The sequence below is a fragment of the Streptomyces sp. NPDC001292 genome (genome assembly GCF_042896465.1).
Classification (GTDB): Bacteria; Actinomycetota; Actinomycetes; order Streptomycetales; family Streptomycetaceae; genus Streptomyces.
The window spans coordinates 134,048-180,524 of sequence record NZ_JBIAXG010000012.1 but is presented as its reverse complement, the minus strand read 5'-3'; the positions used below and the strand labels follow the sequence as shown (position 1 = coordinate 180,524).

Annotated in this window: 42 protein-coding genes, 1 tRNA gene and 1 pseudogene; 29 read left to right on the top strand and 15 right to left on the bottom strand. The window is 70.5% G+C overall.

The window, feature by feature from the left end:
* Positions 1-280 precede the first annotated feature (280 nt).
* Positions 281-469 carry a hypothetical protein gene (locus tag ACFY4A_RS16100; protein ID WP_390830047.1) on the bottom strand — a complete coding sequence of 63 codons (189 nt, stop codon included), beginning with the start codon at positions 467-469 and terminating at the stop codon, positions 281-283.
* Between the two features lie 697 nt (positions 470-1,166).
* Here ACFY4A_RS16100 and ACFY4A_RS16095 point away from each other — a divergent pair.
* Positions 1,167-1,579 (top strand): annotated as a pseudogene (locus ACFY4A_RS16095) (transposase); the annotation flags it as partial.
* Here ACFY4A_RS16095 and ACFY4A_RS16090 read toward each other — a convergent pair.
* On the bottom strand, positions 1,527-1,844 hold the full coding sequence (locus ACFY4A_RS16090; RefSeq protein ID WP_390830059.1) for a transposase: 318 nt from the start codon (positions 1,842-1,844) through the stop codon (positions 1,527-1,529). The pseudogene ACFY4A_RS16095 and the gene ACFY4A_RS16090 overlap by 53 nt on opposite strands.
* A gap of 248 nt (positions 1,845-2,092) precedes the next feature.
* Between ACFY4A_RS16090 and ACFY4A_RS16085 the strand changes: the two genes are divergently transcribed.
* On the top strand, positions 2,093-2,503 hold the full coding sequence (locus ACFY4A_RS16085; protein WP_390830046.1) for a VOC family protein: 411 nt from the start codon (positions 2,093-2,095) through the stop codon (positions 2,501-2,503).
* Positions 2,503-3,615, top strand: coding sequence for a replication initiator (locus tag ACFY4A_RS16080; RefSeq protein WP_390830058.1), 1,113 nt, complete (start codon positions 2,503-2,505; stop codon positions 3,613-3,615). Before ACFY4A_RS16085 ends, ACFY4A_RS16080 begins: the two co-directional genes overlap by 1 nt.
* Positions 3,616-3,694: 79 nt before the next feature.
* Here ACFY4A_RS16080 and ACFY4A_RS16075 read toward each other — a convergent pair.
* Positions 3,695-3,768, bottom strand: a tRNA-Gly gene (locus tag ACFY4A_RS16075).
* 502 nt (positions 3,769-4,270) lie between these two features.
* On the opposite strand from ACFY4A_RS16075, the gene dcd reads away from it, so the two are divergent.
* Entirely contained in the window at positions 4,271-4,846 is a 576-nt protein-coding gene (gene dcd / locus ACFY4A_RS16070; RefSeq protein WP_384174675.1) for a dCTP deaminase, read from the top strand.
* A 14-nt stretch (positions 4,847-4,860) separates the two neighbouring features.
* Positions 4,861-5,370: a phosphoribosyltransferase gene (locus ACFY4A_RS16065; protein ID WP_365419465.1), complete on the top strand. Its 510-nt coding sequence runs from the start codon at positions 4,861-4,863 to the stop codon at positions 5,368-5,370.
* A 484-nt stretch (positions 5,371-5,854) separates the two neighbouring features.
* On the opposite strand, the gene ACFY4A_RS16060 is transcribed toward ACFY4A_RS16065, so the two are convergent.
* The 4 genes from ACFY4A_RS16060 to ACFY4A_RS16045 all read right to left on the bottom strand — a co-directional run bounded on the left by ACFY4A_RS16060 (position 5,855) and on the right by ACFY4A_RS16045 (position 9,155).
* Positions 5,855-6,442: a hypothetical protein gene (locus ACFY4A_RS16060; RefSeq protein WP_390830045.1), complete on the bottom strand. Its 588-nt coding sequence runs from the start codon at positions 6,440-6,442 to the stop codon at positions 5,855-5,857.
* Positions 6,443-6,723: 281 nt separating this feature from the next.
* Entirely contained in the window at positions 6,724-7,212 is a 489-nt protein-coding gene (locus ACFY4A_RS16055; RefSeq protein WP_390830044.1) for an RDD family protein, read from the bottom strand.
* A gap of 290 nt (positions 7,213-7,502) precedes the next feature.
* The gene (gene fmdA, locus ACFY4A_RS16050) at positions 7,503-8,753 is read right to left on the bottom strand and encodes a formamidase (protein WP_390830043.1); all 1,251 of its coding nucleotides are present in this window, start codon (positions 8,751-8,753) and stop codon (positions 7,503-7,505) included.
* A gap of 123 nt (positions 8,754-8,876) precedes the next feature.
* Positions 8,877-9,155, bottom strand: a complete 279-nt coding sequence (locus ACFY4A_RS16045) for an FmdB family zinc ribbon protein (RefSeq protein WP_390830042.1) — start codon at positions 9,153-9,155, stop codon at positions 8,877-8,879.
* Between the two features lie 412 nt (positions 9,156-9,567).
* Between ACFY4A_RS16045 and ACFY4A_RS16040 the strand changes: the two genes are divergently transcribed.
* Complete coding sequence (locus ACFY4A_RS16040) at positions 9,568-9,990, top strand: hypothetical protein (RefSeq protein WP_390830057.1); 423 nt, start codon at positions 9,568-9,570, stop codon at positions 9,988-9,990.
* Between the two features lie 102 nt (positions 9,991-10,092).
* On the opposite strand, the gene ACFY4A_RS16035 is transcribed toward ACFY4A_RS16040, so the two are convergent.
* Positions 10,093-11,001 carry a Yip1 family protein gene (locus tag ACFY4A_RS16035; protein ID WP_390830041.1) on the bottom strand — a complete coding sequence of 303 codons (909 nt, stop codon included), beginning with the start codon at positions 10,999-11,001 and terminating at the stop codon, positions 10,093-10,095.
* A gap of 170 nt (positions 11,002-11,171) precedes the next feature.
* Here ACFY4A_RS16035 and ACFY4A_RS16030 point away from each other — a divergent pair, with 170 nt between their 5' ends.
* On the top strand, positions 11,172-11,507 hold the full coding sequence (locus ACFY4A_RS16030; RefSeq protein ID WP_390830040.1) for an antibiotic biosynthesis monooxygenase family protein: 336 nt from the start codon (positions 11,172-11,174) through the stop codon (positions 11,505-11,507).
* Between the two features lie 75 nt (positions 11,508-11,582).
* Here the strand turns inward: ACFY4A_RS16030 and ACFY4A_RS16025 are convergent, their stop codons facing one another.
* Entirely contained in the window at positions 11,583-13,889 is a 2,307-nt protein-coding gene (locus ACFY4A_RS16025) for a (Fe-S)-binding protein (RefSeq protein WP_390830039.1), read from the bottom strand.
* A gap of 227 nt (positions 13,890-14,116) precedes the next feature.
* On the opposite strand from ACFY4A_RS16025, the gene ACFY4A_RS16020 reads away from it, so the two are divergent.
* From ACFY4A_RS16020 to ACFY4A_RS16000, 5 genes are all read left to right on the top strand, one after another.
* On the top strand, positions 14,117-15,511 hold the full coding sequence (locus tag ACFY4A_RS16020) for an undecaprenyl/decaprenyl-phosphate alpha-N-acetylglucosaminyl 1-phosphate transferase (protein ID WP_390830038.1): 1,395 nt from the start codon (positions 14,117-14,119) through the stop codon (positions 15,509-15,511).
* A 94-nt stretch (positions 15,512-15,605) separates the two neighbouring features.
* Complete coding sequence (gene dnaK / locus ACFY4A_RS16015; protein WP_390830037.1) at positions 15,606-17,453, top strand: molecular chaperone DnaK; 1,848 nt, start codon at positions 15,606-15,608, stop codon at positions 17,451-17,453.
* Complete coding sequence (gene grpE, locus ACFY4A_RS16010) at positions 17,450-18,136, top strand: nucleotide exchange factor GrpE (protein WP_390830036.1); 687 nt, start codon at positions 17,450-17,452, stop codon at positions 18,134-18,136. The genes dnaK and grpE overlap by 4 nt, the downstream gene beginning before the upstream one ends.
* A gap of 39 nt (positions 18,137-18,175) precedes the next feature.
* A complete protein-coding gene (gene dnaJ / locus ACFY4A_RS16005) occupies positions 18,176-19,345 on the top strand; it encodes a molecular chaperone DnaJ (protein ID WP_390830035.1) in 1,170 nt (389 codons plus the stop codon).
* A 5-nt stretch (positions 19,346-19,350) separates the two neighbouring features.
* Positions 19,351-19,803, top strand: a complete 453-nt coding sequence (locus tag ACFY4A_RS16000; RefSeq protein ID WP_390830056.1) for a heat shock protein transcriptional repressor HspR — start codon at positions 19,351-19,353, stop codon at positions 19,801-19,803.
* A gap of 84 nt (positions 19,804-19,887) precedes the next feature.
* Here the strand turns inward: ACFY4A_RS16000 and ACFY4A_RS15995 are convergent, their stop codons facing one another.
* The gene (locus ACFY4A_RS15995; RefSeq protein ID WP_390830034.1) at positions 19,888-22,296 is read right to left on the bottom strand and encodes a PA14 domain-containing protein; all 2,409 of its coding nucleotides are present in this window, start codon (positions 22,294-22,296) and stop codon (positions 19,888-19,890) included.
* Between the two features lie 305 nt (positions 22,297-22,601).
* Here ACFY4A_RS15995 and ACFY4A_RS15990 point away from each other — a divergent pair, with 305 nt between their 5' ends.
* Both ACFY4A_RS15990 and ACFY4A_RS15985 read left to right on the top strand, forming a co-directional pair.
* Positions 22,602-23,708: a sugar ABC transporter substrate-binding protein gene (locus ACFY4A_RS15990; RefSeq protein ID WP_390830055.1), complete on the top strand. Its 1,107-nt coding sequence runs from the start codon at positions 22,602-22,604 to the stop codon at positions 23,706-23,708.
* A gap of 196 nt (positions 23,709-23,904) precedes the next feature.
* The gene (locus tag ACFY4A_RS15985) at positions 23,905-24,948 is read left to right on the top strand and encodes a LuxR C-terminal-related transcriptional regulator (RefSeq protein ID WP_390830033.1); all 1,044 of its coding nucleotides are present in this window, start codon (positions 23,905-23,907) and stop codon (positions 24,946-24,948) included.
* Here ACFY4A_RS15985 and ACFY4A_RS15980 read toward each other — a convergent pair.
* Together ACFY4A_RS15980 and ACFY4A_RS15975 are read right to left on the bottom strand one after the other, a co-directional pair.
* On the bottom strand, positions 24,911-25,897 hold the full coding sequence (locus ACFY4A_RS15980; protein WP_390830032.1) for a helix-turn-helix transcriptional regulator: 987 nt from the start codon (positions 25,895-25,897) through the stop codon (positions 24,911-24,913). The two genes, ACFY4A_RS15985 and ACFY4A_RS15980, sit on opposite strands and share 38 nt — an antisense overlap.
* A 20-nt stretch (positions 25,898-25,917) precedes the next feature.
* Positions 25,918-26,928, bottom strand: a complete 1,011-nt coding sequence (locus ACFY4A_RS15975) for a helix-turn-helix transcriptional regulator (protein ID WP_390830031.1) — start codon at positions 26,926-26,928, stop codon at positions 25,918-25,920.
* A 103-nt stretch (positions 26,929-27,031) separates the two neighbouring features.
* Between ACFY4A_RS15975 and ACFY4A_RS15970 the strand changes: the two genes are divergently transcribed.
* Both ACFY4A_RS15970 and ACFY4A_RS15965 read left to right on the top strand, forming a co-directional pair.
* Positions 27,032-27,232 carry a hypothetical protein gene (locus tag ACFY4A_RS15970; RefSeq protein ID WP_390830030.1) on the top strand — a complete coding sequence of 67 codons (201 nt, stop codon included), beginning with the start codon at positions 27,032-27,034 and terminating at the stop codon, positions 27,230-27,232.
* A gap of 1 nt (position 27,233) precedes the next feature.
* A complete protein-coding gene (locus ACFY4A_RS15965) occupies positions 27,234-27,569 on the top strand; it encodes a hypothetical protein (protein ID WP_390830029.1) in 336 nt (111 codons plus the stop codon).
* 148 nt (positions 27,570-27,717) lie between these two features.
* On the opposite strand, the gene ACFY4A_RS15960 is transcribed toward ACFY4A_RS15965, so the two are convergent.
* A complete protein-coding gene (locus tag ACFY4A_RS15960; RefSeq protein WP_390830028.1) occupies positions 27,718-28,137 on the bottom strand; it encodes a pyridoxamine 5'-phosphate oxidase family protein in 420 nt (139 codons plus the stop codon).
* Between the two features lie 163 nt (positions 28,138-28,300).
* Here ACFY4A_RS15960 and clpB point away from each other — a divergent pair, with 163 nt between their 5' ends.
* Complete coding sequence (clpB, locus tag ACFY4A_RS15955; RefSeq protein WP_390830027.1) at positions 28,301-30,898, top strand: ATP-dependent chaperone ClpB; 2,598 nt, start codon at positions 28,301-28,303, stop codon at positions 30,896-30,898.
* A gap of 40 nt (positions 30,899-30,938) precedes the next feature.
* Here clpB and ACFY4A_RS15950 read toward each other — a convergent pair whose 3' ends face one another.
* Positions 30,939-31,088, bottom strand: coding sequence for a hypothetical protein (locus tag ACFY4A_RS15950; protein ID WP_390830026.1), 150 nt, complete (start codon positions 31,086-31,088; stop codon positions 30,939-30,941).
* A gap of 139 nt (positions 31,089-31,227) precedes the next feature.
* Here ACFY4A_RS15950 and ACFY4A_RS15945 point away from each other — a divergent pair, with 139 nt between their 5' ends.
* Positions 31,228-31,758, top strand: coding sequence for a YbjN domain-containing protein (locus tag ACFY4A_RS15945; protein ID WP_390830025.1), 531 nt, complete (start codon positions 31,228-31,230; stop codon positions 31,756-31,758).
* 153 nt (positions 31,759-31,911) lie between these two features.
* Here ACFY4A_RS15945 and ACFY4A_RS15940 read toward each other — a convergent pair whose 3' ends face one another.
* On the bottom strand, positions 31,912-33,105 hold the full coding sequence (locus tag ACFY4A_RS15940) for a pyridoxal phosphate-dependent aminotransferase (protein WP_390830024.1): 1,194 nt from the start codon (positions 33,103-33,105) through the stop codon (positions 31,912-31,914).
* Between the two features lie 868 nt (positions 33,106-33,973).
* Here ACFY4A_RS15940 and ACFY4A_RS15935 point away from each other — a divergent pair.
* The 11 genes from ACFY4A_RS15935 to ACFY4A_RS15885 all read left to right on the top strand — a co-directional run bounded on the left by ACFY4A_RS15935 (position 33,974) and on the right by ACFY4A_RS15885 (position 45,817).
* A complete protein-coding gene (locus ACFY4A_RS15935) occupies positions 33,974-34,501 on the top strand; it encodes a DUF2617 family protein (RefSeq protein ID WP_390830023.1) in 528 nt (175 codons plus the stop codon).
* 89 nt (positions 34,502-34,590) lie between these two features.
* Complete coding sequence (locus ACFY4A_RS15930) at positions 34,591-36,231, top strand: polyamine aminopropyltransferase (protein ID WP_390830022.1); 1,641 nt, start codon at positions 34,591-34,593, stop codon at positions 36,229-36,231.
* A 107-nt stretch (positions 36,232-36,338) separates the two neighbouring features.
* Entirely contained in the window at positions 36,339-37,286 is a 948-nt protein-coding gene (locus ACFY4A_RS15925; RefSeq protein WP_390830021.1) for an SRPBCC domain-containing protein, read from the top strand.
* A gap of 492 nt (positions 37,287-37,778) precedes the next feature.
* Entirely contained in the window at positions 37,779-38,576 is a 798-nt protein-coding gene (locus ACFY4A_RS15920) for an aldose 1-epimerase (protein ID WP_390830020.1), read from the top strand.
* Positions 38,577-38,586: 10 nt separating this feature from the next.
* Positions 38,587-39,135, top strand: coding sequence for an orotate phosphoribosyltransferase (gene pyrE / locus ACFY4A_RS15915; protein ID WP_390830019.1), 549 nt, complete (start codon positions 38,587-38,589; stop codon positions 39,133-39,135).
* A 163-nt stretch (positions 39,136-39,298) separates the two neighbouring features.
* Complete coding sequence (fbaA, locus tag ACFY4A_RS15910) at positions 39,299-40,330, top strand: class II fructose-bisphosphate aldolase (protein WP_390830018.1); 1,032 nt, start codon at positions 39,299-39,301, stop codon at positions 40,328-40,330.
* Positions 40,331-40,443: 113 nt separating this feature from the next.
* Complete coding sequence (locus ACFY4A_RS15905) at positions 40,444-41,946, top strand: MFS transporter (RefSeq protein ID WP_390830017.1); 1,503 nt, start codon at positions 40,444-40,446, stop codon at positions 41,944-41,946.
* Between the two features lie 75 nt (positions 41,947-42,021).
* The gene (locus tag ACFY4A_RS15900; protein WP_390830016.1) at positions 42,022-42,435 is read left to right on the top strand and encodes a DUF3151 domain-containing protein; all 414 of its coding nucleotides are present in this window, start codon (positions 42,022-42,024) and stop codon (positions 42,433-42,435) included.
* Between the two features lie 142 nt (positions 42,436-42,577).
* Positions 42,578-43,435 (top strand): tryptophan 2,3-dioxygenase family protein, encoded by an 858-nt coding sequence (locus tag ACFY4A_RS15895; protein WP_390830015.1) that lies wholly within the window; start codon positions 42,578-42,580, stop codon positions 43,433-43,435.
* Positions 43,428-44,630 (top strand): kynureninase, encoded by a 1,203-nt coding sequence (gene kynU, locus ACFY4A_RS15890; RefSeq protein ID WP_390830014.1) that lies wholly within the window; start codon positions 43,428-43,430, stop codon positions 44,628-44,630. The genes ACFY4A_RS15895 and kynU overlap by 8 nt, the downstream gene beginning before the upstream one ends.
* Before the next feature lie 209 nt (positions 44,631-44,839).
* Complete coding sequence (locus ACFY4A_RS15885) at positions 44,840-45,817, top strand: alpha/beta hydrolase (RefSeq protein ID WP_390830013.1); 978 nt, start codon at positions 44,840-44,842, stop codon at positions 45,815-45,817.
* The last annotated feature ends 660 nt before the right edge of the window (positions 45,818-46,477 follow it).

Genomic DNA, 46,477 nt, shown 5'->3' with positions numbered 1-46,477 from the left:
AGCGGCCTGGATCAACAAGCCGGCACCAGACGGCCCACTGATCCCGGCACAGCGTTAGAACGATCTACCTGCCTTGATCGCTTTGACAGGTTCCGAATCGAACTCGCGCTCTCAGCTTGGGAAGCTGCGATCATTTGGGGCTGATACAGGCGCTGACCTCGGTGGATGGTCGACAGGGAGCCTTGGCAGGCGGTGACCCATTCCCCGTGATTCCCCGCTGTTCCCCGCCTGATCTGGTGCGGCTGTAGTGCGTGCATTCGTCATCCACGCTCCGGGCCACCTACCGCTTCTGTGCCCTGTAGCGCTTCATCAGCGCAGTGATCCGCGTGTGGTCCGCTTGACCGTTGAGCTCGGCCACGAGATCGTCAGGACACAACTCGTAGAGATCGCCCCACCATCGACGTCCTCGGTTGTCCCAGATCCGGTATCCACCGGGCACGCCTCGGGCGACGTAGCGTCTCCTGCTCACGGTCCCCCTGTTCCGGGCACGGTTCGCGCTGTCTCCGCCAGCGAGTCGCCCCCTGCACGACCTAGCGGCCGTCTGGTACGGCCTCTTCGTCCCGGACTCCGGTGCGCATCCTCACCGTGCTGGGTTCTCCCAGGGGTCGGAGCGCTTCAGGGCCGTCTGTTCCGGTAGCCCGAGCCGCTTGGCCGCCCGGCGTCGCTCCCGGACTTCTGCAGTCGACCGCGGCCGGTAGCCGGGACCGCCGCAACCGCATGAGTGGAAGGTGAGGCCAGCACGCAGTGTGGCCCCGAGTGCTTCCCAAGCGTTCTTGTCTCTACGGCGGGGGATGGCAAGGTCGAACCAGCGTTGATCATCGGGGTGCGGCAGCGCGGGCACGGATGCGCTCGCGGCGGTAGCGGGTTCTGCTTGAACGACGACCGGCAGACCAGACACACGAAGTGCGGCTTGTAAGGGGTCGCGTATCGGCACATGTCGACAGAGTAGAGAGGGTGCCCCGACACGACCACCGCTTTAGGAGTTCGGTCAGAAGATTGCCGCGCTCTTGAAGGGCTATGTCTGCGAGGCCGGGTTGCGTCCAGCGAAGTGGTGTACGGGTTCGACCTGATCCGGGGGTTTGCTCCGGCATCGGGATGGTGCCCGCATAGACGAACGGCCACCGGCTGATCTTCGAAGTGTCGAAGCCTCGAAGGAGATCAGCACGATGACCGCACCGGACAGTCTGCCCCTGCACGCCCTCGCGGAGGAGAACCTCGCCTCGGCGAGTCCCGATCTGCTGCGCACGATGATCAAGACCTTCGCCGACGCCCTCATGTCCGCCGAGGCCGAGGCCCTCTGCAACGCCGAATACGGCCAGGTCAGCGACGAGAGAGTCAACCACCGCAACGGCTACCGCCCGCGCGAGTGGGACACCCGGGCGGGCACCGTCGAACTCGCCATCCCCAAGCTCAGGTCCGGGAGTTACTTCCCGGCCCGTATGCGTTCGTCTGGGTCGACGCACTGACCCAGAAGGTCCGTGAGGGCGGCCGCATCATCAACGTCCACGCGCTCAGCGCGGTCGGCGTCAACGCCGACGGCCACCGTGAGATCCTCGGTCTGGACGTTGCCGGGTCGGATCGAGCTGGGCCGCGAAAAAAGCCGAGGCCGTCCGCAGGACCTCGTTCGCCCGGTGCAGTTCCCTCACCTCGCGCCGCAGCTGAGCCGGCTCTTCCTTCTCCTCGGTAGTGAGCATGTCGTTCCGTTCGCCGACGTCGGCCTCGGCCTGGCGGATCCAGTTACGCAGGGCCTCGTGGTGCACGCCGAGTTCCTCGGCCGTGCGGCGGATCACGGGCTTCGGCTCAGCGGTCCGATACATCCGGACCGCACGCTCACGCAACTCCAGCGGGTACTTCTGGGTACATCCTCGGTGCAGGCATCGTCAGGGCTGCTCTCGCGAGACCCATCTGACCCCCTGTCACTTCTCCCCGCATCTCGGGGGAACCTCAATCCGCACCTGCGGTACAAACCTGGCCGCCCCTGGTGAACGGGGTCTGGTGGCGAAGCCCCCAGGAACTTTTTGTTCCCACACCTCAGCGGAGCTGCTTAGGGACTGTCTCGAAGTCGGGTGTGAGCTTGTGACAAGATCGCGGGATGCTGCGACTCACCGATTTCATTATCGACTGCCCGGACACGATGAAGCTGGCGGCTTTCTACTCCGAGGTGACGGGCCGTCCGATCAAGGAAGGCAGCTCCGAGGACTGGGCTGGCATCCAGTTCGGCGAGATCGAGCTGGCATTCATCCGGGTGGACGACTACCGCGCTCCGCAGTGGCCCGACAGCGAGCACCCCAAGCAGTTCCATCTCGACTTCGAAGTGGACGAGATCGAGTCCGAGCAGCGCCGCGTCCTCGACCTCGGCGCGACGCTAAGGCAGGACTTCATCGGCCCCAACGGCTACGGCTGGCAGGTCTACACCGACCCGATCGGCCACCCCTTCTGCCTGTGCCGCAACAAGGGCGTCATCTGGACCGATCAGGGCCCGATCTGGCCTGAGCGCGACTAATTAGCCGCCCACTTCCTCACCCACCACTCTCCCCAGCTCCCATCCCGTCCGCCGTCGACCCACGGGGCGCCGTCCATTTCCATGCCGTGATCCGCCTCGACGGCCCGGAGGGCGGCGACTGTCCGCCTCCCACCTGGGCCACGGCCGAGCTCCTGACCGATGCCATCCGGGCCGCTGCCGCCACCGCGCGAGTCGACGGGCCGGTGATCGACGGCCGGTCGCACGCCTTCGTCTTCGGCCGACAGCTCGACGTCCGCACGATCCGCTCCGCCGACTTCACGGGCGGCCAGGAGCTGACCGAGCGGGCCGTAGCGGCGTACATCGCCAAATACGCCACCAAGGGAGCCGAGACAGCGACCGGCACCCTGGACCGGCCGATCAAGTTCCTCGCCGAGCTGGCCCACGCCCGGATCACCGAACACGCCCGGCGCATGATCCGCACCGCCTGGACCCTGGGCGCACGCCCCGCGCTGGCCGACCTCTGCCTGCGGGCCTGGGCGCACATGCTCGGCTTCCGCGGCCACTTCTCCACCAAGTCCCGCCGCTACTCCACCACCCTCGGCGCCCTCCGCGACGCCCGCGCCGACTGGCGCCGGGCCCAAGCGGCTCCGCCCGCCCCGCAGGACGGCGAAACCACGCTCGTCCTCGCGCACTGGGTCTTCGCCGGTACCGGCAAGTCCGATGCGGGCGCCCGTGTCGTCGTGCTCCCGGCCTTCCTGCGGAAGGAGGTGAAGAGGCACCTGGGCTGGTTCGCAGAGAAGGGGCCCGACGGGTTGATCTTCGTGAGGGAGAAGGGCGCGGCATTCCGGCGCACCTCGTTCGGGCGGAAGTGGCGTCGGGCTCGCGTGGTCGCCGGTCTCCCGGACGGCTTCCGCTTCTACGACCTTCGTCACACCGGGCACACCCTGTCGACCCGCTCGGGTGCCACCCTCCGGGACACGATGGTGCAGGCCGGCCAGTCCTCCGAGAAGGCGGCGCTGATCTATCAGCACTCCGACGAGGAGCGGCAACGGGAGGTCGCCGCCGGGCTCGACGATCTCGTACGCGCCGAACGTACGAAGCGCCACAATGGCGACCGCGCGCGCCACAAGGAGGAGCCACCGGAAGGCTAATGGTGCGTTTGTGGTGCGCGCACCACCTACCGGTCTAGACAACAAAGAACCCCCGGGCCTCTGGCCTGGGGGTTTCACTTGGAGCGGGTGACGAGAATCGAACTCGCGCTCTCAGCTTGGGAAGCTGATGTTCTACCATTAAACTACACCCGCGTAAGACGCCGATCGAAGTTCGGGTCCGGCGCTCACTGTACCCCATCCCCGCCCTCCGGTGCTCGAGCCGTGGGGCCTGCGTGCGTTCGAAGGGGGTAGCCGCCCTGCGGGGGAGCGGAGTTGGGGCGTACGGTGGCAGTGTGTGTGAGGGGTCCTGTGGGGCCGGAGTGCCGTCTGGTGACACGTCTCTTTAATCCCGTAGTGTGCCTTTTGTCGTCAGGCGGCGAGAGGCCAGACGCGGTTCTGGGGAAGGGACTTAAGGGACTTGATGGAGCGCACCGTCGTCCGTTGTGCCGAGGGGCACGTGTTCAGCACCGCTTCGTTCCCGATGCAGCAGGCCGAGCGGCTCGGCCCCGGCCGGCTCATGAGGTGTCCACGGTGTGCCAGGCTCCGCAGCGTGGTGCCGGTGGCACTTCAGAAGCGGTAGCGGCAGTATCGCGGCACCGGCGCGTGGAGTCGTCCTGATTGTGGGGGCTCCGCGCGCCTTGCGTATCCTCGCTACGTGCTTCTCTCAGACAAGGACATCCGGGCCGAGATCGACGCCGGGCGGGTGCGGATCGATCCCTTCGACGAATCCATGGTGCAACCGTCGAGCATCGATGTGCGGCTGGACCGCTACTTCCGGGTGTTCGAGAATCACCGCTACCCCCACATCGACCCCTCCGTCGAGCAGCCCGACCTCACCCGGCTCGTCGAGCCGGAGGGCGACGAACCGTTCATCCTGCACCCGGGGGAGTTCGTCCTCGCGTCGACGTACGAGGTCATCACACTTCCCGACGACCTCGCCTCCCGGCTGGAGGGCAAGAGCTCGCTCGGGCGGCTCGGACTGGTCACCCACTCCACCGCCGGGTTCATCGACCCCGGGTTCTCCGGGCACGTGACCCTGGAGCTGTCGAACCTCGCGACCCTGCCGATCAAGCTGTGGCCCGGGATGAAGATCGGGCAGCTGTGCATGTTCCGTCTCAGCTCGCCCGCCGAGGCCCCGTACGGCAGCGAGCGCTACGGCTCCCGGTACCAGGGGCAGCGCGGTCCCACCGCCTCCCGCTCCTACGTCAACTTCCACCGCACGCAGGTGTGAGGGGCACCCACGACATGACCGAGATACGAGAGAACCTCACCTACGAGGACTTCGGCGTCGCCGTGCGCGAGCTCGCGCAGACCATCGCCGACGACGGGTACGAGCCGGACATCGTGCTCAGCATCGCGCGGGGCGGTGTCTTCGTCGCCGGCGGGCTCGCCTACGCCCTCGACTGCAAGAACATCCACCTGGTCAACGTCGAGTTCTACACCGGCGTCGGCACCACGCTCGAGATGCCCGTCATGCTCGCGCCCGTGCCCAACGTCATCGACTTCTCCGACAAGAAGGTCCTGATCACCGACGACGTCGCCGACACCGGCAAGACGCTCAAGCTGGTCCGCGACTTCTGCCTGGACACCGTCGCCGAGGTGCGCAGCGCCGTCATCTACGAGAAGTCCCAGTCGCTCGTGAAGTGCGAGTACGTCTGGAAGCGCACCGACGACTGGATCAACTTCCCGTGGAGTGTTTTGCCTCCGGTACATAGGTCGGGGGAAGCGGTCAAGCAGAACAAGGAAGCGCTCTGACCTGCTCTTTATTGCCCTAGTGCCCCAACAGGCAACGTTCGCCCCGTCGCGACGCCCGGCACGCACTCTCGCCGCACCGCCCGAAAGCCCAAGTACGCCCAGTACGAGGACTTCCGGTCGGCACACCGAGAGCACGCACCGGACGCCGCTCCTCAACGGGCAAACGTTGCCTGCCGGGGCACTAGAGCGGGCCGCTGGGGCCACTGGAACACGTGGTGACCCTCCTGAACAATCCTGAAAACCGCCGTGGCGCGAGTCACCGTGGGTTCAAATCCCACACCCACCGCCACGAGTGGCCTCCGACCAGGCAGTTCGGTCGGGGGCCGCTCTGCTGTGCGGTCCCCCCTCGCGACCGTGGTCCCCCGCGGTTCCCCACACTGGCGGGCACGGATGGGGCACGGGCGCCTCGTCAGCGTCGGCGGTCCGAGAGCAGCGCACGCATCGTGGCTGGCCTGACCGGCGGCGTAGGCGCCCCTCGTGGACGTCAGGGGATGTGCGGGGAGCCTGTGAGCTGCTGGTAGAGCTGCTTCACGCCCTTCTCGTCCGCGGCAGGGCCACTGGCCGCGAGTTCGACGAGGTGTTCGGCGCCGGCGACGTATCGGACGAGGAGCACGTTCGGGACGCCTTTGTCGTCGAACGTGATCCGGGCCTCGCGGGCGGGGTGGCCGGCGACTTCAAGGGGCTGGTTGCTGCGGATGGTTCCACTGGTGGAGTCGGCAAGGCCTTGGATGGTCGGGTCCAGGGCGGCCTTGGTATCCGCTCCGTGCGTGTCCGTGACTTGGAAGACAAACCTGTTGTCCCCGGCCCTGACCCTGTACGTCCGTATCTGGAGGGTCCTACCGTTCGAGGTGATCGAGTCGTTCTTGACTTTGGCACTGCCGGGCAGCTTGACGGTGATGCCGCTCGGTGTGTCGGTGGTGTCGACCCACTGTGCGGCGACGCTGCGAGGCGGGCTGGTGACCGGGCCCCCGGCGGTGGCGGCGATGCGCGGACTGCCGGTGCGCGCGAAGTCATGGGGGGTGCTGACTGCGGTGGCCCCGCCTATCGCCGCGCCGGTCAGAACAGCGGTCAAGCCGGCGGCGGTGGCGGTGCGAACAAAGCGGCGTGTAGTTCTCATGGGCCCTCCCGGTGGCTTGAGCTCCCCGTTGATGAGGTGAGGTCCACTCTTCCAGTGGGCCGCGGCTCATCCCTTCTGTCACCTCCAGCATCAGCAGCATCACGGCCGGTGCGTCCCCAGCGGCATGGACGCCCCTTCTACCCGGCCGTTTCCGGCTCCGCATGCGTGTCCCCCGTTGTTCCCCGCTTGTCGCTGCTCCATCGGGCACATCGGGGGCACGGGCTCGTGAGCACCGGTCACTGCGCCGGGACCACGACGGTCTTGGCCACCTTGTCGTGCAGCGCCTGCGCATAGGGCTTGTCCCACAGCAACCACAGGACGTTGATGAGCCAGAGCACCCATACGGCGGACGGGAAGAGCGCGGGCAGGACGTTGATCGCCCAGAGTGCCCATCCGGCGTACGCGAGGAGCCCAGGTAGGCCGTAGGTCGCGGCGCGCAGCCAGCCGGGCCGGCCGGCCGGGAGAGATCCGTCATGGAGCATACCGACCCGGATCTTCATCCACTGCTTGCCGAAGGTTCGGCCGCGGGTGGTGAGCATGTAGCCGTCGTAGCCGATGTACACGAGCCAAAAGATCACGCCCAGTAGCGAGCTCCACACATAGCCGGGGGCGGGGTGAATGCGTTCGTAGATCCACAGGAGGACGTTGAGGGGGATTCCGATGATCAGGACGTAGTCGATGACCCGCGCCAGAAGCCGCCGCCACCGGGTCGCGAGCGGTGGCATACTGGCCGGCGGACCGGGTACGTCAGGCTTCCCCCACAACGGCCCCTCCGGTGGTTCCTCGGAGCCTGGCGTTGGCTGATCGGTACTCATACGCAGAGTCAAACCCGGCAGTCCTGACCGCGCATGCGCTCAGCTCCATGAGAGTGGTCATCACCGCACCCCGGACCCTAAGACCGGCACGCCGATCAGGCCTTCGAAGGACGCCCTGTAGCTCCGCGTCCGTCGCACCGCACGGCACCGTACGGCCCCGCACAGCGCGTGCTGCGGGGCCGTTCCTGTGCGTGGTCCTGTCAGGCGGTGGTCGGCGCGCACTGGCCGCGGTCGGCCTTCACCGGGCCGGCGGCGGACGGCCGGATGTCGAAGTCGAACATGGCGGTGGGCACGTACAGCGAGCAGCAGGCGTTGGGGATGTCGACGATGCCGCTGATGCGTCCCTCTATGGGCGCGGAGCCGAGCAGCAGGTAGGCCTGTTCCCCGCTGTAGCCGAACCTCTTGAAGTACTCGACCGCGTTGAGGCAGGCCCTGCGGTAGGCCAGTGTCGCGTCCAGATAGAAGTTCGTGTCCGTGTCGTGGTCGACGGAGACTCCGGTGAAGGTGAGGAACTCCGTGTACCTCGGCTCGACGTTCCCCGGAATGATCACCGGGTTGGTCGTGATGCCGTACTTCTCCATGCCGCCCTTGATCAGGTCGACGTGGAAGTCGATGAAGCCGCCCATCTCGATGGCACCGCAGAAGGTGATCTCTCCGTCACCCTGGCTGAAGTGCAGATCGCCCGCCGAGAGCTTGGCGTCCTTGACGTACACGGGCAGGAAGGCCCGTGAACCGCGAGTGAAGTTCTTGATGTCCTGGTTGCCGCCGTTCTCGCGGGCGGGCACCGTGCGCGCGCCCTCGGCGGCGATGCGCTCGGCGACGTTGCCGGTGGCCGTGCCGGTGAGCGCGTTGGTGCTGTCCGGCGGTATGGCGAGGGGCGGGACCCGGTTCGGGTCGGTGTCGATCAGTGCCTTCTCACGGGCGTTCCAGCGGGCGAGCATCTCGGCGGACGGGGCCGTTCCGAACAGCCCGGGGTGGGTGATCCCGGTGAAACGGATCCCGGGAAGGTGACGGGAGACCGCCTGCTGGCCGTGGAAGTCCCATATCGCCTTGTAGGCGTCCGGGAAGTAGTCGGTCAGGAAGCCGCCGCCGTTGGCCTTGGCGAAGATGCCGGTGTAGCCCCAGCTCTGGCCCGCCGCGTCCCCGGTCTGCTGCGGTACGGGGCCGAGGTCGAGCAGGTCGACGACGAGCAGGTCGCCGGGTTCGGCGCCCTCCACGCCGATGGGGCCGCTGAGCATGTGGGGAATGGTCAGGTCGATGTCGCGCACGTCGTTGGCGGAGTCGTTGTTGCCGATCTGGCAGTCGGTCCAGTCACGGCACTCCAGCCGGAACTCCGCTCCCGGCTTCACCATGGTGACGTTGGGGACGTCCGGGTGCCACCTGTTGTGTCCGGGAACATCCTGCTCACGCATCGACTTGCTCTGGTCCACGCTGAAGAGAATTTCGGGCATGACAGCTCCTCATTTCTGATCCGGTGACATTGGAGCCGCCGGAAACAGGCGTACGGATATCCCAGGGCGGAAATTTCCGCAGACACCAGCCAACCGCGTGGAGCGGAAACCCTCGGACAACACTCAGGGACGCGGCAACCGCGGCAGCGCGGGGTGAGGTTGCCGTTCCGGCCTTGTACGCGGCGGCACTTCGGAGACCACTGGCGGGGCCTCACGGGCCTGTTCCTCCCGTTCGCGGAGGGCGGCGGACGGGGTCGAGGTCAACGACAGGCCGGGCGCGGAGTACAAACGCCTCGCAGCCCTTGCGCAGGCAGGGCAGTCATACGCCGTGGGTGCTTTTCCGATCGCCGACTTCACATCGAAAGGGCCGCACTGGCCGCAGAGGTATTCGTAAGTGGCCATTATCGCTCCGGAAACGCTGGACGCTCGCGAAACCTCGCGAAACCGAGTGTGCGGCGCGCTCCGAAAAGCGCATGCCGCAGCCTGTTTCCTCTCTTCAAGGAGACGTCCCGGCAATGCGGGTGTCAAGTCAGGGAAGGCTTGCCCGCCCCCTCTCTGGCTCCGGCAGCCCGTGGTGTGGGCATCAGCGCGTGATCGGCGGTCGCATTGATCAACCAGATGCCGTGAAACCAGTGGAAGATCCACCGTGAGGGGGGAGGGTGAGGCGACTCACGCCGAATTCGATGGACGCTTGCGAGCGAGGCTTTTAGGTTCGGTAAATAGTTTGGTTTTTCTTATGCGGAGGCACCGGCGCCGCGCATACTGTCTCGCAAGAAATCAAGGCGAACGCCGGGAGGGCGGATCGGTGAGCAACATGGACGCCGTGTGGGTACGAGGCGTGAACGGCATTCAGTTGCATCACGTTACCGACCTTCAGGACGCCGGCAGGTTTCTGGGCAACGCGGTGATGGCCCTGCGGGCCGCACACGTGAGGACGGGCGCCGACCAGTACGCCGGCATCGCCGCCGAGCTGAAGAGCCTGGTGCAGCGAGTGCGGGAGCTGGAGGACGAGGCCCGGTCGCGCATGCGCGACCTGCACTCCACCGACCCCGAGCGGTTCGCCCGCTGCCGGGACGGCCACGAGCCGTGGCCCGGCGAGATCCCGGCCGGGTTCATCCCGCGTCACACCTGCAAGGACGAATGCCTCTACCACGATCGCGGTGTCATCGACGCCGTCGTGCAGTGCACCTGTGGGCAGCCGCCGTGCAGGGCGTGTGAGATCGGCGGCAAGCTCTGACGAGCCCGAGCTGACCGCGCTGGAGTCGGCCGGAGACGAGCAGGGGGCCCGGCGAACCGCCGGGCCCCCTGGGTGCCGGTGGGCTTCTGGCAGACCGGAACGCTAGAACGTGCCGAGCTTCATGATCGACAGCAGTGCGATCAGCTGGATCGCCGAGGCGCCCAGGGCCTTGGGCCAGGGCAGATCGTGGGAGCGGCTGACCATGAGGGTCAGCAGGGCGCCGCACGCGACCCAGGTGACCCAGCCGAGCAGCTGGACGAAGCCCGCGTCGCCGCCGAGGAACATGGCGACGAGCAGACGCGGCGCGTCCGTGATCGACATGATCAGCATCGACAGGCCGACCGTGGGCTGCCAGGCCCCGTCGCCGCCGAGCTGGCGGGCCACGGTGTGGGTGACCACACCGAGGACGAAGGAGCTGATCACCAGGGCCACGGCGGTGATCAGGACGATCGGGATCGCGTTGGAGAGGGTGGCGTTGATGGCGTCCTTGCGGGTGCCGTCGAAGCCGAAGACCGCGAGCAGCCCGTAGAGGAACGTCACGATGAGAGCGGGGCCCCACATCGTGTAGTCGCGCATCCGGAGGAAGGTCTGGTTGGGGGACAGGACTGTGCCGCGCAGCAGGTCCGTCCAGTGCAGACGGGGGCCGATCGGGCCGGCCGGTGCCGAGCCCGCGCGGTAGGTCCCGCTCTGGTTGTAGGGGTCCTCGCCGACCGCGAACGCCTGGGTGTGGCCGGGGTTGTTGGCGGCGTACGGGTCGGGGCCGCCCTGCGGGTAGCCGCCGAAGTACTCCGGCTCGCCCTGACCGCCGCCGTAGCCACCGCCGTCGGCCGCCTGGGGCCACTGCGCGCCCCCGCCTCCGTACGGCGGCCGCTGCTGCGGGTACGGCTGCTGCGCCGGGGGATGGCCGTACGAGGGGGCCTGGGGTGCCTGCTGCCCGTACGGAGGTCGTTGGGTCCGCGCTTGCGGGGCACGGTCGTTCCGGCCGCCGCGTCCGCTCCTGAATCCAGCCACGTCATCGAACGTACCCGAGCCCGTGAAGTCGCGTGCCGGGCCGGGTGTCCCGGCAGGGCTTTGGGTCCGAGCTGTGACATCCCTTAAGGGGCGTTCCGGGCGCTTCTCAGGGGCGTTCAGAGGGTGAGGCGCTGAGTGGCGGCCCGGGGGTCACCGGGCAGGATGGGACCATGAGCGTAGTCAAGATCAATGTACTGACCGTGCCCGCCGAGCAGCGCGAGACGCTGGAGAAGCGGTTCGCCTCCCGGGCGCACGCGGTGGAGAACTCCGACGGGTTCGAGTGGTTCGAGCTCCTGCGCCCCGTCGAGGGCACCGACACCTACCTCGTCTACACGCGCTGGCGTGACGAGGAGTCGTTCCAGGCCTGGCTGGAGGGGCCGATGAAGGCCGCGCACCAGGGCGCCGGCGCGGGTGAGGAAGGAGGGGAGCGGCCGAAGCCCGCGGCCACCGGCTCCACCCTGTGGTCCTTCGAGGTGGTGCAGCAGGCCGCGCCCAAGACCGTGTAACGCTCCCGGAAAACACGGCGGCGCCCCCGTGCCCTTACGGACACGGGGGCGCCGGACGTGGGACGACCGGGCCGCCTACTTCACCGGCTCGGGCTCCGGCTCGCTCTCGTCGGTCGCCTCGCCCGCCGGGTCGACCGGCGTCCTGACGGAGTCCAGCAGCAGCTGGGCGACGTCCACGACCTGGACGGACTCCTTCGCCTTGCCGTCGTTCTTCTTGCCGTTCACGGAGTCCGTGAGCATGACCAGGCAGAACGGGCAGGCCGTCGAGACGATGTCCGGGTTCAGCGAAAGAGCCTCGTCGACGCGCTCGTCGTTGATGCGCTTGCCGATCCGCTCCTCCATCCACATCCGGGCGCCGCCGGCGCCGCAGCAGAAGCCGCGCTCCTTGTGGCGGTGCATCTCCTCGTTCCTGAGGCCCGGGACCTTGCCGATGATCTCGCGCGGAGGCGTGTAGATCTTGTTGTGGCGGCCCAGGTAGCAGGGGTCGTGGTAGGTGATGATGCCCTCGACCGGGGTGACCGGGACCAGCTTGCCCTCGTCCACCAGGTGCTGGAGCAGCTGGGTGTGGTGGATGACCTCGTAGTCGCCGCCGAGCTGGGGGTACTCGTTGCCGAGCGTGTTGAGGCAGTGCGGGCAGGTGGCGACGATCTTCTTCGCCGACTTGGGCTTCCGGGACTCGGGGGTGACGTTGCCCTCCTCGTCCGTCTCCTCGCCGAAGGCCATGTTCAGCGTGGCGACGTTCTCCATGCCGAGTTCCTGGAACAGCGGCTCGTTGCCCAGGCGGCGGGCGGAGTCACCGGTGCACTTCTCGTCGCCACCCATGATCGCGAACTTCACGCCCGCGATGTGCAGCAGCTCCGCGAAGGCCTTGGTGGTCTTCTTGGCGCGGTCCTCCAGGGCGCCGGCGCAGCCGACCCAGTACAGGTAGTCGACCTCGGAGAGGTCCTCGATGTCCTTGCCGACGACCGGGACGTCGAAGTCGACCTCCTTGGTCCACTCCAGGCGCTGTTTCTTGGCCAGGCCCCAGGGGTTGCCCTTCTTCTCCAGGTTCTTGAGCATCGTGCCCGCTTCGGACGGGAAGGAGCTCTCGATCATGACCTGGTAGCGGCGCATGTCGACGATGTGGTCGACGTGCTCGATGTCGACCGGGCACTGCTCGACGCAGGCGCCGCAGGTGGTGCAGGACCACAGCACGTCCGGGTCGATGACGCCGCCTGCGGCGAAGCCGCTGTCGGACGCGGCCTCCAGCGTGCCGATCAGCGGGCGCTCGGCCTCCGCGAGCGCCGCCGCCGGGACGTCCTTCAGCTGCTCGGCGGAGGCCTTCTCCTCGCCCTCCGTCGTCTTGCCGCCGCCGGCCAGCAGGTAGGGGGCCTTGGCGTGCGCGTGGTCGCGCAGCGACATGATCAGCAGCTTGGGGGAGAGCGGCTTGCCGGTGTTCCAGGCCGGGCACTGCGACTGGCAGCGGCCGCACTCGGTGCAGGTGGAGAAGTCCAGCAGGCCCTTCCAGGAGAACTGCTCGACCTGGGAGACGCCGAAGACGTCGTCCTCGCCGGGGTCGGTGAAGTCGATCGGCTTGCCGCCGGAGGTCATCGGCTGGAGGGCGCCGAGGGCCGTACCGCCGTCGGCCTCGCGCTTGAACCAGATGTTCGGGAAGGCCAGGAAGCGGTGCCAGGCCACACCCATGTTGGTGTTCAGGGAGACCACGATCATCCACACGAAGGACGTGCCGATCTTGATCATCGCGGTCAGGTAGACCAGGTTCTGCAGGGTGCCGACCGACAGGCCCTTGAAGGCGAGCACCAGCGGGTACGAGGCGAAGTACCCGGCCTCGTAGTGCTCCACGTGGTGCAGCGCGCCCTCAAGTCCGCGCAGGACGTAGATCGCGAGGCCGATGGTGAGGATGACGTACTCGACGAAGTACGCCTGGCCGGCCTTGGAGCCGGCGAAGCGGGACTTGCGGCCGGGCCGGGACGGCAGGCTCAGCAGCCGGATCGCGATGAGCACGGCGATGCCGAGGACGGTCATCACGCCGATGAACTCGATGTACATCTCGAACGGCAGGAAGTCACCGATGACCGGCAGCGTCCAGTCGGCTCGGAACAACTGGCCGAACGCCTGCGCGAGGGTGGGCGGCAGCGTCAGGAAGCCGATGGCCACGAACCAGTGGGCGATGCCCACGATGCCCCACCGGTTCATCCGGGTGTGGCCGAGGAACTCCCGGACCAGGGTCACGCTGCGCTGGTAGGGGTTGTCGGTACGGGAACCGGCGGGTACGGGCTGGCCCAGCTTGAAGTACCGGACGAACTGGCCGATGGCACGGGCGAGCAGCGCGACGCCGACCACGGTCAGGACCAGCGACACGATGATCGCGGCGAGTTGCATGGGGGCTCCTGAGGCGGCCTCGAGATTACTGAGCGGTAACTTATGTAGTCCGTCTGAGACTACCCCCATCCTCTGCCGCAATGCAGCCGGGTGCGGGGTGATCTGGGTCGCTGAGGGCCCCCTCGGGGGGCCGTCCGGGGGGTGCCTGGGGGCCGCTCGGGGATCCAGTCGCGTTCCGATCGTGTTATTCGCACCCGATCGCCCCATATACCCCTAATTTAAGAACCGTGCTCTACGGGATCGCCACCGCCATCACCGCTCTCCTCCTCGCCGCCCTGCTCTCGGCGCTGCTCCGAGTGCTCGCGCTTCGGCTGGGTCTCGTCGACCGCAGGAGGCGGGCACGCCCCTTGCCGCTGCTCGGCGGCCTGGCCGTGGTGCTCAGCACCTGCCTGGTCGCCGCAGCCGGCGGCTGGACGGGTACCGCCCCGCTCGGCGACGGGGTCGGCAGACTGCTCGCCGCGTCCGCGGCGGTCGCCGTGCTCGGGACCGCCGCGGACGTATGGCGGCTGAAGACGCCGTTCCTGCTCGTCGGTACGGCCCTCGCGGCGGCCTGCGTGGTGCCGTACGACGAGACCGGACCGGTGGCCGGGGTCGCCGCCGTGGCCTGGATCGCCTGTATGGCCGCCGCCTTCCGGGGGCTCGATCACGCGGACGGCCTCGCGGGCACGGTGGGGGTGCTCACCGCGTTCGGGGTGGGCGCGTGCGCGGCGGCCGAGGTGATGGACGACCTGGCGGTGCTGCTGAGCGTGCTGGCCGCCGCCCTCACCGGCTTCCTGATGCACAACTGGCATCCGGCGCGGGTCGCGTTCGGGTCCGGCGGCTCGCTGTTCACCGGCTTCGTGCTCGCCTCCGCGGCCCTCCTCACCCGTCCCGGGTACGACACGGTCTCCACCGTGGCGGTGCTTTTCGCGCTCACCGCCACGGCGAGCGCCGACGCCGTGCTGGTCCTCGTGTCGCGAAAGCTGTCCGGGCGTCCCGTGCTGCGCCGCGGCCCCGACCACCTCGCGCACCGGCTGCGCCGGCTCGGGCCGACTCCGCCGGGCGTGACCGTCCTGCTCGGGGTCGGCACCTTCGCCGCGGTCCTGGTCGGGGTACTGGTGCACACGGGATGGGCCGGGCCGACGGCCGTGGCGTGGGTGGCCGGGGCGGCCCTGGTGGCCGTCATCGGGCTGCTGCGGGTGCCGGCGCACGCGCCGCGGCGCCAGACCGAACTCCACGGTGCCCGCGCGCAGGCCCCGGCTCCCGGCACCCGCACGCAGTCCCGGCTTCCCGGCACCCGGGGGCAGACCCGGGTTCCCGGCACCCGCGGGCGGCCCGAGGAGCGCACTGGTGCACGCGCGCGTGCCGACGCGTCCGGTACCGGGGCACCGCCACGCGCGCGCGGCGAGGCGTCCGACGCCCGACCCCGCACCGAGCCCTTCTGGGCCCTCCGCGCCCAGAGGCAGTCCGGCGCGGGGGTCCCGCGAGCCCCGCGCGGCAGGATCCCGTACGACGCGGAGGCCGGCGGGCCCGGCGTATCCGGGGTACAGGCCCTTCGTCGTCAACTTGAATATCCGCCTCCCCCGCCCCGGCAATCCACATCACCGCAGGTCAGAGCGCCCTTGCGTATAAGGGATGGATAAGACTTGAGTCGGAGTGGCTCAGGTCTGTTGACCCGGCGGTGAGCCTCGGGCACACTTGAGTCCGTTCCACTCAAGTCAGCTGGAGGAATTCACCATGGCACGTGCGGTCGGCATCGACCTGGGCACGACTAACTCCGTCGTCAGCGTTCTGGAAGGCGGCGAGCCCACCGTCATCACCAACGCCGAGGGCGCCAGGACCACGCCGTCCGTCGTCGCCTTCGCCAAGAACGGCGAGGTGCTGGTCGGTGAGGTGGCCAAGCGCCAGGCCGTGACCAACGTCGACAGGACCATCCGGTCGGTCAAGCGCCACATGGGCACCGACTGGAAGATCAACCTCGACGGCAAGGACTTCAACCCGCAGCAGATCAGCGCCTTCGTGCTGCAGAAGCTGAAGCGGGACGCCGAGGCGTACCTGGGCGAGAAGGTCACGGACGCGGTCATCACCGTCCCGGCGTACTTCAACGACGCCGAGCGCCAGGCCACCAAGGAGGCCGGTGAGATCGCCGGCCTGAACGTGCTGCGCATCGTCAACGAGCCGACGGCCGCCGCCCTGGCGTACGGCCTCGACAAGGACGAGCAGATCATCCTCGTCTTCGACCTCGGTGGCGGTACGTTCGACGTCTCGCTGCTGGAGATCGGCGACGGCGTGGTCGAGGTGAAGGCCACCAACGGCGACAACCATCTCGGTGGTGACGACTGGGACCAGCGTGTCGTCGACTACCTGGTCAAGCAGTTCCAGTCCGGTCACGGCGTGGACCTGTCCAAGGACAAGATGGCCCTCCAGCGTCTGCGTGAGGCGGCGGAGAAGGCCAAGATCGAGCTGTCCTCGTCCACCGAGACCTCGATCAACCTGCCCTACATCACCGCGTCCGCCGAGGGCCCGCTGCACCTGGACGAGAGGCTCACCCGTGCCCAGTTCCAGCAGTTGACGGCCGACCTGCTGGAGCGCTGCAAGACGCCGTTCCACAACGTCATCAAGGACGCCGGCGTCTCCGTCAGCGACATCGACCACATCGTGCTCGTCGGTGGTTCCACCCGTATGCCCGCGGTCGCCGAGCTCGTCAAGGAGCTGACCGGCGGCAAGGAGGCCAACAAGGGCGTGAACCCGGACGAGGTCGTCGCCATCGGCGCCTCGCTCCAGGCCGGTGTCCTCAAGGGCGAGGTCAAGGACGTCCTGCTGCTCGACGTCACCCCGCTGTCCCTCGGCATCGAGACCAAGGGCGGCATCATGACCAAGCTGATCGAGCGCAACACCACGATCCCGACCAAGCGCTCGGAGATCTTCACGACGGCCGAGGACAACCAGCCGTCGGTGCAGATCCAGGTCTACCAGGGCGAGCGCGAGATCGCCGCGTACAACAAGAAGCTCGGCATGTTCGAGCTGACCGGTCTGCCGCCGGCGCCGCGCGGCGTCCCGCAGATCGAGGTGTCCTTCGACATCGACGCCAACGGCATCATGCACGTCACGGCGAAGGACCTCGGCACCGGCAAGGAGCAGAAGATGACCGTCACCGGCGGCTCCTCGCTCCCGAAGGAAGAGGTCGACCGCATGCGCGAGGAGGCCGAGCGCTACGCGGAGGAGGACCACAAGCGCCGCGAGGCCGCCGAGGTCCGCAACCAGGGCGAGCAGCTGGTCTACCAGACCGAGAAGTTCCTCAAGGACAACGAGGACAAGGTCCCCGGTGAGATCAAGACCGAGGTGGAGTCCGCCGTCGCCGAGCTGAAGGAGAAGCTCAAGGGCGAGGACAGCGCCGAGATCCGCACCGCCACGGAGAAGGTCGCCGCCGTCTCCCAGAAGCTCGGCCAGGCCATGTACGCCGACGCCCAGGCCGCGCAGGCAGCGGGCGGTGCCGGTGACGCCGGTGCGGGCCGGGCCAAGGCGGACGACGACGTCGTGGACGCCGAGATCGTCGACGACGAGCGCAAGGACGGTGCGGCGTGACGGAGGAGACCCCCGGCTTCGAGGAGCACCAGCCGCAGCCTCCGCCCCAGTCCGACGCCGCCTCCGGCACCACTTCCGAGGACGCCGAGCAGGCCGCCGCCCAGGAAAAGGGCGCGGCCCCGGCCGGTGAAGCGGACCAGCCGGCCGCGCTGACGGCCGAGCTGGACCAGGCGCGCACGGCGCTCGGCGAGCGCACGGCGGACCTGCAACGGCTCCAGGCCGAGTACCAGAACTACCGGCGCCGGGTCGAGCGGGACCGGATCGCGGTACGGGAGGTCGCCGTCGCGAACATCGTGTCCGAGCTGCTGCCCGTGCTCGACGACATCGGCCGCGCGCGGGACCACGGCGAACTGGTGGGCGGTTTCAAGTCCGTCGCCGAGTCGCTGGAGACCGTGGTGGCGAAGCTCGGACTGCAGCAGTTCGGGAAGGAGGGCGAGTCCTTCGACCCGACGATCCACGAGGCCCTGATGCACTCCTACGCACCGGACGTCACCGAGACGACGTGCGTGGCGATTCTGCAGCCCGGGTATCGGATCGGCGAGCGCACCATCCGCCCCGCGCGGGTGGCGGTGGCCGAGCCCCAGCCCGGAGCGCAGACGGTCAAGCCGGCCGAGGAGTCCGGCACGGCCCAGGCAGCCGAGCAGGGCGAGGACGAGGAGAACGGTGGCCCGGAGGAGGGCTGACGTAATAACGGACGACGCACGAGAGGAGGGACGTCGGGGATGAGCACCAAGGACTTCATCGAGAAGGACTACTACAAGGTCCTCGGCGTCCCCAAGGACGCCACCGAGGCCGAGATCAAGAAGGCGTACCGGAAGCTCGCCCGCGAGTTCCACCCGGACGCCAACAAGGGCAACGCCAAGGCCGAGGAGCGCTTCAAGGAGATCTCCGAGGCGAACGACGTGCTCGGCGACGCCAAGAAGCGCAAGGAGTACGACGAGGCCCGCACCCTGTTCGGCAACGGCGGCTTCCGCCCCGGACCGGGCGCCGGTGGCGGCTCCTTCAACTTCGACCTGGGCGACCTCTTCGGAGGCGCCCAGGGCGGGAGCGGCGGCTTCGGCGGCGGAATCGGTGACGTCTTCGGGGGCCTGTTCAACCGGGGCGGCGCGGGGACCACGCGCGCCCAGCCCAGGCGCGGCCAGGACATCGAGTCCGAGGTCACGCTGAGCTTCACGGAGGCCATCGAGGGCGCGACGGTGCCGCTGCGCATGTCCAGCCAGCAGCCGTGCAAGGCCTGCTCGGGCACCGGCGACAAGAACGGCACACCGCGGGTGTGCCCGACCTGCGTCGGCACCGGGCAGGTGGCGCGCGGCTCGGGCGGCGGGTTCTCGCTGACGGACCCGTGCCCGGACTGCAAGGGCCGCGGGCTCATCGCGGAGAACCCCTGCGAGGTCTGCATGGGCTCCGGGCGGGCCAAGTCGTCCCGGACGATGCAGGTCCGCATCCCGGCCGGGGTCAGCGACAGCCAGCGTATCCGGCTGCGCGGCAAGGGCGCCCCGGGCGAGCGCGGCGGACCCGCGGGCGACCTGTACGTGGTGGTGCACGTCGGGGAGCACCCGGTCTTCGGCCGCCGGGGCGACAACCTCACCGTCACCGTACCGATCACGTTCGCCGAGGCGGCCCTCGGCGGCGAGGTCCGCGTGCCCACCCTGGGCGGTCCGTCGGTGACGCTGAAGCTGCCCCCGGGCACGCCGAACGGCCGTACGATGCGGGCCCGTGGCAAGGGCGCGGTCCGCAAGGACGGAAGCCGCGGCGACCTGCTGGTCACCGTGGAGGTGAGTGTCCCCAAGGACCTGTCGGGGAAGGCTCGTGACGCGCTTCAGGCGTATCGCGAGGCCACCGCGGGCGAGGACCCGCGGGCCGAGCTGTTCGAGGCCGCGAAGGGAGCATGAGTGAGATGGACGGCCGCCGTCGCAACCCGTACGAACTGACGGAAGACACACCGGTGTACGTCATCTCGGTGGCCGCCCAGCTGTCCGGACTGCACCCGCAGACGCTCCGCCAGTACGACCGGCTGGGCCTGGTGTCCCCCGACCGCACCGCCGGTCGCGGGCGCCGCTACTCGGCCCGCGACATCGAACTGCTCCGCCAGGTTCAGCAGTTGTCGCAGGACGAGGGCATCAACCTGGCCGGCATCAAGCGCATCATCGAACTGGAGAACCAAGTCACGGCGCTCCAGTCCCGGATCGCGGAACTCCAGGCGGCGCTGGACGGCGCCGCGGCGGCGATGCGGCAGCGCGAGGCCGCTGTCCACGCCTCCTACCGCCGCGACCTGGTCCCCTACCAGGAGGTCCAGCAGACCAGCGCGCTGGTGGTGTGGCGGCCGAAGAAGGCCAAGGACCAGTACTAGCGCCGGTCCGGCACGAACACGGCGGCGGCCCCGACCTCGAAGGCCGGGGCCGCCGCCGTCGTGTGCGCCGCGCGGGACGGACGGTCAGAGCCAGGAGGCCCAGATGCCGTACGCCTCTTGCTTCACGACCAGTTCATTGCCCTCGGGGTCGCTGTAGACCGCGCGGTAGTAGTACAGGCCGAACAGGTCCTCGTGCACCTCGGTGTCCGTGTGGGTACCGGAGCGGTTGACCTCGATCCTGCCGGTGGTGAGCGTGGTCCAGGAGGCGGACGCGGGGTCCCAGCGCTCCCAGCGGTAGTCGGTCCAGTCGCCGCACGGCATGTCGTTGAGGATGGTGCCGCAGCGGACGTACAGGCCCGGGTACTGGGCCACATCGACAGTGGTGCCCTTCCAGCCCGGAGGCCGGGTGTCGGGCAGGACGACCGTGAGGTCGGCCGGGTTCCAGAAGTCGGGGCCGCCGGCCCAGTCGATCATGTCGTACGCGGCCACCTTGTAGACGTGTTCGCGGCCGTCGTGGAGCGTGGGGCAGAGGACCTCGGTGGCGGCCATGGACGTGCCTTGCTGACAGTCGTCCCGCCAGACGGTCCTGCCGGTGTCCGGGTCTGTCGTGCCCTGCCACACCGAGTAGCCGAGGACGTCGTCGTCGGCCGGGGGCCTCCAGGTGAGGCGCACGCCCATCGGTACGACCTCGGCGCGCAGGTCGACGACCGGGGCGGGGCGAACCGTGTCCGGGGTGGTGGCGGTGACGGGCGCGCTGGGCGCGGAGGCGTGCCCGTACCGGTCGACGGCGACGACCTGGTACGCGTACGTGGTCTCGGAGGCGCCCGAGGTGTCCAGGCAGGTGGCGTGGACGATGTCGGTCCACGCCCCGTAGTCGGGGTCGAGGGAGTCGTGCATCGAGGACGCCCAGGTGGCCGGCGGCTGCAGGCGGCCGTCGGTGCCGTCGGCGGAGCACTGCTCGATGGTCGCGCTCTCGCCGGACGCGGGGTTCGCGCGGAGGATCCGGAAGGCCGGGTGGTGGTCGTCGCCGGCGGACCAGGGGTCGGAGCTGCGCCATGACAGCTCCATCCCGTTGTGGCCGCGCTGCGCCGTGAGCATGTACGGCACGGTCGGTTCGGGCCGGTCCGCCATCCGCAGGGTGATCTCCGCCGGGGCGGAGGCGTTGCCGACGGCGTCCAGCGCGCGCACCGCGTACCGGTACTCGTCGGCGAAGGGGACCTGCTGGCGCGGCACCACGTCGGTGCGGGTGGTGGCCGCGGTGCCGCCGAACGCCTTCAGCCAGGCGCCCGTGGCCGGGTCGAGCTGGAACACCTCGTACCGGGCGGCGTCGGCGTCGGCCGTCCACACCAGGTGCGGGACGCCGGAGCGGTACTCGACGCGCGCGCCGGCCGGGGCCGCCGGCGCAATGGTGTCGAAGAGCCGGAACGTCGTGGCGGTGGAGTACACCGACCAGTTGCCTGCCGCGTCGCGGGCCCGCCCCCGGTACGTGGCCGTCGAGCCGTCGGCCGGCTGTCCGTGGTCGCAGAAGGGGCCCCTGGCACCCGTGTAGACGGTCGTCCAGGCGCCGGTGGCCGGGTCGCGGCGCTGTGCCTCGTACTGCACGATGCCGGCCGCGTTGGCGGCGGTCGTGACGAGCTCGGGGCCGGCGACCTTGTCGTCCTCGGCGCAGATGTCCAGCTCCAGGAACGGGGCGGCGGGCGGTGTCCTGTCGACGGTGGTGACCGGGCGGTCGGAGTTGCCGGTGGACTCGTTGCCGGCCTTGTCGTGGGCGCGGACCTGGTAGGAGAAGACCTCGCCGGTGGGCGGCGGGGTGTCCGTGGCGGAGGTCGCCGTGGTCGTGGTCAGGCGCGTCCAGCTGCCGTTGCCCTTCGGGCGCCGGTAGAGGCGGTACCCGGCGAGGTCCATCTCCTTGTTCTTGGCCCATGTCACCTTGGCCTTGCCGGTGTTGTTGTCGTACGACACGGCGAGGCCGGTCGGAGCGAGCGGCCTGACCTTGTCGACACTCACCGAAGTCCGGGGTGTGTAGGCGAACTTGACGTTGGCCCGGCCCGTCCAGTTGACGTAGTCCACGCGCAGGGTGTGGGTGCCGGAGGGGATCGTGACGTTGACGGTCCTGCTGACCGTGGAGGACACGTTCTTCCACAGGTCGACCCTGCGCTTGCCGTCCAGGTACACCCGTATGCCGTCCTGCGCGGCGACACCGAACGCGAACGGCCCGCCGGAGCCGAAGTTCCGGGTCACCGTCCAGCGCACCCCGAACTTGTCCTTCGGCAGGCCCTTGGCGGGCGCGCCGGTGCCCCAGTTCTCGTTGACCGCGCTGTCGCAGTCCGTCTTCTTCGGCTTGCCGGAAAACGTGGTGTTCGCATAGAACTGCCGCTGGTAGACGGGCGAGTCGCAGTTCACGACCGCCGAGGCGGGAGCGGTGGCCGAGAGCAGCCCGCAGGCGGCGGTGAGCACAAGGGTCGTGGCCGTGGTGCGGCCGGCTGATTTCATTCGGTCCTCTGGTCGTGACGGGAAGTCGGAGCACGGCTCCCGTGAGCACGACTCGCGCGGAGGGGAGTTGGTTGTACGGATCTTGGCCCGGCGGTGGTCCGTCGTCGAGTGGGCGGCCCGTGAAGGGCGTTTGGAGGTGATTCCGCAAGACTCCGCAAGGTCTTCACGGTCGCAGCGGAGCGTTGTGTTGCCATCTCGTTAAGTGGTTCCGCTTGACGCCGGTGGCGGCCTCCGCGTTGGCTTTTCAGGTACCTGGGTCGCAATGCTGCGCCCTCGTCCGGAAGGCACCAGAAGTGAGCACCTCGATGCGTCGTATCGCCATAGCCGTGGCCGCGCCCACGCTGACCTTCGCGCTCGCCGCCTGCGGGGCGCTCGGCGGGTCGGGCAGCAGCACGGACGCGAGCCCGACCAAGGGCGACGACCTGACGGTGGGTCTGCTGCTGCCGGAGACGGCCAACACCCGGTACGAGAAGTTCGACCACCCCATCATCAAGGAGAAGGTCGCCGCCCTGACCAGGAACCAGGGCAAGGTCGAGTACGCCAACGCGGACGCGGACGCGGGCCGGCAGGCCGGCCAGATGCAGCGAATGATCGACAACAAGGTCGACGTCATCCTGCTCGACGCCGTCGACTCGCACGCCATCGCCGACATGGTGCGGAAGGCCAAGGAAGCGGGCATCCCGGTCATCGCCTACGACCGGCTCTCCGAGGGCCCGATCGACGCGTACATCTCCTTCGACAACGGGCTGGTGGGCGAGGTGCAGGGCCGCTCCCTGCTCGAGGCGCTGGGTTCCGACGTCGACACCTCCGACAAGATCGTCATGATCAACGGCTCGCCCACCGACCCGAACGCCAAGCAGTTCAAGGAGGGCGCGATCTCCCAGCTCAGCGGGAAGGTCACCATCGCCAAGTCCTACGACACCAAGGACTGGAAGCCCGAGAACGCCGAGGCGAACATGGCCCAGGCGCTCGCCTCGCTCGGCACGGACAACATCGCCGCCGTGTACTCCGCCAACGACGGCATGGCGAGCGGCGTGATCAAGGCCTTCAAGGCGGCGGGCATCACCGACCTGCCGGTCATCACCGGCCAGGACGCCGAACTCGACGCCGTGCAGCGGATCGTCACCGGCGAGCAGTACATGAGCGTGTACAAGTCCTACCCGACCGAGGCCGAGACCGCCGCCCAGATGGCGGTCGCCAAGGTCCAGGGCAAGGACATCCAGTTCGACTCCCTGACCCGGGACCGGGTCAGCAGCCCCACCCACAAGAACATTCCGGCCCAGTTGGTCTCCGTGGTCGCACTGACCCGGAACAACATCAAGGACACGGTCATCGCGGACGGCATCTACAAGAAGTCCGACATCTGCACCGCGAAGTACCGGGAGGCCTGCGAGGCGATCGGCCTGAAGTAACTGTCGTGCGCGCATGGGTCGTTCGGGTTGGACGGCCGATGCCGCCTCGCTGCGACCCGCCAGGTGGAGGCCGGTACACACCGGTCGAAACCGCTGGTTTCCGGGGGTCTCGCCGGTAGGAGCCGTGTTGCACAGCCGGTCCGCTCCGCGCATAGTTGCGCTGCGGAAGACGCGGAAGCCGGGGGTGTGATGGGGCATGACCGGGCACGGGACGGAGGAGCATCCACACGGTGCCGACCGACTGTGCGAGGCCGGGGAGCACGTGTATTCCCGGGCCGTACGACGGGGCCGGGTGCCGCGCCGGCTCGCCGAGCCGGTGCCCTGCCTGCTTGAACTCGCCCTGCTGCACCCGGACCCCGACGACATGGACTTCCTGGTGCCGACCGCGCCGCAGGAGGTCATGACCCGGCTGCTGCGCGGGATGTACGACGAGGTCAGTGAGAGCCACCGGCGGGTGGGCTCGGTGCTGGCCGCCGCCGAGCGGTACGCCGGGTTCGGCCGCCAGGTCCGGGTGGCCTCCGCGGCCGTGGAGGGCACGGCCATCCGGGTCCTGGACGGACTGTCCCGCATCCAGGCGGCCATGGACGAGGCGACCGAGGCGTGCACCACCGAGGTGCTGACCGTCCAGCCGGGCGGCATCCGCCGCGAGCACGAGCTGTCGGAGGGGCTGCACCGGGCGCTGGCGCTGCGCGGGCGCGGCGTGCGGATGCGCGACCTGTACACGCATGTGGCCCGGCACGGCCAGGGGCTGCTCAACTACCTGGACCTGATGGGCGACGCGGTCGAGGCGCGCACGCTGGACGAGGTGATCGACCGGCTGATCCTCTTCGACCGCACGGTCGCCTTCGTGCCCGCCAACGCCGACTGCACGATGGCGCTGGAGCTGCGCCATCCGGCGCTGGTGGAGTACCTGGGGACGGTCTTCGAACGGCTCTGGCGGCTGGCGATCCCGCTGACCGCGCCGCTGCCCGACACGGGCATCGAGGGCATCTCCCACCGCGAGCAGTCCATCGCGGCGCTGCTGGCGGAGGGCCACCAGGACGCGGTGATCGCCGAGCGGCTGGGCATCAGCGTCCGCACCTGCCGGGCCCACATCGCCCGGCTGTCGGAGACGCTGGGCGCGGCCAGCCGTACGCAGTTGGGCGTGCGGATCGCCCAGGCGGGGCTGGACGGGCCGCCGCGCCCCGCCCGCGTGGGGCCGTTCACGGTTCCGGGTCAAGAATTCCCGACTGTCCGATGAGGTAGCCCAACTGGGCCCGGCTGCCGCTGCCGAGGGTCGCGGCGAGCTTGGCGATGTGCTCGCGGGCGGTGCGTACGTTCATGCCGAGGCGGTCGGCGATGACGGTGTCGGTGTGGCCCTCGACGAGGAGGGCGGCTATGGCGCGCTGGCGGGGGGTGACGCCGTCGACGGAGGGCGGGTGGACGGCCAGGGGGTACATGGGGCTGGCCAGCCGCCAGAAGCGGTCGAAGACGGTCACGAAGTACGAGATCAGCGCCGGGTGGCGTACTTCCAGAGCAAGGCTGCCGTCACTGTTGGCGGGGATGAAGGCGGTCCTGCGGTCGACGAGGATGAGGCGGCTGGTGACCTCGTCGAGAGAGCGGGCCTCGGCATCGCCCCGGAGTTGCTCGTAGCGGGCGAGGACCAGGGGCGTGTGACGCTGCGTCTGTTGGTAGATGGTGCGGATACGGCCGCCGCGGTCGAGTAGTGCCTGGTCGCGGGCCATGGCCACGGCATACGCCGTCTGCTCGCGCTCATTGCCGTAGCGGCGGTTGGGCTGGATGCAGAGCAGTTCCCTGGAGGCGTCGGCCATGCTTTCGGTGATGGCCAGGTTGATCCGCCGGATACCGCTGAGAACTCGCAGCCCGGGGGTGTCCGCTGCCGGGTGGGGGCCGGTCGTGCGCAGCAGTGGTTCGAACGTCTCGGCCAGCCGCTCCGCTCGCCGTCGTTCCTCGGCGATGCGTTCCTCGGTGGCGCGCAGCAGTCGGCGCAGGGCCACGACCGGGGCGACCGGTTCCAGTCGGCCCAGGTCGTCGACGGCCGGGTGCAACAGGCCGAAGTCGACCAGGCAGGGGGCGTTTTGGACGTCCTGCGCCTGTATCCGGCCTTGGCGCAGAGCTTGTTCGTACAGCGATGTTCCCGTCGAGCAGAGGTCCTCCGGACCGTGTTCCGGATGCGGTGCCGGGCTCACCGGGTTCCTTCCATCGGTCTTCAGGGCTCCTGCTTCAGGATGCCGGACTGTGCGATGAGGTAGCCGAGTTGGGCCCGGCTCCCGCTGCCCAGGGCGGAGGCCAGTTTGGCTATGTGGGCCCGGCAGGTGCGGACGTTCATACCGAGCCGGCGCGCGATGGCTTCGTCGACGTGGCCCTCGACGAGGAGTTTGGCGATGGAGTGCTGGATCTCCGTAATGCCGTCGGGGGCGGTTTCGTAGGGTGCGCCGCCGCTCAGCGGGACCGCCCGGTCCCACATGAACTCGAAGACCCTGGCCAGATAGCGGACGAGCCCAGGGTGCCTGAGCTCCAGAGCGACCTGCCGGTCGTCGCGGACGGCGATGAAAGCCACGGTCTCGTCGCAGATGATGAGGCGTTCGACGAGTTCGTCGATGGTGCGGTACTCCGCCTTTCCGTCTGCGAGCTGGTTCACATAGGCGAGCCGCTCCGGGCTGTAACGGGCGGTGTGCTGATAGAGGGTCCGGATCCGGACCCCGCGTTCGATGAGCGGCCTGTCGCGTTCCAGTCCTTCGATGAGCCGGCTCTCCGCAGGGCGGGCGCTCGGCTGGACGGTGAGGACCTCCTTCTGGCACTGGGCGGTGGCCAGGTCGAGCGCGGCGTTGATGCGGTCGAACCCCTCCAGCACGGTGATGGAGTGTGCGGACGCCGTTACCTGAGCACTGAGAGCCATGAACGGCTCGAAGGCCTCGGTCAGTTCGATCGACTGCCTCCTGCGCTCGGAGATTTCCCGCTCAATGCGGTTGAGACGCTGAGCCAGAGCGACCGACGGAGGTACGGGCAGCAGCCAGTCGGCATCGTCAGGGTCGGGGTGGAGGAGTGCGAGCTCCATCAGGCAAGGAGCAACCTCGACATCCGTACGGGCGACGCGTCCTGTGCGCAGCGCGTTCTCGTAGAGACGGCTGCCCTCCCCGCACAGATGCGTCAGACCATGGGGATGTGTCTCTTTGGTCGGATTCTTCACTAAATCTCCACCCCCCAGGGTCCTGAACATGCAGGAACATGATGCACCGATCGGGTGGCCATGATGTGCCCGAATGAGCCATCGTCTTACTCGACGGGGGATAGGGGACTATCAAGTGAGGACGAAGCCAACCATGTCTAAGAGAATGCTTCGCTCGGTCCTTGTCGCCGCCTTCTCCTCCGTCGTCGCCTTCGGGGCGCTGAGTGGCCTCTCCGGCGCGAAGGGCGACGTTCGAGCGGAAGTTGCCCGGTCGAGCGCCCTTTCCACCACCACCTCGGCTGAGGGTGACGGCGCCGGCGAGGTCCTCGTTCCGAACGACACCTCATGGGGCTGACGTGACCACACCACCCGACGACCGTTCCTTCCGCCGCGAGATGGCCACCGCCTACCGCTCCGGTTGGCACTTCATCGACCTGGTCACCGCGATCCCGCACAGCGGCGACTCGCTGATGGTGGCCGTCTTCGGTGAGCCGGTCGTCGTCACGCGGGACGAGGACGGAGACGTGCGGGCGTACCGGTGTCTGCGGCGGCCTCGGGGGGCGCCGCAGCCCGTACGGTGTGCCGTCCGTTACGGAATGATCTTCGTGAACCTGGATCAGAGGGACCACCGTCGGGTGGCAGCGGAACCCTCGGTCCTCAGGACCATCACCGCCACCCCCCGCAGTGCCTGACGCGATTCCCCCGTCGTAACAGATCGCTCAGGTGCTTCCCCCCGCAGCGGCGTCACCGTGACCTGAACACGGTGACGCCGCTGTAGTTTTCCCCGAAATCTCCGGGTTTCCGCGGATTCGATCACTGGCCGAAAAAGGTCGCCGCCGCTCAGCCGCGCCCCAGCGCCCGGGTCAGCTCGATCTCGATCACCACGCGGGACGGGTTGGGTCCCGGGGCCCGCTCGTAGCGCTCGGCGTACCGTCGCTCCGCCTCCGCGATCCGCTCCGGCTCCGTGCGGACGAACGCGCGGCCCTCCAGCGTCGCCCACCGGCGCCCGTCCACCTGGCACACCGCGGCCGGCGCGCCCTGCGGGCCGGCCGCCATCACGTGCGCCACCTTCGCGCTGGACTTGTTGGTGATCACCCGGGCCAGCCGAGCCTCCGGGTCGTACGTCACCCCGACGGGAACGACGTGCGGGGTGCCGTTGGGGCGGAGGGTGGTCAGGGTGCACAGGTGGCGCTCCCGCCAGAAGCCGAGATACGGCGCGTCGGGGGCGCCCGGGTCGAGGGCATACGTGGTGGTGGCCATGCTCCGCAACCTAACCCGCCCGGCACCCCGGAGCCGCGCACCCCTTCCGCGTGAAGACTCCCCGGACAACCTTGAGTGGAATAGACTCAAGTTTGTGTACGCTGACTGAGTCAGTACTGGGAGATGTGGCAGAGAGCGCTCGTCAAGGAGGAGAGAAGCGACCGTGGACGCCGAGCTGACCAACAGGAGCCGTGACGCGATCAACGCGGCCGGCAACCGGGCCGTACGGGAGGGGCACCCCGACCTCACTCCCGCCCACCTGCTCCTCGCGCTGCTCGAGGGGCAGGACAACGAGAACATCATCGACCTGCTGTCGGCCGTCGACGCCGACCAGGCCTCCGTCCGCTCCGGCGCCGAGCGCGTGCTCGCCTCCCTGCCCAGCGTGACCGGGTCCACGGTCGCGCCGCCGCAGCCCAACCGTGAGCTGCTCGCCGTGATCGCGGACGCGCAGAACAGGGCGGGGGACCTCGGGGACGAGTACCTGTCCACCGAGCACCTGCTCATCGGCATCGCCGCGAAGGGCGGCGCGGCCGGTGAGGTGCTGTCCGGGCAGGGCGCGAGCGCCAGGAAGCTTCAGGACGCCTTCTCGAAGGCGAGGGGAGGACGCCGGGTGACCACACCCGACCCCGAGGGCCAGTACAAGGCCCTGGAGAAGTTCGGCACGGACTTCACCGCGGCGGCGCGCGAGGGCCGCCTGGACCCGGTGATCGGCCGGGACCAGGAGATCCGCCGCGTCGTGCAGGTGCTGTCGCGCCGCACCAAGAACAACCCGGTCCTCATCGGTGAGCCCGGCGTCGGCAAGACGGCCGTCGTCGAGGGGCTCGCCCAGCGGATCGTCAAGGGCGACGTGCCCGAGTCCCTGAAGGACAAGCGGCTGGTGGCGCTGGACCTCGGGGCGATGGTCGCGGGCGCGAAGTACCGCGGCGAGTTCGAGGAGCGGCTCAAGACCGTACTGGCGGAGATCAAGGACTCCGACGGCCGGATCATCACCTTCATCGACGAGCTGCACACCGTCGTCGGCACGGGCGCCGGCGGCGACTCCGCGATGGACGCCGGCAACATGCTCAAGCCGATGCTGGCCCGCGGCGAGCTGCGCATGGTCGGCGCCACGACGCTCGACGAGTACCGGGAGCGGATCGAGAAGGACCCGGCGCTGGAGCGGCGCTTCCAGCAGGTGCTGGTCGCCGAGCCCAGCGTGGAGGACTCCATCGCGATCCTGCGCGGGCTCAAGGGTCGCTACGAGGCCCACCACAAGGTGCAGATCAACGACTCCGCGCTGGTGGCCGCCGCGACCCTCTCCGACCGTTACATCACCTCCCGCTTCCTGCCGGACAAGGCGATCGACCTCGTCGACGAGGCCGCCTCCCGGCTGCGCATGGAGATCGACTCCTCCCCGGTGGAGATCGACGAACTCCAGCGCGGCGTCGACCGGTTGCGCATGGAGGAGCTGGCGCTCGACAAGGAGACCGACGCGGCCTCGCGCGAGCGGCTGGAGAAGCTGCGCCGTGACCTCGCCGACAAGGAGGAGGAGCTGCGCGGCCTGACCGCCCGCTGGGAGAAGGAGAAGCAGGCCCTCAACCGGGTCGGTGAGCTGAAGGAGCGGCTGGACGACCTGCGGGGCCAGGCCGAACGCGCCCAGCGCGACGGCGACTTCGACACCGCATCCAAGCTGCTGTACGGCGAGATCCCGGACCTGGAGAAGGAGTTGGAGGCCGCCTCGCAGGCCGAGGAGGAGGCCGCCAAGGACACCATGGTCAAGGAGGAGGTCGGCCCCGACGACATCGCCGACGTGGTGGCCTCCTGGACCGGGATCCCGGCCGGCCGCCTGCTGGAGGGCGAGACGCAGAAGCTGCTGCGCATGGAGGAGGAGATCGGCAGGCGGCTCATCGGCCAGGCCGAGGCGGTGCGGGCCGTCTCCGACGCCGTACGCCGCAGCCGGGCCGGCATCGCGGACCCGGACCGGCCGACGGGCTCGTTCCTCTTCCTCGGCCCGACCGGTGTGGGCAAGACCGAACTCGCCAAGGCGCTCGCCGACTTCCTCTTCGACGACGAGCGGGCCATGGTCCGCATCGACATGTCGGAGTACGGCGAGAAGCACAGCGTGGCCCGGCTGGTCGGCGCCCCGCCCGGTTACATCGGCTACGAGGAGGGCGGCCAGCTCACCGAGGCGGTCCGTCGCCGTCCGTACAGCGTGGTGCTGCTCGACGAGGTGGAGAAGGCCCACCCGGAGGTCTTCGACATCCTGTTGCAGGTGCTGGACGACGGCCGCCTCACGGACGGTCAGGGCCGCACGGTCGACTTCCGCAACACCATCCTGGTGCTGACCTCGAACCTGGGCAGCCAGTACCTGGTCGACCCGCTGATGAGCGAGGAGGAGAAGAAGGAGCAGGTCCTCGAGACGGTCCGTGTCTCCTTCAAGCCGGAGTTCCTCAACCGCCTGGACGACCTGGTGGTCTTCTCGGCTCTGTCGAAGGAGGAGCTGAGCCGGATCGCCGGGCTCCAGATCGGCCGGCTCGCCCGCCGCCTGTCGGAGCGCCGCCTGACCCTGGACGTCACCCCCGACGCCCTGGCCTGGCTCGCCGAGGAGGGCATGGATCCGGCCTACGGCGCCCGCCCGCTGCGCCGCCTGGTGCAGACCGCCATCGGCGACCGCCTCGCCAAGGAGATCCTGGCCGGCGAGATCAAGGACGGGGACACGGTCCGCGTCGACCGCTTCGGCGAGGGGCTGCTGGTGGGCCCGGCGACCGGCAAGACGCTGTAGCCCCGGCGCGGTCCGCCCCCACGGTGGGTGGCGGACCGCGTCACACCGTGAACACCGGGAACCACGTCGGGGCCGGCGTGGGGATCCCCGTGGGTCCGCCGCTCAGTGGGTACTCGGAGGCGGACAGCACGATGCCCGCGATGGCGGCGAGGAAGGGCAGTCCCTTCGTCCCGCCCCGTGTCCGCGTCATGACCTCCCACCTCCGTTTGCCGGACGTCCACCTGACGGCCGGAGCCTGTCAGCCCAGGGCTGACAGGCTCCCGGAGGGCTTGCCACCCCCCTCCCCGCATGAGGGAGGATGGCGAGATCCGTACGAAGGGAAAAACACGGTGAGCATCGACCCGTCCTCGATTCCGAACTTCGGGGGCCAGCCCGAGCCGCAGCCCCAGGGACCGGCGGGCCCCGTCGTCCCGGATCAGGACCTCGTGAAGCAGCTCCTGGACCAGATGGAGCTCAAGTACGTCGTCGACGACGAGGGCGACCTCGCGGCGCCGTGGGAGCAGTTCCGTACGTACTTCATGTTCCGCGGCGAGGCCGACCAGCAGGTCTTCTCGGTGCGGACGTTCTACGACCGGCCCCACAAGATCGACGAGAAGCCGCAGCTGCTGGAGTCCATCGACGACTGGAACCGGCGCACCCTGTGGCCCAAGGTGTACAGCCACACCCACGACGACGGCACCGTCCGCCTCATCGGCGAGGCGCAGATGCTGATCGGCATGGGCGTGAGCCTGGAGCACTTCGTCTCCTCGACGGTCAGCTGGGTGCGGGCCGCCATCGAGTTCGACCGGTGGCTCGTCGAGCAGCTCGGCCTCGAGCAGGAGATCAACGAGGCGGACAAGCCCGAGGACGACGAGGAGTAGTCCCGCGGCGGTCACGCCCAGCGGTGTCCGTGTGAGCGCACGCGGATACGTGCCGTAGCCGGACGAGAGCCCGGCCCGGGACGCAGGCCACGACTGGCCGCGTACCGGGCCGGGCTCTTCGCCGTGCGGACCAGGGCCCGCGCGCACCCCGGCTCACAGGCTCCGCAGGCGGGACACGGCCTCGCGCAGGACCTCCGTCCGCTTGCAGAAGGCGAAGCGGACCTGGGTGCGGCCGGCCTCCCGGTCGTCGTAGAAGACCGCGTTGGGGATGGCGACCACGCCGCAGCGTTCGGGCAGGGCGCGGCAGAAGGCGATGCCGTCCTTCTCGCCGAGCGGGGCGATGTCGGTGGTGATGAAGTACGTGCCCCGGGGGCGGAAGACCTCGAAACCCGCCTCGGCCAGGCCGGTGGCGAGCAGGTCGCGCTTGGCGCGCAGGTCCTCGCGGAAGCCGGTGAAGTGGCTGTCGGGGAGGGCGAGCGCCTCGGCGACCGCGTACTGGAACGGCCCGGCGCTCACATAGGTCAGGAACTGCTTGGCCGAGCGGACCGCCGTGACCAGGGGAGCGGCGGCGGTGACCCAGCCGACCTTCCACCCCGTGTACGAAAATGTCTTGCCCGCCGACGAGATGCTGACCGTGCGCTCGCGCATGCCGGGGAACGTGGCGAGCGGGATGTGCTCGGCGTCGTCGTACACCAGGTGCTCGTACACCTCGTCCGTCACCACGAGCAGGTCGTGTTCGACGGCGAGCTGTGCGATCTCGGCCAGTTCGGGGCGGGTGAGGACGGTGCCGGTCGGGTTGTGCGGGGTGTTCAGGAGCAGCAGCCGGGTGCGCGGGGTCACCGCGTCGCGCAGCTCGTCCAGGTCGAGCCGGAACCCGGCACCCTCCTCGTGGTCCGGCCGGAGCGTCACCGGCACCCGCTTCCCGCCCGCCATCGCGATGCAGGCGGCGTAGGAGTCGTAGTACGGCTCCAGGGCGATCACCTCGTCGCCGGGCTCCAGCAGCGCGAGCAGCGCGGCCGCGATCGCCTCGGTGGCGCCCGCGGTGACCAGCACCTCCGTGTCCGGGTCGTAGGAGAGCCCGTACCGCCGCAGCTGGTGCGCCGCGACCGCCGTGCGCAGTTCGGGGATGCCCGGGCCCGGCGGATACTGGTTGCCCCGCCCGTCGCGCAACGCGCGCACGGCCGCCTCCCGGATCTCCTCGGGGCCGTCGGTGTCGGGGAAGCCCTGCCCCAGGTTGATCGACCCGGTCCGTACGGCGAGCGCGGACATCTCGGCGAAGATCGTCGTCCCGAACTCGGCGAGCCGGCGGTTGAGGAGCGGGCGTGCGCTGGAGGTCATGCCGGCCATCCTCCGTCCAAGCTCTGGACTTCCTCAAGTGTGCTTTGGCCGGTCCGGCGGCCGGGCATCTCCCGGGCACGCTGCGAGGCGCCCACGGGGGGCCGCTTCGGCGGAACGCCCCGGGAACGCCGGCGGGCGTCCGGGGAACCGCCTCGGGCGCGGTCGGCGGGCCCCGGGGGCGGAGGGAGGGGGACGCCATGGTTCTGGGCATTGTCCTGGCGGTGATCGCGGTGCTGTGCGTGGCCGCCGTGGCGGCCGGGCGCCGTAAGGCCCGCCGCGACCGGTTCGCCAAGTCGTACCGCGGCCGGCGCGCGGGGTCGGTCGGCGGGGGGAGCACGAGCGGCGGCGCCGGCTGGTGGGCCTCTTCGGACGGCGGCGGTGGTTGCTCGTCCGGCGGCGGCCATCACTCGGGAGGGAGTCACTCGGGAGGGGGACATTCCGGTGGGCACCACTCGTGTGGGGGTCACTCCTGCGGGGGGCACTCCTCCTGCGGCGGAGGGTCGTCGTGCGGAGGTGGATGCGGGGGAGGCAGCTGACACGGGGCAGCCGAGCTCCGCAGGGGGAACCGCATCCGGGCCGGCGCCCGTCGGGAGCCAGTCTCCGGCGGGTGCGCCGGCCCCGACGAGCACGCCCTGGCACATGCCATGGTTGAACAGTTGAGCTGTGGGGCCCTCCGAGGGATGGAAACCGCACGAAGTTGGGTAAAAACCCTGTGGTGGAACCGCTGTTCATGATTGCCTCTACCGACGCAGCCCCTCGGACGTCCCGCACACCCCCCTCCCGGGCTGGGCTGACCGGGCCGTCGTCCCCGTGTCCACCGGGGCGTGCCGGCCCGTTCCTCCCCTTCTTTTTCTTTGCGTGCTAGCGGAGCCGATCCATGCTCACGACCCTGAACACCTCCTACACCGACACGCGTGCGGCCGACCTCGCCTGGGCCCTGGGACGCGAGCCGCTGCCCGCACTGGCCACCCTGGATCTCGAACTGACCGGGGCAAAAATCCAGTTGAGACTCCTCGGCGCGTCCCACCAGGTGCTCCTCGAGGAGGAGCGGGGAAGCTGTTCGGAGACCGTGGCGTGCATCCCGGGCTCCAGCACACCGCTGCCGCTCGGCGTCGCCAAACGGGCCGACGACTGGGAGTACGAGTTCGCCGCCCGTGTCGAGTTCCTCTCGCCGGGCTCGTTCACCGGCCGCGCCCAGGAGTTGCTGGCCCTCGTCTCCGAGCATCCGCACGGTCTGGCGGGTGTCTTCCCCGGCAGCCCGAACGCGTTCACCGCGATGCTGGCGCAGTGGCACGACGGCCAGGTGCACTGGCGGACCTGGCACGCCTACCCGCAGGACGGCCAGTTGGTGGCGACCCGGACCAGGGTGGGGGTACGCCGTTCCGCGTTGGCAGGAGCGAGTTGAGCGCGGCTAAACATGCGATGGGTGACAACTTCTGTTTCCACACGTGTGGGTGACGAAGCGTCCTGCACCTGTGACGTAACGTCACAGGTGTGATCGAACCGCACGCCCCGGCCCCGCCCGGCACGGCGCCGCCCTTCAGCGGCCCCGCGCGACTGCCCGTCCGGCCGGGAACCGGCCGGTTTCTCGTCCTCGCGGGTGTCTTCGTCTGCGCGGCCTGCGGACTCGTGTACGAGCTCGAACTCGTGGCGCTGGCCTCGTACCTGATCGGCGACTCGGTCACCCAGGCGTCCATCGTGCTGTCCGTCATGGTGTTCGCGATGGGCATCGGCTCGCTCGCCGCGAAGCGGCTGCGCCGGCACGCCGCCGTCGCCTTCGGGGTGATCGAGGCGACGCTCGCGCTGGTGGGCGGGTGCAGCGCCATGGCGCTGTACGCGGTGTTCGCCTGGACCGGCGGCTGGGGCGGCGTGTGGGCGAGCGGCCCGCGCTGCCTGCTGGTCGCCTTCTCCCTGGCCATCGGCCTGCTGATCGGGGCGGAGGTGCCGCTGCTGATGGAGCTGATCCAGCGGATCCGCCGCCAGGACGCGGGCGGCGCGGTCGCCGACCTGTTCGCGGCGGACTACGTGGGCGCGCTCGTCGGCGGACTCGCCTTCCCGTTCCTTCTGCTGCCGCTGCTGGGGCAGTTGACCGGGGCGCTGGTGACCGGCGCCGTCAACGCCGTGGCGGGCGGCGTCCTCGTACTCGGTCTGTTCCCGCGGGACCTGACCCCGCGCGGCCGCTGGCTGCTGATCGTGGCCAACCTCGCCGTGCTCGGCCTGCTCGCCTCGCTCACCGCCCTGGTCGGCGACTTCGAACGGGCCGCGCGGCAGGCGATGTACGGCGGGGACGTCCGGGTGGCGCTGCGGACCGGCGAGCAGGAGGTGGTCCTCACCGGCGGCACCCGGGGCCGTCCGCTGCGCCTGTTCCTCGACGGGCGCCTGCGGGTCAGCGGGCGCGACGAGCGCCGGTATCACGAGGCGCTGGTCCACCCCGCGATGACCGGGCCGCACGCGCGGGTGCTGATCCTCGGCGGCGGCGACGGGCTCGCCGCCCGCGAGGTGCTGCGGCACCCCGCCGTCGAGCGGGTGGACGTCGTCGAGCGCGACCCGGCCCTCGTCCGGCTGGCGCGCGGCGACCCGGTACTGGCCGGGCTGGACGAGCACGTCTTCGACGACCGGCGCGTGCACGTGAGCACCGCCGACGCCTTCGACTGGCTGCGCGGGGCGCCGCCGGCGGCGTACGACGTGGTGATCGAGGACCTGCCCGATCCGGGCATCACGGCGAGCACGAAGCTGTACGCGCAGGAGTTCTACGGCCTGGCCCGGCGGGCCCTGGCGCCCGGCGGGCGGCTGGTGGTGCACGCCGGGCCGGTCTCGTCCCGGCCGCGGCTTTTCTGGACGGTGGAGGCCACGGTCCGGGCCGCCGGGCTGCGCACCCTGCCGTACCGCGTGGACGGCCGCGACGCCGGCTTCGCCGCCGGGCCCGACCGTACGGCCCGCGCCTTGCGCGCCCCCCGTGACTGGGGCTTCGTCCTTGCGGCCCGTATGCCGCCCGCCCTCCGCCTGGACCCGCGGGCCCCCGCTCCCCGCACGCTCACGCCGGAGTCGCTCACGGCGGCCGCCCGCGACGCGGCCGGCACCCGCGTCCCCGGCCTCGCGCCTTCGACGCTGGTCCACCCCCGGTACACGGACTGAACCGGGTCTGCCGCCGGCGTGTGCGGTGTGAGGGGGACGGTGCGCGGGGGACGGGTTGTGGTCGAGGGGAGGGTAATCGGGGGCGGCACTGGGTACCCTCGGCTGACATGGAGCACGAGGTGTTCGTTCCGGTTCCGGCTCGGCGGCTGCGGAGGGCGCTCGCCGATCCGGCGAGGGTTGCCCGGGCGGTTCCCGGGCTCCAGCAGGACGCGGGCGGCGAGCCCGTCACCGGCCGGCTCAAGATGCGGATCGGCGGCCACTCCATCACCTACCGCGGCAGCCTGCGTGTCCGTGCCCTCGACGACGGCTCCTACGCCGTGGAGGGCGACGCGACCGAGTCCCGTGGCACCGGCTCGGTGAAAATCACGCTCACGCTCCGCCTCCGCGACACCGACGACGGCTCCACCCTCACCTTCGACGGCACCGCCACCGCCGATGGCCGCGTCACCGAGCTGCCCCCGGACGCCGTACACACCGCCACAACCCGCGTCCTGAACCGCTTCGCGGAAAACCTCTCCACCGAACCGACGACCGCCGCCGAGCCGCAGGCCGCCGGGACCGAGGCGCCCGAGGCGCCCGAGGCCGATGGGGCCGTGGGGCTGGCCGAGGAGGCGACCGAGGACTTCGCTCCGTTGGCGAGTGGTGACTTCGAGGCCGCTCCGGACGCGGACGATGCCCCGGCGCCGCCGCTCGGGGACGAAGGGGAGGCGCACCCGGCCGGGCCGGGCAGGCGCGGTTCCGTCTTCGACGCCGAGGTGCCGCCCTCCTCCCTCGACCCGCTGGCCGACGAGGAGGACGAGGACGACGAGCCCCCCGTCTCCGAGGACTTCGCCGAGACCGCCGAGCCGCCCGCCGAGGCGGCGCACGCGCGGCGGACGATGATCGGGCGCAGCGCCGAGGAGGTGGACCACGCCCCGCCCCGCGGCCGTTACGCCCCCGTCCCCGCCCCGCTGACCGTCTCCGCCGGGCCCGCTCTCCGCTGGGCGGCGCCTGCGGCGGCGTTGGTCGTGGCGTCGGTGATCGTCGTGGGCCGGGCCCTCAGGCGCCGTCGCTGAGTGCTGCCCCCGGGTACCGCACCCTCGGCCGTTTCGCTCCCCGGTCTCCGTGCCGTTGACCGTCTCGCCCGGGCCCGCTTTCCGCTGGGCGGCGCCTGCGGCGGCGTTGGTCGTGGCGTCGGTGATCGTCGTGGGCCGGGCCCTCAGGCGCCGTCGCTGAGTGTTGCCCCCGGGTACCGTACCCTCGGCCGTTTCGCTCCCCGGTCTCCGTGCCGTTGACCGTCTCGCCCGGGCCCGCTCTCCGCTGGGCGGGCCTGCGGCGGCGTTGGTCGTGGCGTCGGTGATCGTCGTGGGCCGGGCCCTCAGGCGCCGTCGCTGAGTGCTGCCCCCGGCTCCGCACCCTCGGCCGCGTCCCCGTCCTTGCGCCGCTCACCGTCTCCGCCGGGCCCGCCCTCCGGCGAGCGCCGCCCCGGCCGCGCCTCCCACCCGCTCGACCCACCCGCTCGACCGCGGCGCAGAACGCCTTCTTGATCGGCCAAGTAGCCTCGTGGGGTGAGTAACGAAGACATCACGCTGACCGCGGGCGACGCGGAAGCGGTCGTGCGGCCGGGGAACGGCGGGCGCGTCGGAAGTCTGCGCGTCGGCGGCCTCGAACTGCTCCGCCAGGGAGAGCGTTTCGGCTGCTTCCCGATGGTCCCCTGGTGCGGCCGCATCCGCGAGGGCCGCTTCCGGGACGGCGCCACCGTCCACCAGATGCCGCTCAACTCCCCACCGCACGCCATCCACGGCACCGCCCGCGACGGCGCCTGGCGCACCGCCCGCACCTCGGCGGGCGAGGCGGTGATCACGTACGACCTCGTCGACCCTTGGCCCTACACCGGCCGCGTCACCCAGGCCGTCACCCTGACCGAGGACGCCCTGACGCTGACGATGTCCGTGGAGACGTACGAGTCGTCCTTTCCGGCGCAGATCGGCTGGCACCCGTGGTTCAACCGCAGCCTCGGGGGAGCCGGCGCCCAGGACGTCCGCGTCGACTTCCGGCCCGCCTGGCAGGAGGAGCGCGGCGACGACCACCTGCCCACCGGCCACCGCGTCGAGCCCAAGCCCGGCCCCTGGGACGACTGCTTCGGCATGCCCGGCGGCGTCGACGTCACGCTCACCTGGCCCGGGCAGCTGGAGCTGAGGGTGACCAGCCGTGAGGAGTGGGTCGTCGTCTACGACGAGCAGCAGGCCGCCGTGTGCGTGGAGCCGCAGACCGGCCCGCCCAACGGCCTGAACACCCGCCCGCGCCTGGTCACCCCGCTGGAACCGCTGGAGGCCTCGACGACCTGGACCTGGCATCGCGCTTAAGCTGGCTGTCATGAGCGACGTTCGCGGCGAGCTGCTGCAGCAGATCAAGGACAAGGCCGTGGTGCACGGCAGGGTGACGCTGTCGTCCGGCCTGGAGGCCGACTACTACGTCGACCTGCGCCGCGTCACCCTCGACGGCGAGGCGGCCCCGCTGGTCGGTCAGGTGCTCCTGGACCTGACCGCCGACTTCGAATTCGACGCCGTGGGCGGCCTGACGATGGGCGCCGATCCCGTCGCGGCCTCGATGCTGCACGCCGCGGCCGCGCGCGGGCGCAGACTGGACGCCTTCGTGGTCCGCAAGGCCGCCAAGGCCCACGGTCTGCAACGGCGCGTGGAGGGCCCGGAGATCAAGGCCCGCCGCGTCCTGGTGGTGGAGGACACCTCCACCACGGGCGGCTCCCCGCTCACCGCCGTAGAGGCGGTGCGCGAGGCGGGCGCCGAGGTGGTCGCCGTGGCCACGATCGTCGACCGGGCCACCGGCGCGGCCGAGAAGATCAGCGAGGGCGCCGGGGTGCCGTATGTCTTCGCGTACTCGAAGGACGACCTGGGACTGGACTGAGACGGGCCCGAGTCCGTGTCGCGCGACCCGGTCGTCCACCGGCCGGGCGGGGTGTCCGACACATCCGGCAACGTCTGCGAAGATGGGGCCGACGATGACGTCACTCCCTAGGTCAGGGCCGTAAGTACGCAGAACGCACCCCGCACATACAAGGAGCGGACAGATGCCCATCGCAACCCCCGAGGTCTACAACGAGATGCTCGACCGGGCGAAGGCAGGCAAGTTCGCCTACCCGGCCATCAACGTCACCTCCTCCCAGACCCTGCACGCGGCCCTGCGCGGCTTCGCGGAGGCGGAGAGCGACGGCATCGTCCAGATCTCCACGGGTGGTGCGGAGTTCCTGGGCGGCCAGTACAGCAAGGACATGGTCACCGGCGCCGTCGCCCTGGCCGAGTACGCGCACATCGTCGCCGAGAAGTACCCCGTCAACATCGCGCTGCACACCGACCACTGCCCGAAGGACAAGCTCGACGGGTACGTGCGTCCGCTGCTCGCGATCTCCGAGGAGCGCGTCAAGAGCGGCCGCGACCCGCTGTTCCAGTCCCACATGTGGGACGGCTCCGCGGAGACCCTCGCCGACAACCTGGCGATCGCCCAGGAGCTGCTCGTCCGCACCTCCGCCGCCAGGATCATCCTCGAGGTCGAGATCACCCCGACCGGCGGCGAGGAGGACGGCGTCTCCCACGAGATCAACGACAAGCTGTACACCACGGTCGAGGACGCGATCCGCACCGCCGAGGCCCTGGGCCTGGGCGACAAGGGCCGCTACCTGCTGGCCGCCTCCTTCGGCAACGTGCACGGCGTGTACAAGCCGGGCAACGTCGTGCTCCGCCCCGACCTGCTGAAGGAGCTGAACGAGGGTGTCGCGGCGAAGTTCGGCCGCCCGGCCGGCAGCCAGCCGTTCGACTTCGTCTTCCACGGCGGCTCCGGCTCCACGGAGGAGGAGATCCGCACGGCGCTGGAGAACGGCGTGGTGAAGATGAACATCGACACCGACACCCAGTACGCCTTCACGCGTCCCGTGGCCGACCACATGTTCAAGAACTACGACGGCGTCCTCAAGGTCGACGGCGAGGTCGGCTCCAAGAAGACCTACGACCCGCGCACCTGGGGCAAGCCGGCCGAGGCGTCCATGGCCAAGCGTGTGCTGGAGGCCTGCGGCAACCTCCGCTCGACCGGCACGAAGATCAAGTAACTTCCGGTCGCCTGCGACGGGCCCGGTGCCACGGCACCGGGCCCGACGTCCGTCCGTCGGTCCGTCGGCCCGCCCGCCTGGTCCCGAGCCGGCCGGCGCGGGATGATCCCCCCATGGCTGTCACCGCACAGCACGCCCCCGCCGTGAGGATCTCCAGCCGCACCGGCCGCTGGATCCTGCTCACCACCGTGCTCGGCTCCAGCATGGCCATGCTGGACTCGACCGTCGTCAACGTCGCCCTGCCCCGCATCGGCCGCGACCTGGACGCGAACCTCGCCGCGCTGCAGTGGACGGTCAACGCCTACATGGTCACCCTGGCCGACCTGATCCTCCTCGGCGGCTCACTCGGCGACCACTACGGCCGCCGCAGGATCTTCGTGCTCGGCGTCGTCTGGTTCGCCACCGCCTCCCTGCTGTGCGGCCTCGCCCCGAACGTGGGCATCCTCGTCGCCGCCCGCGCCCTGCAAGGGATCGGGGGCGCCCTCCTCACCCCCGGCTCGCTCGCCCTCATCCAGGCCTCCTTCCACCCGGACGACCGGGGCAGGGCCGTGGGCCTGTGGTCCGGCTTCGGCGGCATCGGCGCGGCCGTCGGCCCGTTCCTCGGTGGCTGGCTGGTGGCCGGGCCCGGCTGGCGCTGGGTCTTCCTGCTCAACGTCCCACTGGCCCTGATCTGCGCACCCATCGCCGTGCGCCACGTCCCCGAGTCCAGTGGGGGCACCGCCCACGGCCGTTTCGACGTCCTGGGCGCGGCCCTCGGCGCCCTGTCCCTGGCCCTGGTGACGTATGCCCTGATCGAGGCCCGCAACGGCACCCTGGCCGTCGCCCTGACCGCCGCCGCGGGCGTGCTCGCCGCCGTCGCCTTCGTGTACGTGGAGAAGCACCGCGGCGATCCGATGATGCCGCCGGACATCTTCGCCTCCCGCCAGTTCACCGCCGTCAACCTGGTCACCCTGTGTGTGTACGCGGCCTTCGGCGGCTTCTTCTTCCTCACCGCCCTGCAACTCCAGGTGGTGGCCGGCTACTCACCGCTGGAGGCGGGCACCGCCCTGCTACCGACGACCGTCCTCATGCTGCTGTTCTCGGCCCGCTCGGGCGCCCTCGCCGACCGCATCGGGCCGCGTCTGCCGCTCACCGTCGGGCCGCTGCTGTGCGCGGTGGCGCTGCTGCTGATGCTGCGGGTCGGCAAGGGGGCTGACTACCTCACGGACGTGCTGCCGGCCCTGCTGGTCATGGGCGCGGGCATGGTCACCCTGGTCGCCCCGCTCACCGCCACCGTGCTGGCCTCGGTGGACACCTCCCGCGCGGGGCTGGCCAGCGGCATCAACAACGCGGCCGCCCGCGCGGCCGGCCTGATCGCGGTGGCCGCGCTGCCGCTGCTGGCCGGGATGGGCCCGGAGGCGTACCGCTCGGCGGACGCCTTCGACGCCGCGTTCCGCCGGGCCATGCCGATCTGCGCGGCGGTGCTGGTGGCGGGGGCGGTCCTCGCCTTCGCGACCGTCCGCCGTCCGGCTCCGGGCTGCCGCCGGCCCGAGTGCCGCACCCACGGCAGTGTGACGGCACCGCCGCTGGAGACGGGCCGCGGGGGTGCGGCTTCCGGCACCGGTCCGGCTTCGTGAGCCGTGGAAGGGGCCGTTCCGCGGCGGCCGGGAGCAGCCGTCACCGATCACGGGCCATGCAGCAGACTGGACCCCATGACCATTCACGAGAACCTCCTGGGCGGTCCGCCGCCCACCCACCTTCCCGACGACCCGGAGCCGCGTGAGCTCCTCGCGAAGGGGACCCCGCCGGCCGAGGTGGCGGCGCGGTACCCGGCGTCGTCGCTGGCCTGGGCGCAACTGGCCGACGACGCATTCGAGCGGGGGGCGGCCGTGGAGTCGTACGCGTACGCACGGACGGGCTACCACCGCGGTCTGGACGCCCTGCGCCGCAGCGGCTGGAAGGGCCACGGTCCGGTCCCCTGGGAGCACGAGCCCAACCGCGGCTTCCTGCGCGCCCTGCACGCCCTCGCGCGCGCCGCCCAGGCGATCGGCGAGCAGGAGGAGTACGAGCGCTGCACGCAGTTCCTGAAGGACTCCTCGGAGAAGGCCGCGCAGACCCTGGGCTGACCCCGTACGAGCGCGAGGCCCGCCCGACCGGGCGGGCCTTGCGATCTGTCCACGTGATGCGCAGGATGCCGGTGGGGACCGGGGCCCCCGTGCCGGCATCGGCAGGGGCGGACCGCTACCCGGAGTACAACAGGAGACAGCGATGTCCCAACCGGCTCACCCGACCTCTCAGCCCGCTGAGGCCCCTGAGCCCGAGACCCCGCATCTCGACTTCGCAGGCACGACGCCGTACGAGGACTACGTCAGGGCGGACGTGCTCACCCACCTCCAGCACCCCCTCTCCGACGACCCCGGGGAGATGGTCTTCCTGGTCACCACCCAGGTGATGGAGCTGTGGTTCACCGTCATCGTCCACGAGTGGGAGACCGCGGCCCGCGCCCTGCGCTCGGACGACGTGCCGACGGCGATCGCCGCGCTGAAGAGGTCCGTACGGGAGCTTCAGGCGCTGAACGCCTCCTGGAAGCCGCTCGCCGCACTCACACCGGCCCAGTTCAACAGCTACCGCGGCGCCCTCGGTGAGGGCTCCGGCTTCCAGTCGGCGATGTACCGCCGCATGGAGTTCCTGCTCGGCGACAAGTCCGCCTCGATGCTCGTCCCGCACCGCGGCGCCCCGCGCGCCCACGCGGAACTGGAGAAGGCGCTGCACGAGCCGAGCCTGTACGACGAGGTGCTGCGGCTGCTCGCCCGCCGCGGGCACGCGATCCCGGACGCCGTGCTGCACCGCGACGTGTCGCTGCGCCACGAGCCCAGCGAGGAGGTCGAGGCCATCTGGGCGGCGCTCTACTCCGGTGATCAGGACGACGAACTCGCCCGGCTCGGCGAGGCGTTGACCGATGTCGCCGAACTGGTCTGGCGCTGGCGCAACGACCACCTCGTGGCCACCCGTCGCGCGATGGGCGCCAAGCCCGGCACGGGCGGCTCCGCCGGGGTGGCCTGGCTGGAGAAGCGGGCCCGGAAGAACGTCTTCCCCGAGCTGTGGACGGCGAGGTCCCATGTCTGAACCGACCATCAGAGCGGAGAAGCTGGACGCCGCCGACGAACTCGCCGGACTGCGCGACCGGTTCGTCCTCGACGAGGGCGTGTACCTGGACGGCAACTCGCTGGGCGCCCTCCCGGCGAACGTCCCGGACCGGATCACCGACGTCGTACGCCGCCAGTGGGGCGGGCTGCGCATCCGTTCCTGGACGGAGAGCGGCTGGTGGACCGCGCCCGAGCGGGTCGGCGACCGGATCGCCCCGCTGGTCGGGGCGGCGCCCGGCCAGATCGTGGTGGGCGACTCGACCAGCGTCAACGTGTTCAAGGCGCTGGTGGCGGCGGTCCGGATGGCCCGGGAGGTGAGTGGCGGCGGTGACCGGGACGAGATCCTGGTCGACGCGACGACGTTCCCCACGGACGGGTACATCGCGGGGTCGGCGGCCCGGACGACGGGCTGCACGCTGCGCCCGGTGACGCCGGCCGAGGTGCCCGGGGCGCTGACCCCGCGCACCGCCGCGGTCCTGCTGAACCACGTCGACTACCGCACCGGCCGGCTGTACGACCTGCCGTCCCTGACCGCCGCGGTGCACGCGGCGGGCGCCTACGCCGTCTGGGACCTGTGCCACAGCGCGGGCGCCCTGCCGGTGGGGCTGGACGACCACGGTGTCCGCCTGGCGGTCGGGTGCACCTACAAGTACCTGAACGGCGGCCCGGGTTCACCGGCGTTCCTGTACGTCCGCCACGATGTGCAGGAGCGCTTCGACTCCCCGCTGCCCGGCTGGAACTCGCACGCCGAGCCCTTCGGCATGCGGCCCGAGTACGAACCGGCGGCGGGCGTGCTCCGCGGCCGGGTCGGCACCCCCGACATCCTCTCCCTGCTCGCCCTGGAGGCGGCGCTGGACGTCTGGGACGGGGTGGCGATCGAGGCCGTACGCGCCAAGTCCCTTGCCCTGACGGACTTCTTCCTGGAGTGCGTCGCCGCGTACGTCCCCGCCGGGCGCGTGGAGTCCCTGACCCCGGCGGCCCACGAGGAGCGGGGCAGCCAGGTGGCCCTGCGCTGCCCGGACGCCGGGGACGTGATGAAGCGGCTGATCGCACGCGGGGTGGTCGGCGACTTCAGGCACCCCGACGTCCTGCGCTTCGGCTTCACCCCGCTCTACGTCGGGTTCGCGGACGTGGAGCGGGCGGCGCGGGTGCTGGCGGAGGTGCTGGCCGGCTGACGCACCGCCGTACGGCCGGCTCCCGCGGGCGTACCGGAACGGAGGCTTTCTGCCGCACGGTCCCGGATCGTGCGGCAGAACCGTTTGGCCTCACCCAGCGTGACATCCCCATGTCGGCGCACGTCACCGGCCTGATACCGTCCCGGCCAACGGTCGGTTGATTTCTTTCCCGGACCGCCAAAACCGTTTCACCGCTGAGAGGTTGGAGCATGCCGGAAGCCGACGCCCCCCTCCCCCGAGCGCTCGAGTCCGAGCGTGCGGAGGGAACCCCCACCGCCGCGGAACCGGGGAACACCGGCGGCCGTGACGCGGCCGCGCGCGCCGCCGCGGAGGAGGAGTCGGTCTTCTCGCACGCGCCCGTCGCACCCGACAGCACCGCCGCCTACGGCGACCACCCCGACCAGGTCGTCGACTTCTACCACCCGCGCGGCGCGGCCGGCTCCCCGGGTCCCTCGCCGCTCGCCCCGCTCGTGGTGGTGCTGCACGGCGGCGCCTGGCGGGCCCCGTACGACCGCCGCCACATCACCCCGTTCGCGGACTTCCTCGCCCGCCGGGGCTTCGCCGTGGCCTGCGTCGAGTACCGGCGCGGCAGCGCCACCCCGGCGGCGCCGGGCGAGAACCCGGTCGCGGGCCGCTGGCCGGACACGTTCGACGACGTGGCGGCGGCGCTCGACGCGCTGCCCGCCCTGGCCCGGGAGGCGCTCCCGCAGGCCGACACGCGGCGCACGGTGCTCACCGGCCATTCGTCGGGCGGCCACCTGGCCCTGTGGGCGGCGGCCCGGCACGTCCTGCCCGCGGACGCGCCCTGGCGCACGGACCACCCCGCCCAGCTGCGGGGAGTGGTCGCGCTCGCTCCCATCGCCGATTTCGCGGTCGCCGAGAAGCTGGACGTGTGCGGCGGGGCGGCCCGTCAACTGCTGGGCGGAGAAGAGGGGTTCGTCGAGCGGCAGGCCTACGCCGACCCGGCTCTGCTGCTGCCGACCGGTATCGCCACGACCCTCGTCCAGGGGCGCGAGGACCTGGACGTACCGCAGGTGGTCGCGGAGTCCTACACCGAGGCCGCGGCGAAGGCGGGTGAGGTGGTGGGCCTGACCCTCCTGGAGGACGTCGGCCACTTCCCCCTGATCGACCCGGCGGCCGACGCGTGCGCGGTGGTGGCGGAGGAGATCGCGCAGCTGGCGTGGTGACTTCGGCCTCCGTCCCGACGGGGCAACCCGGTCGTACCCGTAGTACTTGAGAGCTACGGTCGCGAACACCTCCCTGGCGTGACGCGAGCTACGCCCCCGGATCCGTAATTTCCCTTCCGGACCGGCCCGACGGCCGGTCGGAGCCGGAGGGGATGACCGTGGGGCGTGGGCGGGAGAGACGGGGCATAGCCGCGAGCCTGGGCGGGGTTGCGGGACCGGGTGGGGGCCTGGGCGGGTTTGCGGGACTGGGCGCAGGCCCGGAGACCGGGCCGGATGCCGGTCTGGGGGCGGGTCCGAGCGCCAGTCGGCGAGCTGGCCTGAGCACCGGTCAGGGAGCGGGCTCCAATGTCGGTCCGGGAATGGGTCCGGGTGCCGACCTGGGGGCGGGTTCGAGTGCTGGCCTGGGGGCGGGTCCGAGCGCAGACCTGGGGGCGGGTCCGAGTGCTGGCCTGGGGGCGGGTCCGAGCGCAGACCTGGGGGCGGGTTCGAGTGCTGGCCTGGGGGCGGGTCCGAGCGCAGACCTGGGGGCGGGTTCGAGTGCTGGCCTGGGGATGGGGCCACATGCCGGCCCGGGAGTGGGCTTGAGTCCCGGTCTGGAGGCGGACCTGAGTGCCCGTTCAGGGGCGGGCCTGAGCGCCGGTTCGGGACCGCCCCCGAGTG

Bases quoted from the DNA above. Each gene is read 5' to 3' on its own strand.
- ACFY4A_RS16085 (WP_390830046.1), top strand. From the start codon at position 2,093: ATGCTGCGACTCACCGATTTCATTATCGACTGCCCGGACACGATGAAG.
- ACFY4A_RS16065 (WP_365419465.1), top strand. From the start codon at position 4,861: ATGACCGAGATACGAGAGAACCTCACCTACGAGGACTTCGGCGTCGCC.
- ACFY4A_RS16055 (WP_390830044.1), bottom strand. From the start codon at position 7,212: ATGCCACCGCTCGCGACCCGGTGGCGGCGGCTTCTGGCGCGGGTCATC.
- fmdA (WP_390830043.1), bottom strand. From the start codon at position 8,753: ATGCCCGAAATTCTCTTCAGCGTGGACCAGAGCAAGTCGATGCGTGAG.
- ACFY4A_RS16045 (WP_390830042.1), bottom strand. From the start codon at position 9,155: ATGGCCACTTACGAATACCTCTGCGGCCAGTGCGGCCCTTTCGATGTG.
- ACFY4A_RS16040 (WP_390830057.1), top strand. From the start codon at position 9,568: ATGGACGCCGTGTGGGTACGAGGCGTGAACGGCATTCAGTTGCATCAC.
- ACFY4A_RS16030 (WP_390830040.1), top strand. From the start codon at position 11,172: ATGAGCGTAGTCAAGATCAATGTACTGACCGTGCCCGCCGAGCAGCGC.
- ACFY4A_RS16025 (WP_390830039.1), bottom strand. From the start codon at position 13,889: ATGCAACTCGCCGCGATCATCGTGTCGCTGGTCCTGACCGTGGTCGGC.
- dnaK (WP_390830037.1), top strand. From the start codon at position 15,606: ATGGCACGTGCGGTCGGCATCGACCTGGGCACGACTAACTCCGTCGTC.
- dnaJ (WP_390830035.1), top strand. From the start codon at position 18,176: ATGAGCACCAAGGACTTCATCGAGAAGGACTACTACAAGGTCCTCGGC.
- ACFY4A_RS16000 (WP_390830056.1), top strand. From the start codon at position 19,351: ATGGACGGCCGCCGTCGCAACCCGTACGAACTGACGGAAGACACACCG.
- ACFY4A_RS15995 (WP_390830034.1), bottom strand. From the start codon at position 22,296: ATGAAATCAGCCGGCCGCACCACGGCCACGACCCTTGTGCTCACCGCC.
- ACFY4A_RS15990 (WP_390830055.1), top strand. From the start codon at position 22,602: ATGCGTCGTATCGCCATAGCCGTGGCCGCGCCCACGCTGACCTTCGCG.
- ACFY4A_RS15985 (WP_390830033.1), top strand. From the start codon at position 23,905: ATGACCGGGCACGGGACGGAGGAGCATCCACACGGTGCCGACCGACTG.
- ACFY4A_RS15975 (WP_390830031.1), bottom strand. From the start codon at position 26,928: ATGTTCAGGACCCTGGGGGGTGGAGATTTAGTGAAGAATCCGACCAAA.
- ACFY4A_RS15970 (WP_390830030.1), top strand. From the start codon at position 27,032: ATGTCTAAGAGAATGCTTCGCTCGGTCCTTGTCGCCGCCTTCTCCTCC.
- ACFY4A_RS15960 (WP_390830028.1), bottom strand. From the start codon at position 28,137: ATGGCCACCACCACGTATGCCCTCGACCCGGGCGCCCCCGACGCGCCG.
- ACFY4A_RS15950 (WP_390830026.1), bottom strand. From the start codon at position 31,088: ATGACGCGGACACGGGGCGGGACGAAGGGACTGCCCTTCCTCGCCGCC.
- ACFY4A_RS15940 (WP_390830024.1), bottom strand. From the start codon at position 33,105: ATGGCCGGCATGACCTCCAGCGCACGCCCGCTCCTCAACCGCCGGCTC.
- ACFY4A_RS15935 (WP_390830023.1), top strand. From the start codon at position 33,974: ATGCTCACGACCCTGAACACCTCCTACACCGACACGCGTGCGGCCGAC.
- ACFY4A_RS15925 (WP_390830021.1), top strand. From the start codon at position 36,339: ATGGAGCACGAGGTGTTCGTTCCGGTTCCGGCTCGGCGGCTGCGGAGG.
- pyrE (WP_390830019.1), top strand. From the start codon at position 38,587: ATGAGCGACGTTCGCGGCGAGCTGCTGCAGCAGATCAAGGACAAGGCC.
- fbaA (WP_390830018.1), top strand. From the start codon at position 39,299: ATGCCCATCGCAACCCCCGAGGTCTACAACGAGATGCTCGACCGGGCG.
- ACFY4A_RS15905 (WP_390830017.1), top strand. From the start codon at position 40,444: ATGGCTGTCACCGCACAGCACGCCCCCGCCGTGAGGATCTCCAGCCGC.
- ACFY4A_RS15900 (WP_390830016.1), top strand. From the start codon at position 42,022: ATGACCATTCACGAGAACCTCCTGGGCGGTCCGCCGCCCACCCACCTT.
- ACFY4A_RS15895 (WP_390830015.1), top strand. From the start codon at position 42,578: ATGTCCCAACCGGCTCACCCGACCTCTCAGCCCGCTGAGGCCCCTGAG.
- kynU (WP_390830014.1), top strand. From the start codon at position 43,428: ATGTCTGAACCGACCATCAGAGCGGAGAAGCTGGACGCCGCCGACGAA.
- ACFY4A_RS15885 (WP_390830013.1), top strand. From the start codon at position 44,840: ATGCCGGAAGCCGACGCCCCCCTCCCCCGAGCGCTCGAGTCCGAGCGT.